The 57,087-nt window shown below is 72.1% G+C and carries 56 protein-coding genes, 3 tRNA genes and 1 riboswitch (1 of these 60 only partly in view); of the genes, 21 read left to right on the top strand and 38 right to left on the bottom strand.

Annotated features, from left to right (window positions below):
• Positions 1-566: 566 nt before the first annotated feature.
• Positions 567-1,502: a hypothetical protein gene (locus JNK12_04085; protein ID MBL8775082.1), complete on the bottom strand. Its 936-nt coding sequence runs from the start codon at positions 1,500-1,502 to the stop codon at positions 567-569.
• Between the two features lie 251 nt (positions 1,503-1,753).
• Between JNK12_04085 and JNK12_04090 the strand changes: the two genes are divergently transcribed.
• Genes JNK12_04090 through JNK12_04100 form a run of 3 tightly spaced genes read left to right on the top strand, consistent with a single transcriptional unit; the run spans position 1,754 to position 3,729 of the window.
• A complete protein-coding gene (locus JNK12_04090) occupies positions 1,754-2,293 on the top strand; it encodes a helix-turn-helix transcriptional regulator (protein ID MBL8775083.1) in 540 nt (179 codons plus the stop codon).
• 34 nt (positions 2,294-2,327) lie between these two features.
• Positions 2,328-2,567, top strand: a complete 240-nt coding sequence (locus tag JNK12_04095; protein MBL8775084.1) for a helix-turn-helix domain-containing protein — start codon at positions 2,328-2,330, stop codon at positions 2,565-2,567.
• Positions 2,568-2,586: 19 nt separating this feature from the next.
• Complete coding sequence (locus JNK12_04100; GenBank protein MBL8775085.1) at positions 2,587-3,729, top strand: site-specific integrase; 1,143 nt, start codon at positions 2,587-2,589, stop codon at positions 3,727-3,729.
• Positions 3,730-3,827: 98 nt separating this feature from the next.
• On the opposite strand, the gene JNK12_04105 is transcribed toward JNK12_04100, so the two are convergent.
• Positions 3,828-3,901, bottom strand: a tRNA-Val gene (locus JNK12_04105).
• Positions 3,902-3,951: 50 nt separating this feature from the next.
• On the bottom strand, positions 3,952-4,629 hold the full coding sequence (locus tag JNK12_04110) for a zinc ribbon domain-containing protein (protein ID MBL8775086.1): 678 nt from the start codon (positions 4,627-4,629) through the stop codon (positions 3,952-3,954).
• 114 nt (positions 4,630-4,743) lie between these two features.
• On the opposite strand from JNK12_04110, the gene JNK12_04115 reads away from it, so the two are divergent.
• Positions 4,744-5,124, top strand: coding sequence for a hypothetical protein (locus JNK12_04115; GenBank protein ID MBL8775087.1), 381 nt, complete (start codon positions 4,744-4,746; stop codon positions 5,122-5,124).
• A gap of 96 nt (positions 5,125-5,220) precedes the next feature.
• Here JNK12_04115 and JNK12_04120 read toward each other — a convergent pair whose 3' ends face one another.
• From JNK12_04120 to JNK12_04235, 24 genes are all read right to left on the bottom strand, one after another.
• Positions 5,221-6,006 carry a maleylpyruvate isomerase family mycothiol-dependent enzyme gene (locus JNK12_04120; GenBank protein MBL8775088.1) on the bottom strand — a complete coding sequence of 262 codons (786 nt, stop codon included), beginning with the start codon at positions 6,004-6,006 and terminating at the stop codon, positions 5,221-5,223.
• A gap of 127 nt (positions 6,007-6,133) precedes the next feature.
• Entirely contained in the window at positions 6,134-6,490 is a 357-nt protein-coding gene (locus JNK12_04125; protein ID MBL8775089.1) for a VOC family protein, read from the bottom strand.
• A 25-nt stretch (positions 6,491-6,515) separates the two neighbouring features.
• Positions 6,516-7,511: an EamA family transporter RarD gene (gene rarD, locus JNK12_04130; protein ID MBL8775090.1), complete on the bottom strand. Its 996-nt coding sequence runs from the start codon at positions 7,509-7,511 to the stop codon at positions 6,516-6,518.
• 20 nt (positions 7,512-7,531) lie between these two features.
• Positions 7,532-10,819: a M4 family metallopeptidase gene (locus JNK12_04135; protein MBL8775091.1), complete on the bottom strand. Its 3,288-nt coding sequence runs from the start codon at positions 10,817-10,819 to the stop codon at positions 7,532-7,534.
• A gap of 140 nt (positions 10,820-10,959) precedes the next feature.
• The gene (locus tag JNK12_04140; GenBank protein MBL8775092.1) at positions 10,960-12,441 is read right to left on the bottom strand and encodes an aldehyde dehydrogenase family protein; all 1,482 of its coding nucleotides are present in this window, start codon (positions 12,439-12,441) and stop codon (positions 10,960-10,962) included.
• A gap of 3 nt (positions 12,442-12,444) precedes the next feature.
• Positions 12,445-13,683 carry a cytochrome P450 gene (locus tag JNK12_04145; GenBank protein ID MBL8775093.1) on the bottom strand — a complete coding sequence of 413 codons (1,239 nt, stop codon included), beginning with the start codon at positions 13,681-13,683 and terminating at the stop codon, positions 12,445-12,447.
• 12 nt (positions 13,684-13,695) lie between these two features.
• Positions 13,696-15,429, bottom strand: a complete 1,734-nt coding sequence (locus tag JNK12_04150) for an amidohydrolase family protein (protein ID MBL8775094.1) — start codon at positions 15,427-15,429, stop codon at positions 13,696-13,698.
• 61 nt (positions 15,430-15,490) lie between these two features.
• Positions 15,491-16,690, bottom strand: a complete 1,200-nt coding sequence (locus JNK12_04155) for an amidohydrolase (protein ID MBL8775095.1) — start codon at positions 16,688-16,690, stop codon at positions 15,491-15,493.
• Between the two features lie 85 nt (positions 16,691-16,775).
• Positions 16,776-17,489 carry a hypothetical protein gene (locus JNK12_04160; GenBank protein MBL8775096.1) on the bottom strand — a complete coding sequence of 238 codons (714 nt, stop codon included), beginning with the start codon at positions 17,487-17,489 and terminating at the stop codon, positions 16,776-16,778.
• A complete protein-coding gene (locus JNK12_04165; protein ID MBL8775097.1) occupies positions 17,489-18,106 on the bottom strand; it encodes a pilus assembly protein in 618 nt (205 codons plus the stop codon). Before JNK12_04165 ends, JNK12_04160 begins: the two co-directional genes overlap by 1 nt.
• Entirely contained in the window at positions 18,106-18,723 is a 618-nt protein-coding gene (locus tag JNK12_04170; GenBank protein MBL8775098.1) for a pilus assembly protein, read from the bottom strand. Before JNK12_04170 ends, JNK12_04165 begins: the two co-directional genes overlap by 1 nt.
• A gap of 2 nt (positions 18,724-18,725) precedes the next feature.
• A complete protein-coding gene (locus JNK12_04175; GenBank protein MBL8775099.1) occupies positions 18,726-20,375 on the bottom strand; it encodes a Tad domain-containing protein in 1,650 nt (549 codons plus the stop codon).
• 173 nt (positions 20,376-20,548) lie between these two features.
• A tRNA-Cys gene (locus tag JNK12_04180) sits at positions 20,549-20,623 on the bottom strand.
• A 122-nt stretch (positions 20,624-20,745) separates the two neighbouring features.
• Positions 20,746-20,821: transfer RNA gene (locus JNK12_04185), tRNA-Gly, on the bottom strand.
• A 58-nt stretch (positions 20,822-20,879) separates the two neighbouring features.
• Complete coding sequence (locus JNK12_04190) at positions 20,880-21,338, bottom strand: hypothetical protein (GenBank protein MBL8775100.1); 459 nt, start codon at positions 21,336-21,338, stop codon at positions 20,880-20,882.
• 619 nt (positions 21,339-21,957) lie between these two features.
• Positions 21,958-22,542, bottom strand: a complete 585-nt coding sequence (locus tag JNK12_04195; protein ID MBL8775101.1) for a DUF4202 domain-containing protein — start codon at positions 22,540-22,542, stop codon at positions 21,958-21,960.
• Positions 22,543-22,559: 17 nt separating this feature from the next.
• Positions 22,560-22,790, bottom strand: a complete 231-nt coding sequence (locus JNK12_04200) for a hypothetical protein (protein ID MBL8775102.1) — start codon at positions 22,788-22,790, stop codon at positions 22,560-22,562.
• A 33-nt stretch (positions 22,791-22,823) separates the two neighbouring features.
• Positions 22,824-23,327 (bottom strand): hypothetical protein, encoded by a 504-nt coding sequence (locus tag JNK12_04205; protein ID MBL8775103.1) that lies wholly within the window; start codon positions 23,325-23,327, stop codon positions 22,824-22,826.
• Between the two features lie 121 nt (positions 23,328-23,448).
• Positions 23,449-24,234 carry a hypothetical protein gene (locus JNK12_04210; GenBank protein MBL8775104.1) on the bottom strand — a complete coding sequence of 262 codons (786 nt, stop codon included), beginning with the start codon at positions 24,232-24,234 and terminating at the stop codon, positions 23,449-23,451.
• A 48-nt stretch (positions 24,235-24,282) separates the two neighbouring features.
• Positions 24,283-25,473 carry an aminotransferase class I/II-fold pyridoxal phosphate-dependent enzyme gene (locus tag JNK12_04215; GenBank protein MBL8775105.1) on the bottom strand — a complete coding sequence of 397 codons (1,191 nt, stop codon included), beginning with the start codon at positions 25,471-25,473 and terminating at the stop codon, positions 24,283-24,285.
• Positions 25,466-26,689 carry a homoserine O-acetyltransferase gene (locus JNK12_04220; protein ID MBL8775106.1) on the bottom strand — a complete coding sequence of 408 codons (1,224 nt, stop codon included), beginning with the start codon at positions 26,687-26,689 and terminating at the stop codon, positions 25,466-25,468. Before JNK12_04220 ends, JNK12_04215 begins: the two co-directional genes overlap by 8 nt.
• Positions 26,680-26,797: riboswitch (SAM riboswitch) on the bottom strand. It overlaps the preceding gene by 10 nt.
• A gap of 95 nt (positions 26,798-26,892) precedes the next feature.
• Positions 26,893-29,484, bottom strand: a complete 2,592-nt coding sequence (locus JNK12_04225) for a sulfatase-like hydrolase/transferase (GenBank protein MBL8775107.1) — start codon at positions 29,482-29,484, stop codon at positions 26,893-26,895.
• A complete protein-coding gene (locus JNK12_04230) occupies positions 29,481-30,344 on the bottom strand; it encodes an isocitrate lyase/PEP mutase family protein (GenBank protein ID MBL8775108.1) in 864 nt (287 codons plus the stop codon). The genes JNK12_04225 and JNK12_04230 overlap by 4 nt, the downstream gene beginning before the upstream one ends.
• 12 nt (positions 30,345-30,356) lie before the next feature.
• On the bottom strand, positions 30,357-32,168 hold the full coding sequence (locus JNK12_04235; GenBank protein MBL8775109.1) for an N-6 DNA methylase: 1,812 nt from the start codon (positions 32,166-32,168) through the stop codon (positions 30,357-30,359).
• A 23-nt stretch (positions 32,169-32,191) separates the two neighbouring features.
• On the opposite strand from JNK12_04235, the gene JNK12_04240 reads away from it, so the two are divergent.
• From JNK12_04240 to JNK12_04255, 4 genes are all read left to right on the top strand, one after another.
• Positions 32,192-32,725 carry an NUDIX domain-containing protein gene (locus JNK12_04240; GenBank protein ID MBL8775110.1) on the top strand — a complete coding sequence of 178 codons (534 nt, stop codon included), beginning with the start codon at positions 32,192-32,194 and terminating at the stop codon, positions 32,723-32,725.
• A 62-nt stretch (positions 32,726-32,787) separates the two neighbouring features.
• Positions 32,788-33,369, top strand: coding sequence for a hypothetical protein (locus JNK12_04245; GenBank protein MBL8775111.1), 582 nt, complete (start codon positions 32,788-32,790; stop codon positions 33,367-33,369).
• Positions 33,366-34,037, top strand: a complete 672-nt coding sequence (locus JNK12_04250) for a hypothetical protein (GenBank protein ID MBL8775112.1) — start codon at positions 33,366-33,368, stop codon at positions 34,035-34,037. Before JNK12_04245 ends, JNK12_04250 begins: the two co-directional genes overlap by 4 nt.
• 2 nt (positions 34,038-34,039) lie before the next feature.
• Entirely contained in the window at positions 34,040-34,537 is a 498-nt protein-coding gene (locus JNK12_04255) for a signal peptidase I (protein ID MBL8775113.1), read from the top strand.
• A gap of 13 nt (positions 34,538-34,550) precedes the next feature.
• Here the strand turns inward: JNK12_04255 and JNK12_04260 are convergent, their stop codons facing one another.
• From JNK12_04260 to JNK12_04275, 4 genes are all read right to left on the bottom strand, one after another.
• Positions 34,551-36,080 (bottom strand): hypothetical protein, encoded by a 1,530-nt coding sequence (locus JNK12_04260; protein MBL8775114.1) that lies wholly within the window; start codon positions 36,078-36,080, stop codon positions 34,551-34,553.
• A gap of 201 nt (positions 36,081-36,281) precedes the next feature.
• Positions 36,282-37,451, bottom strand: a complete 1,170-nt coding sequence (locus JNK12_04265) for a DEAD/DEAH box helicase (GenBank protein MBL8775115.1) — start codon at positions 37,449-37,451, stop codon at positions 36,282-36,284.
• 250 nt (positions 37,452-37,701) lie between these two features.
• Positions 37,702-38,193, bottom strand: a complete 492-nt coding sequence (locus JNK12_04270; GenBank protein MBL8775116.1) for a glutathione peroxidase — start codon at positions 38,191-38,193, stop codon at positions 37,702-37,704.
• 22 nt (positions 38,194-38,215) lie between these two features.
• Positions 38,216-38,497, bottom strand: a complete 282-nt coding sequence (locus tag JNK12_04275) for an MGMT family protein (protein ID MBL8775117.1) — start codon at positions 38,495-38,497, stop codon at positions 38,216-38,218.
• Positions 38,498-38,558: 61 nt separating this feature from the next.
• On the opposite strand from JNK12_04275, the gene JNK12_04280 reads away from it, so the two are divergent.
• From JNK12_04280 to JNK12_04290, 3 genes are read left to right on the top strand one after another with little or no spacing between them, the layout of a single operon-like run.
• Positions 38,559-39,371, top strand: a complete 813-nt coding sequence (locus JNK12_04280) for a phytanoyl-CoA dioxygenase family protein (GenBank protein MBL8775118.1) — start codon at positions 38,559-38,561, stop codon at positions 39,369-39,371.
• The gene (locus tag JNK12_04285) at positions 39,364-40,227 is read left to right on the top strand and encodes a beta-lactamase family protein (GenBank protein MBL8775119.1); all 864 of its coding nucleotides are present in this window, start codon (positions 39,364-39,366) and stop codon (positions 40,225-40,227) included. Before JNK12_04280 ends, JNK12_04285 begins: the two co-directional genes overlap by 8 nt.
• Before the next feature lie 43 nt (positions 40,228-40,270).
• Positions 40,271-41,260: a phosphotransferase gene (locus tag JNK12_04290; protein ID MBL8775120.1), complete on the top strand. Its 990-nt coding sequence runs from the start codon at positions 40,271-40,273 to the stop codon at positions 41,258-41,260.
• A gap of 70 nt (positions 41,261-41,330) precedes the next feature.
• Here the strand turns inward: JNK12_04290 and JNK12_04295 are convergent, their stop codons facing one another.
• Positions 41,331-42,221: a prolipoprotein diacylglyceryl transferase gene (locus JNK12_04295; protein ID MBL8775121.1), complete on the bottom strand. Its 891-nt coding sequence runs from the start codon at positions 42,219-42,221 to the stop codon at positions 41,331-41,333.
• 8 nt (positions 42,222-42,229) lie between these two features.
• Positions 42,230-44,026 (bottom strand): acyl-CoA dehydrogenase, encoded by a 1,797-nt coding sequence (locus JNK12_04300; GenBank protein MBL8775122.1) that lies wholly within the window; start codon positions 44,024-44,026, stop codon positions 42,230-42,232.
• Between the two features lie 116 nt (positions 44,027-44,142).
• Here JNK12_04300 and JNK12_04305 point away from each other — a divergent pair, with 116 nt between their 5' ends.
• Positions 44,143-46,341, top strand: coding sequence for a DUF1800 family protein (locus JNK12_04305; GenBank protein MBL8775123.1), 2,199 nt, complete (start codon positions 44,143-44,145; stop codon positions 46,339-46,341).
• Positions 46,338-47,669 carry a DUF1501 domain-containing protein gene (locus tag JNK12_04310; protein ID MBL8775124.1) on the top strand — a complete coding sequence of 444 codons (1,332 nt, stop codon included), beginning with the start codon at positions 46,338-46,340 and terminating at the stop codon, positions 47,667-47,669. The genes JNK12_04305 and JNK12_04310 overlap by 4 nt, the downstream gene beginning before the upstream one ends.
• Before the next feature lie 80 nt (positions 47,670-47,749).
• Here the strand turns inward: JNK12_04310 and JNK12_04315 are convergent, their stop codons facing one another.
• Complete coding sequence (locus tag JNK12_04315; protein MBL8775125.1) at positions 47,750-48,613, bottom strand: DMT family transporter; 864 nt, start codon at positions 48,611-48,613, stop codon at positions 47,750-47,752.
• Positions 48,614-48,661: 48 nt separating this feature from the next.
• Between JNK12_04315 and JNK12_04320 the strand changes: the two genes are divergently transcribed.
• Together JNK12_04320 and JNK12_04325 are read left to right on the top strand one after the other, a co-directional pair.
• Positions 48,662-49,126 carry a nuclear transport factor 2 family protein gene (locus JNK12_04320; GenBank protein MBL8775126.1) on the top strand — a complete coding sequence of 155 codons (465 nt, stop codon included), beginning with the start codon at positions 48,662-48,664 and terminating at the stop codon, positions 49,124-49,126.
• Between the two features lie 56 nt (positions 49,127-49,182).
• The gene (locus JNK12_04325) at positions 49,183-50,001 is read left to right on the top strand and encodes an MBL fold metallo-hydrolase (protein ID MBL8775127.1); all 819 of its coding nucleotides are present in this window, start codon (positions 49,183-49,185) and stop codon (positions 49,999-50,001) included.
• 12 nt (positions 50,002-50,013) lie between these two features.
• On the opposite strand, the gene JNK12_04330 is transcribed toward JNK12_04325, so the two are convergent.
• The 3 genes from JNK12_04330 to JNK12_04340 are packed head-to-tail and all read right to left on the bottom strand — an operon-like array spanning position 50,014 to position 53,262.
• Positions 50,014-51,165, bottom strand: coding sequence for a prolyl oligopeptidase family serine peptidase (locus tag JNK12_04330; GenBank protein MBL8775128.1), 1,152 nt, complete (start codon positions 51,163-51,165; stop codon positions 50,014-50,016).
• A gap of 31 nt (positions 51,166-51,196) precedes the next feature.
• On the bottom strand, positions 51,197-52,582 hold the full coding sequence (locus JNK12_04335) for a HAMP domain-containing protein (protein ID MBL8775129.1): 1,386 nt from the start codon (positions 52,580-52,582) through the stop codon (positions 51,197-51,199).
• Complete coding sequence (locus JNK12_04340) at positions 52,579-53,262, bottom strand: response regulator transcription factor (GenBank protein ID MBL8775130.1); 684 nt, start codon at positions 53,260-53,262, stop codon at positions 52,579-52,581. The genes JNK12_04335 and JNK12_04340 overlap by 4 nt, the downstream gene beginning before the upstream one ends.
• Before the next feature lie 136 nt (positions 53,263-53,398).
• Between JNK12_04340 and JNK12_04345 the strand changes: the two genes are divergently transcribed.
• Positions 53,399-53,842 carry a hypothetical protein gene (locus JNK12_04345; protein ID MBL8775131.1) on the top strand — a complete coding sequence of 148 codons (444 nt, stop codon included), beginning with the start codon at positions 53,399-53,401 and terminating at the stop codon, positions 53,840-53,842.
• Positions 53,835-54,329, top strand: coding sequence for a hypothetical protein (locus tag JNK12_04350; protein MBL8775132.1), 495 nt, complete (start codon positions 53,835-53,837; stop codon positions 54,327-54,329). The genes JNK12_04345 and JNK12_04350 overlap by 8 nt, the downstream gene beginning before the upstream one ends.
• A 160-nt stretch (positions 54,330-54,489) precedes the next feature.
• Here the strand turns inward: JNK12_04350 and JNK12_04355 are convergent, their stop codons facing one another.
• Positions 54,490-54,966, bottom strand: coding sequence for a CarD family transcriptional regulator (locus JNK12_04355; GenBank protein MBL8775133.1), 477 nt, complete (start codon positions 54,964-54,966; stop codon positions 54,490-54,492).
• Between the two features lie 139 nt (positions 54,967-55,105).
• On the opposite strand from JNK12_04355, the gene JNK12_04360 reads away from it, so the two are divergent.
• From JNK12_04360 to JNK12_04375, 4 genes are all read left to right on the top strand, one after another.
• On the top strand, positions 55,106-55,312 hold the full coding sequence (locus JNK12_04360; protein ID MBL8775134.1) for a hypothetical protein: 207 nt from the start codon (positions 55,106-55,108) through the stop codon (positions 55,310-55,312).
• A complete protein-coding gene (locus tag JNK12_04365) occupies positions 55,309-56,466 on the top strand; it encodes an adenylate/guanylate cyclase domain-containing protein (GenBank protein MBL8775135.1) in 1,158 nt (385 codons plus the stop codon). The genes JNK12_04360 and JNK12_04365 overlap by 4 nt, the downstream gene beginning before the upstream one ends.
• A gap of 75 nt (positions 56,467-56,541) precedes the next feature.
• Positions 56,542-57,015 (top strand): hypothetical protein, encoded by a 474-nt coding sequence (locus JNK12_04370; protein MBL8775136.1) that lies wholly within the window; start codon positions 56,542-56,544, stop codon positions 57,013-57,015.
• Between the two features lie 61 nt (positions 57,016-57,076).
• Positions 57,077-57,087 carry the 5' end (the start) of an aminoglycoside phosphotransferase family protein gene (locus tag JNK12_04375; GenBank protein ID MBL8775137.1) on the top strand. 973 nt of this gene lie beyond the right edge of the window, so the window shows 11 of its 984 coding nt (coding positions 1-11); its start codon is at positions 57,077-57,079; its stop codon lies off the right edge, out of view.

Consider the following 57,087-nt stretch of genomic DNA (forward strand, 5'->3'; position numbering starts at 1 on the left):
GCCGTCCTCGCGGTTCTGGGCGACCCGGACGACCTCCTCGCGGAACTCCTTCGGATACGGCTTGGGCATGGTGCACATCCTCTCCCGTGGCACCACTCAGCACCACAGATCAGATGTCACCCCGCCGCGCGGCAGTCCCAGACGGCCGCCAGGGATCGCACCGGCAAACCCTTCGTCGAGCACGTCCACCCCGAGACCTACGTCCACTCGGACTACGCCGACGATGGTCCCCTGCGCGGCATGGATGAGAGCTACGCAATCCACCGCGACCCGGGTCAGTGCGAGCGGACGATGTGTACCTTCGCCGACCACTACGAGCATCAAGCGCTACGCCTAGTCACGCCGCACCGAAGACGGGGTGGCGTATCTAGTCGATCAGCCGAGATCGTGCAGGGGGCACCGACCGATGGGGGCGCGTATCAAGACACGGCATGGACGACCGCTCCTCGTCCGAGACGAGCCACACTCGCGATAGGCGCCGAGCAGCCGAAGCTGAGTACATGGGTCATGGCTGAATGCACTCAGCCACCGAGTCATCTTGCGGCTGCCGGTTGGGTCGGGTGAGTTCAGGGTTCGACGCTCCACGTCTGGTCTAGGGGCACGAGCGGGATCATGTGCTCGGGGGCTGACGGTCGACGCGTCCAGCCGTCGCAGGACAGCGTGTAGTGCTCGGTCCATCTGGGGAGCGCCTCTGGCTCTGCCCGAGCAGCCTGAAGCTCGCGGAGCAACTTGAGGCGTGCCCCGGCTTCACGTTGGTCGGCCTGTCGTCGCTTTCGATCCCAATACTTCGCCTGCCGGGCCGATTCGTCAGCAACGACGACCCGGCTGAGAAGGTCCATGACCGCGCCGGGTTCGGGCGCGTCAGGCGCGTACGCGAGCAGTTCGTCGTAGAGGTCTCGCAAGAGCCAGACCTTCAGCGTCAGCGTGTACACCCCGCGCCCTAGGCCGGGCGCCGCCACGGCGTCGCCTTGGAGGCACATGCGGTCACGAACACGCTCCACTGCCTTCCTTCCGATGCCACATCCCACGGCTCGGGCCATGTCGCTGGCAGTGAAGGTCGGGAGTCCGGTCTGCGTCATCAGCCATCCCACCGGGCCATAGACCGAGGCGGCCCACCGCCCTTCGTCGGGGTGGATGTCCTGAGGTCCCAAGCCCCTCATCACTAGCTCGCGTAGGTAGGGTCGAAGGGGTGACGGGTCGTCGCGCTCGCGCGCGGTCGTCTGGTAGAGAGAAGTAATTAGAACGAGGGTGTGAGGGGGATCGGACCTTGCGGCACGACCGTGGGGCACGGTCACTCGATAGCTGGTGGGCACGTCCCTCTCGTCACCGTTGTAGATCGACTGACCGTGATCGACTTCGAGCAGGCCGAGGTCTTCGAGGTGCTGCACACGTTGCCGGGCGGTGTGCTGGTCGCACATGAGCAACTCCGCCATGACCCACGTCCCCAGGGGCGCCCTTCCGACCTGAGCTTCGGCCCAGAGGATTGCATAGGCGTGCTTCACGCCGGGGCCTGCCTTCCCTAGGGAGGCGAAGTCGACAAGGTCCGGATGTACCAAGTCGGATGGCTGCCCATCGAGGGAGCACGGAAAGTTGACCAGTTGGTGGCCCACCTCCCCCGCGCTCGGCGACGAGCGGTCCAACCTCCCGACGGTGGCCGCGCCGTGCAAACCCGACATCGAGTTCGACTGTACAACCGGTGTGCGAATCTATATTGTTCTGTGTGGATTTCACACCAGGGAGTAGGCATGTGAACGTGCGCGAAGTGTTCGGCCACAACCTCCGACGACTGCGTCAGCGCAAGGGGATGAACCAGCAGCAACTCTCGGATCGCGTGCGTCAACTCGGCGGAAGCCTCGATCGGACCGCAATCGCTCGCGTTGAGTCCGTGGGCCGTGCTGACAGCCGCAAGGTCACGATCGACGATCTCGTGCTGCTCGCCACTGCCCTTGACACGACACCGATGCACCTGCTCATCCCGTTTGGCCACGATGAGACGCTCGACGTGACGCGTGAAGTCCAGGTGACCGGCGCAGTCGCGCGCCGATGGTTCCGCGGCTGGGAGCCGCTCCCGGGACAGGATGCCGAGGCGTATTTCGACCAGGTGCCGCGCCAAGACAGGTTCTTTCAGACCGATCCGCACTTTGGCGCTCTCGCCGACGCGATCGAGCGGGAGTCTCTCGGATTGCTCAACAACGACCCCGACGGATGGCGAGAAGCGGTCGACTTCGAGAATCAGCTTGGACACACGATCCACGGACGACTCATGGGCCTCGACCGCGAGGAGTCAGAATGACGATCGAGCGTCATTTTGACGAGGCAGTCGCCCCATGACCGCTCCCGATCTCGACCTCACCGCGGCGGCCAACTCCGACCACCGCCTTCTCACCGTCGAGCAGGCCGCAACCTACCTTGCCGTCTCCCGGGCGCGGACCTACGAGCTACTCGCCTCAGGCGCGCTGGAGTCCGTCAAGATCGGCCGTTCCCGGAGGGTCCCACTCGTCGCGCTCCACGAGTACGTCGAGCGGCTCCGCAACGGCGATGAGCGTCACACCCCCGAGGCATCCTGATCTAGAGGAGGTTGAGGCGATGGGCAACCGACGAGGCCACGGTGACGGTTCAATCTACCAGCGCAGCGACGGCCGGTGGGTCGGCGAGGTTCACCTCGGCTGGGAGGACGAGAAGCGGCGACGCAAATTCGTCTACGCACGTACCCGACGCGAGGCTGCCGACAAGATGCGTGAGGTCCAACGGCTGGTCGCCGCCGGGCTGCCGGTCTCGTCTGATCGGTTGACCGTCGGTGATTGGCTGAGCACGTGGCTAACCCTGCACCTGTCGAAGGACCTCTCCCCCAACACGGTCGAGCAGTATCGGTCGATCGTCGAGAAGCACCTGACGCCCGCCTTCGGCCGAACCCGCCTCAAGGCGCTGACTCCGGCGGACGTGGAGGCGATGCTCCGCCGCAAGGCCGAGAGCGGCCTCAGCAGCAGCACCTGCATGCGGATCAGGAGCGTCCTCCAGATGGCGCTGCACCGGGCGCAGGTCGAGGGTCACGTTCACCGCAACGTCGCAGAACTTGCCCGCCGCCCGAGGGTGACCCATGAGGAGCGCAAGAGCCTGACCACCGACGAGGCCAAGCGGTTGTTGTCCGCTGTGCAGGGCACCTCGATGGAGGCGCCGCTGACGGTCATGCTCCTGCATGGCCTGCGGCCAGGCGAGGCGATGGGCCTGACGTGGGACGACATCGACTTCGACGACCGCGTCCTTCGGGTGAGGCGGTCACTCAAGCGTGAGCCAGCGGGCCTTCGCCTCGGAGGCGTCAAGACCGCCAAGTCCGAGCGTCCGCTGGCGATGCCGGGTCCGGTGGTCAAGGCCCTGCGACGACGGAGGGTCCAGCAGGCCGAGGAACTCCTCCGGGCCGGTGTCGGTTCACCTCCGGACAACCTGGTGTTCACCACCACCGCGGGAACGCCGGTCGACCCGAGCAACCTGCGGCGTGCCCTCGCCAGGGCCACGAAGGCAGCGAAGCTCGGCCACTGGAAGCCCTATGAGCTTCGCCACTCCTGCACGTCGCTCCTGTCCGCAGCAGGAGTGCCCCTGGAGCAGATCGCCGACATCCTCGGCCACCGGGGCATCCGCATGGCCGCCGAGGTCTATCGGCACCGGGTCGACCCCGTGATCGACAGCGGCGTCGAGGCCATGGAAGCGCTCTTCGGTGACGGCGCTTCGTGACCAACTTGCCTGTCAACTTGCCTGTCAAACGTCCCCAGACGCGACGAAACCCCAAGTCGACGAGGCAGAAAATGCCCGCTGACCTGGGGTTTCTCGGGTGGGCCGTACAGGACTTGAACCTGTGACCCCCTGCGCGTCATGCAGGTGCGCTACCAGACTGCGCCAACGGCCCGTGAGCAGGCGACTCTAGCCGAGGCCGGCGCCGCCGACACACCTCGGGACTCAGGTGGGCGACGGTGCGCGGTGCGTCGCCACGAGGCCGGCGACCATCAGCGCCACCGCGCCTGCAGCGACCAGCCAGATGCCCACGGAGAACGTGATGGCCACGTTGCCCACCACCTGGACGTCCTCCTGACGGGTGAGGATGGCGCTGACGGCGTACGCCACCACGCCGAGGCTGAGCGCCCCGACCGCCACCACGGCCAGCCTCACCGCCACCGACCCCATCTCGCCGAGGAGGAGCCCTCCCAGCCCGGCGCCGGCCAAGGCCAGCAGCGCCAGCACCGGACCGCTCTGCACGCCGTTGTCGAACCAGTCCCACCCGCTCACGGACTGCGTGCGCACCGTCTCGAGCGAGAGGGTGACCTGGGCCCAGGCGAGGAAGGAGGCCACCCCCAGGACGAGGGCGCCGACCACACCGATCACGCCGGCGATCGTGTTCCGGGACACCGCCGCGGGCTCGGGGCCCAGGAGGGCAGCGGGCGGCGGAGTGCTGGCCCACGGCGGCGGGGGCCCCGGGGGCGCCGTGAAGGCCGTGGGCGGGAAGGGCGGCGGTTCCGACGGCCAGGCGGCAGGGGTCGGGACCGGGGCGGACGCCGCCGCGGCCGCCGCCCCGCACTGGGGGCAGAACGAGACACCGTCGGGCAGGGAGACGCCGCAGCGCCCGCACAGCTCGGCCACGTCGTCTCCTCGCTCTCTCGGCGCCGGGGGGTCCGGCACGTCCATCACCGAGTCTCGCGCCCGCAGCCGTCACCGGGCACGAGCGGGGGGCGGTCGGCCTGCCAGACTGCCCCGATGGACTACCGCCAACTCGTGCGCAGCCTGGCCGTTGGACGGGTCGCCGTCGGAGCCGCCCTCGTGCTCGTGCCGTCGCTCGCCGCCCGTGGGTGGGCGGGCGACGAGGCCTCCCGCCCCGCCACCAAGGTCTTCCTGCGTGCCCTAGGCATCCGCGACCTCGCACTCGGCGTCGGCACCCTCCGCGCCCTCGAGCGCGGCGAAGACCCGGTCCCCTGGGCCCGGTACGGCGCCGCCGCCGACGGGGTGGACGCCGCCGCCACGCTCGCCGGCTTCCGGGCCTTGGCGCCCCGCGGACGCTTCGCCGTCCTCCTCGTGGCTGCGGTCGCCGCCGTGGGCGGAGCGCTGGCCGCCGAGCAACTCGCCGCGAACCAGGCCTAGCAAACCGGGCCCCGCAAGGGGCCAGATCGCCGAACATCCCTGCGGCGCGCCCTCGATCAGAGCCTTCTACCCGAGGAGTCCTGCTTCCGGGTGCCCTCAGGCGAAGGTGCGCACCAGCGCCAGCACCGCCCCGGCATCGGGGCCCTCGGCGGTGAGGTCGGTGTCCGCCGCGTCGGCCCGCTGACCGGCCACCTCGCACAGCTCCGCGGCCGAGCCCCGCACCACGGTCGCGGCGGGACCGGCGGCGACGTCGGGGGTGAACGACCACGCCGACCCGTCGGGCCCCGTCAGCTCGAAGGCCACCGGGCCGTGCAGCTCACGACCGGCCCGGGCGAACGCGTACGGCACGGTCCTCCAGGCGAGTCGAGCGACGTGCCACAGCCGGTCGGTCGGCTCGGGCGTGACCCCGAAGGCCGACGCCACGTCGACGGTGTGGATCCACGTCTCGGACAGGCGCGTCGAGGCCAGGCTGCGCGCCGCCAGCTCACCCTCGACCCAGAGGACCCGCGCATGGGGGTCGACCGCCCGGAAGCCCGCCTCCTGCGCCGCCGCGCTCGCCGACCACCGCTCGCGCACCTCACCGGGCGACGACGTCGCCTCGGCCCGCACGGCCAGATCGGCGAGCTCGTCCACGTCGGTGGCCTCGACCCCGTCGACGCCGCCGAGCGAGAACTCACCGAGCCGTCCCTCCACGCTCGCGACCGCGGCCTCGTTGGTTTGGGCCAGGTGCAAGAGCACGTCGGTCGCCGTCCACCCCACGCAGCGCGTCGGCCGGCGCAGGTCCTCCTCGGTGCGGCCGGCGACGAGGTCCAGCAGCTCGGCCTGCTGCGCGGCCAATGCGTCGACGACGTCGCCGCCGGCGGTGGCCGAGGGAGCGGTCACCGTGGCCACCTCCAGCCGAGCCGAAGGGGTGGCGGCCCCGCCGCCGCCCCCACGAGCGCCACCCCGTCACGGGGCGGCACCCCGCCGGCGGGCGTCCTCGAGATGGTGTTCGGTCCGCCCATGGAGCTCACCCCACGTCGGCCTGGTGCAGCTCGACGAGGTTCCCCGCCGGGTCGTGCAGGAAGGCCTGGAGGCCGGTGCCCACGGGTGACGGGTCGCTGATGTCGACGCCACTCCCCCGCAGCTCGTTGACGCAAGCCGACAGGTCCTCCACCTGGAGGGCCAGGTGCTGGCCGCGGTCGTCGGCCGCCGGCGCCTCGAGCAGGTGGATCTGCTGGCCGCCGATGTCGAGCCACGCGCCCCCGAAGCCGAAGTCGGGCCGGTCGTCACGCTCGGTGCAGCCGAGGGTGTCGACGTAGAAGGCCATCGCCGCCGGCACGTCCGGGACGTTGAGGGACACGTGGTGGACGCCCAGCGCTCGCATGGCCCCAGTCTCGCGCCGACGCCGGTCAGACGGGATCGATGAGCGGGACGCCCTCGGGTTCGTCGATGGCCACCGGTGCTCGACTGGCCCGGATGGCGTCGACCCCGAGCAGGATGAGCGCCACCCAGACCAGCACGAAGCCGGCCAGGCGCTCCGGCGGCAGGGGCTCGCCCAGGATCAGCACGCCGCACACGAGTTGGAGGGTCGGCGTGAGGTACTGGAGCAGGCCCAGCATCGACAGCGGGATGCGGGAAGCGGCCGTGCCGAACAGGAGCAGGGGCACCGCGGTCACCACCCCGAGGCTCACCAGCAGCACGTTCTCCTTGACGCTGGTGTGGCCGAAGGCGGCGTCGCCGTTCACCTCGAGGACGACCATCGCCACGAGGGCGAAGGGCAGCAGGGCCCCGGTCTCGATGGCCAGCGAGGTGGACGTGGGCGCCGAGACGGCCTTCTTCAGGAAGCCGTACCCCGCGAACGAGCACGCCAGCACGAGCGCCACCCACGGCAGGCGCCCGTAGGCGGCGGTGAGCACCGCCACCGCGGCGACGCCGAAGACCAGCGCGAACGCCTGGAGGCGGCGCAGGTGCTCGCCCAGGACGAAGATGCCGAGCGCCACCGTGATCAGCGGGTTGATGTAGTAGCCGAGGGCGGCTTCGACCACGTGGTCGTGGTTGACGGCCCAGATGTACACCAACCAGTTGACGGCGATGAACCCGCCGGCGGCGACGAGGCGGCCGAAGGCACCGGGGTGCTCGCGCAGCCAGACGATGGCGCCCTGCTGGCGGTGACGTCGGAACCAGAGGATGACCAACACCACGACGAACGACCACACGATGCGGTGGATCAGGATCTCGCCGGCACCCACCGCCTCGAGCTGGTGGAACACCAGGGGGAACAGCCCCCAGAGCGAGTACGCGGCGACGCCGGCGATCGTGCCGGTGCGCCGCTCGGCCGCGGCCCGCTCGGGGTCCGCCGCCTCACCCGAGGGCGCGTCGAGGTCGGGCCCTCCTGTGCTCGTCACCCTCCGGACGCTACCGGCGCTCAGGGGTGGTGCAGGGCGGCATTCGCGGTGGCGACGCCGCCGCCGGTGACGGTGACGGGGGTGCCGCCGTCGTAGGTGGGGCTGTTGTTGAAGTACTCCTGGGTGCGACCGCCCACCGGATCGACGTAGGTGACCCGGTAAGTGCCGGCCGGGAGGCCGCTGATGGTGAACGTCCCGGTGCCCGAGGTCACGGTGCCGCCGGCGATGCCCGAGCTGCCGATGGCGAACACCCACGCGTCCCCCACTGCGAACCCCGAGGTGTCATCGGTGACCGTCCCGGTGATCGAGCCGTTGCGGCGATCGAGCTGGGCGTTGGTCGCCGCGGGCGCGGTCACGGTCGCGGCGTCGGCGATGCCGAAGTACGGCTCGTTGTCGTGCCATTCCATGTCGTGGAGGCCGGTCGAGTCGACGAACTGCAACCGGTACTGCGCCTGGTTGGTCACGTTCAGGCTGTACTGGCCGAACGCGTTGGTGAGGCCCGCGACCGCGAGGCCGAAGTCCGCGGCCCGGGAGGCCAGCACCATCACCCCGGGCAGCGGCGTGCCCGTGCCCGCTTCGGTGACGGTGCCGGTGAGCAACGCACCGCCCGGGGTCGTCGCCTGCGCGCCGAGCGAGTTGCTCGCCGTGGTGGTGGCGCCGGCGGACACGACGACCGGCGTCGAGGTCTGGACGTTGAAGGCATTCGAGAAGAACTCCGGCCGGTGCGCACCGGCCGGATCGACGTACGCGACGAAGTGGTTGCCCGTGCGCAGGTTGGCCAGCGAGAACTGCCCCGACCCGTTCGCGACCGCGCCGATCTCCGGCGCCCCCGTGGCCCCGTCGAGCGCGACGACCCACCCGCCGGCAAGTGCCCCCGCAGGGCTGTCCTTGCTGATGGTGCCGGCGACCGTGCCCCGCAGCGACGCCAGCGTGGGGTCCTTGTCGATCATCACGCCGGTGGTCACCGTCACCAGGTTCGGCGTCGGCGAGCCGAAGAAGCCGGCCTGGCGGGTGCCCGAGGGATCGATGACGTACAGGTAGTACGAGCCCTGGGGCACCTGGGCGCTGTAGTTGCCGCTGGCGTCCGCGGCTCCACCGCCGACGATCGAGAAGTTGCTGGTGTTGAGCACCGCCACCATCGCGCCCGCGACCGGCGTACCCGTCCCGGCCTGGGTGACCGTGCCCGACACCCCCGTCGGCGCCGGCGCCGCCGGCAGCGTCCAGTTCAGGGTGACGGCGCCCTTGTTGGCGGCGTAGCCGTCGACGGCGATGCGATAGGTCGTGCCCTGGACCACCTGGAACTGCACCTTGCTCTGCAACGAAGTAGAGCAGGTGTTCGACGGGGCGTCGTCGTTCGACGCGACCTGGGTCAGTGCGTTGACCGCCGAGCCCGTGTAGGCGGCGAGGACGGTGTCGTAGCCGCTGTTGCAGGTGGTCATCGTCGCCGTCCCCGCTCCGGCGGCAGTGAAAGCGAACCAGATCGACGCCGTCCCGGCGAAGTTGCCGCAGGCCGTCTGTGCCACTTGGCCGTGGCAGGGCTCACCGGTCTGGCGGGTGGCGCTCGCGGTGCTCCCGGTCGTCGTCCCGCTCGTGCCGCTGATGGTGGCGGCGTTGGCGAAGTTGTCGTTGGCCGGCGGCGTCGGGATCATCTCGGTGGCGGTGACGGCCTTGGCCACCTGGGTGCAGTCGGCGACGGTGATGCCGACCACGCCGATGAGGTTGGTGCACGCCTGGTTGAGCGCGTTGCCGAGGGCGGCGTAGTCGCTGCCGCTCGTCAGGAGGTTCACCTGCGCCTCGTAGTAGATCCGTCCGACCTTGGTCATGCCGATGCCGGTGATGGTCTGTCCGTTGAACGCGGCGGCGGTCCCGTCGGTCATCAGGAACGCGGCCTTGTTGTTGATGCCGCTGTTGATGTGGACGCCGCCGTAGTCGCCGGCGGGGGTGTTGGGCAGCACCTGGAACGTCGACATGCGATCGGGGTCGCCGAACGCCGGTGGGTTCTCCATGTCCCGGATGGCGCCGATCGGCGCCGGCAGGTCCTCCCCCATCAACCAGCGGCTCTCGGGTGTGTCCGTGTCGAACGTGCTGTTGTGGGTGAGGTCGACGAACTCTCCGAAGACGTCGGACAGCGACTCGTTGATGGCCCCGGACTGGTTGGCGTAGATGAGGCCGGACTCGTACTCGGTGACCCCGTGGGTGAGCTCGTGACCGACCACGTCGTCGGCGCCGGCGAAGGTGTCGCCGTACACCATCTGAGAGCCGTCCCAGAAGGCGTTCTGATAGGGGCACCCCTCGCCGGTCGGGCAGTGCCGCACGGTCGACTTCAGCGTCATCCCCGCGCCGTTGATGCTGTCGCGGCTGAAGTTGGCGAAGTAGTAGTCGTAGGTGGCGCCGCTCAGCTCGTAGGCCCGGTCGACCTCGGTGATGCCGGTGGCCCCTTGACCTTCGGAGCGCACCACCGGCGCGGCACCGTTGGGGCAGGTGTACGCCTCACCCTGGACGTTCTCGTTGTCGCAGACCTGGCGGGTCCGGGCCTCCATGAGCCGTGTGAAGGTGGTGGCGACTGCGCCGGTGTGTGCGTCGACGAGCACCTCCACCCGCACCGGGGTGACGTCGGAGCGCACCTCCGTGCGGTACACGAGGCGGCGCGCGCCCGCGGGCTCGTCGACCAGGGTCGGGTCGTACACCCACAGCTCGGGCTCGCTCGCGGCAAGGAGCTCCACGCTGACGCCGGCGTCGCCGGCCACCCGGCTCCGTGCGGTCTCGGCGGCCGCGGCGGCCGGGACCGTCGGCTCCGGGTCGATGGCGTCGCCGGTGCTCAGTTCGCCGGCCGCCGAGCGGACCTTGCCACCGGGGGCCACCTGGACGTTGAGCTCACCGGCCAGGACCGGGACGCCCGCCTCGAGCTGCTGGTAGTGGACGGCCTTGCCGCCCGCGCCCATCGGGGTGGCCCGGTCGACGGTCAGATCATCGGCGGGCTCGGTCTCACCGAACGCGGCGCCGTACTGCTCCACGAAAGCCTGGGCGGCGCGGCGGGGCGTCGTGCCCGCCCCGTCGACGGGGAGCGCCTGACCGGCCGGGGCGCCGACCGCGGTGACCGGTTCCCCGGGCGCCTGTGCCACGTCGCCGCCGACCGAGGCCGCCGCCAACTCGAGCTGCGCCGCGGGGGAGGTGCTCTCGGGCTTCGGCGGCCGCTGGGCACCCGCCGGCGCGCCGCCGGCGAGGGGCCCGGACGCGGCGAGCAGTGCCGCGACGACGAGCAGGGCGGCACGGCGGGGACCGCGGCGAGGGGTGTGAGCTGCGTGCATGGAGGCCTTCCGCCGTCGGACCGGTCCTACCACCACGACGCCCGCCACAGGCCGGGCCCGGCACCCTGTGACGCGGCGAGGCTACCGGAGCGCCGCTCTGAGGGACAGGACGGCGGGACCGCGCAGGAGGCCAGGCGCAGCTACGTCGACCAGACCACCGATTTCAGCTCGCTGTAGGCGTGGAGGCCGAACGAGCCGCCGTCGCGGCCCACGCCGCTCATCTTGAACCCACCGAAGGGTGCCTCGTGGTTGCGCTGGGCGGTGTTCACCCCCACGTTGCCGCTGCGCAGCTCGCCCGCCACCCGGTAGGCACGGGCGGTGTCGCCCGCCCACACGTAGTCGTAGAGGCCGAAGGCGGTGCCGTTGGCCAGGGCGATGCCCTCCTCCTCGGCGTCGAAGGGAACGGCCACCACCACCGGCCCGAACACCTCGTCCTGGAAGATGGGCATGTCGGCGGTGCCGTCGGCGAGCAGCGTCGGGGGGACGTACCACCCGGTGTCAGGCAGCGCGGTCTCGCCGCCGGCCACCAGGCGGGCGCCGGCCTCCACACCGCCGGCGATGTGGCCCCGCACCCGGTCGCGGTGCGCCCGGGTGATCAGCGGCCCCACGACGGTGTCGCGCTCGAGGGGGTCACCCACCTTCAGGTAGCCGGCGTACTTGGCGAGGCGCTCGACCACCTCGTCGTAGACGCCACGCTGCACCAACACCCGGGTGGGTGCGGTGCAGATCTGGCCGGAGTGGAAGGCCCAGGTGCTTCCGGTGCCAGCGACGGCGGCGTCGAGGTCGGCGTCGTCGAAGATGAGACTGGCCCCCTTGCCCCCGAGCTCGAGCAGCAGGCGGGTCATGGTGCGGGCACCCACCTCGGTGATGCGCACGCCGACGCCGGTGCTCCCCGTGAACGACACCATGTCGACATCGGGCGAGGCCACCAGCGCCTCGGCCGGCGCCGGCGACGAGGACGTGACCAGGTTGACCACACCGGGCGGGACGCCGGCCTCGGCCATGAGCTCCACCAGCATCGCCACCGCCAGCGGATCCTGCGGGGCGGGCTTCACCACCACGGTGTTGCCCATGGCGAGCGCCGGGCAGATCTTGCCGGCCATGTTGGTGAGCGGGAAGTTGAACGAGGTGATGGCCGTGACCACCCCGACGGGCTCGCGCCGGGCCTCGGCGCTGATCAGCCCGCCGGGCGCCAGCGCGGTGGCGCGCGACTCCCCCGCGGGGATGAGGATCTCCCGCGGCTCGAGCGCACCCTTGGCGTAGCGGCGGAAGCGCACCTCCGCCTGCGGGATCTGCATCGTCTTGGTGACCCGCATGGTGGCGCCCGTCTCGGCCTGGACGACGGGAACGAGCTCGTCGCGACGCTCCGCTAGCAGGTCGGCGACGCGGACCATGATCGCGGCCCGCTCCTCGGGGGAGGTCCGGGACCAGGCAGGGAACGCCTCGGCGGCGGCAGCCGCCGCCGCCCGGGCGTCGTCCTCCGATGCGTCGGCCACGAGGCCCACCACCGCCTCGGTGGACGGGTTGACCACCTCATAGGTGCCGGCCGAGCCCTCGACCCAGGCGCCACCGATGTAGAGCTTCGTCGGCTCGGGCACGAGCATGGTGCCGCCCTCCCCCATGGCTCAGGCCGCCTCGATGGGCGTGAACGTCGCGGGCAGGTGCTGGAGCGCGATCACGAGGCCGGACGGCGCCCGGACCCGGCTGGCCCCCTCGGGCACCGAAATGTCGGGCAGGCGCTTGAACAGCTCCTCGAAGACCGTCTTGACCTCGAGCCGGGCCAGGTTGGCACCGAGGCAGAAGTGAGGGCCGATGCCGAAGGCCAGGTGGGGGTTCGGGTCCCGGTCGAGGATCAGCCCGTCGGCGTTGTCGAACACCGAGGCGTCCCGGTTGGCCGACTGGTAGAGCATCAGCACCTCGTCGCCGGCCTTCAGCTGCACCCCGCGACGCTCGTGGTCCTCGGTGACCGTGCGGGTGAAGCCGATGACCGGGCTGACCCAGCGGATCAGCTCGTCCACCGCCAGGTCCACGAAGTGCTCGTCGTCGAGATGGTCGACCAGCCGCTGGCGCTCCTCAGGGAAGCGGCTCAGGGCGAGCATGCCGCCGGTGATCGCGTTGCGGGTCGTCTCGTTGCCGGCGATCAGGAGCACCGTGAGGAACAGATTGAGCTCGTCGTCACCCATGGGGTCCCGGCCGACGGGCTCGCCGTCGAGGTTCGTGAACTCCTCGTGGCCCAGCTCGCCCTCGTCGAACTTGGTGACCAGCACCGAGATGAGGTCGTCCTTCGGCGCCTTGCGACGCTCCGCGATGAGCTCGGCGCACATCAGGTTGTATTCGATGAACGCCTCGGTGGCACCGAGGAGGACCGGGTCCTCGGGGTCGGTGTGCCCGTCGCCCGCCATCATCTGGTCCGACCATCGGTACATCTTCAGGCGGGTCTCGGGATCGAGCCCCATGAGCTCGCAGATCACGATGAGGGGCACGTGGATGGCGAAGTCCTCGACGAAGTCGATCTCGCCCTTCTGGCCGATGTCGTCGATGATCTGGTTGCTCAGCTCACGGATGTGGGGGGTGAGCTCGCGCACCCGACGGGGCGTGAAGCCGCGGTTGATCATGCGACGCTGGCGGGTGTGCTCGGGGTCGTCCTCGCACAGCAGCGACAGCGGCGCCTTCAGCTTCGGGCGCACCCCGTTGCTGGTGATGTAGCGGGCGGGATCACGAGAGATCTCGAAGACGTCGTCGTAGCGCGACGCCACCCACAGATTGTTGGTCTCGTCCCGGTACAAGGTGTCCTGCTCGCGCAGCCACCGGTACGCGTCCCAGGGGTCGTCGTAGAAGTCGGGATCGCAGAGGTCGAGTTGCATGATGGGGGCCCTTCAGCGGTTGGCGCCGGGAACGGCGACGGTCTCGGTGTCACGACCGGAGCGCAGCAGCGAACCGGACAGCGTGTCGGTGGCCTCGCCGTCGACCACGGCCGCCACACCGTTGACGAAGACGCGGACGATGCCGTCGGCGCCGGCGTACAGCCGCTCGCTGTCGGCGGGCAGGTCGGCCACCTTGCGGACCCGGTGGGCGGCGATGGTGGCGGGATCGAAGAGCACCAGGTCGGCGTGCCAGCCCTCGGCGACGCGGCCGCGCTCCGTGAGGCCGAACAGGCGGGCGGGCACGTCGGTCATGGCGTGCACGGCCCGCTCCAGCGACAGCAGCTGGCGACCCCGCAGGCAGTCGGCCAGGAACGCCGTCGGGTAGGTCGAGCCCAGCATGCGGTCGAGGTGGGCGCCGGCGTCCGAGCCGCCGACCATGGCGCGGCCCGAGTCGATGAGCCCCATGCGCAGCTCCCAACTGGCCAGGTCGTCCTCGGGCGGCAGCGGCCACAGGACGGTCCGCAGGTCGTCGGCGAGCACGATGTCGACCAGCGTGTCGAAGGGGCTCGCCCCCCGCTCCTCGGCGATGTCGCCGACACGGCGGCCTTCGAGCGCCTTGTTCTCGGGCGCGTACGTGTCGCCGATCTCGTACTTGGCCCATCCGCTGAGCCGCTTGAGGACGCCGGCCTCATCGGATCTGGCCGCCTCCTGCATCCGTCGGCGCACCTCGGGGTCGCGCAGCTTCTCCATGCGCTCGGACACCGGCAGGGTGAGGATGGTGTCCCAGTAGGGCATCAGGGTGAGGGCGCACCGGGTGAGGAAGCTCATGTTCATGGGCACGAGCGTCGGCATCGTGAGCGCGACGACCCGGGCGCCGTTGGCCTCGGCGTGGCGGGAGGCCTCGAGCTGGCGCTCCATCTCGCCCTCCGAGCGGGCGTCGACGGTGAGGACGTTCCAGTTCAGCGGGCGGCCGGCCGCCAGGGACATGGCCGTCAGGCGCTCGATCTCCTCGTCCGAGAACCCCTTGAGGCATCCGTCGGTGATGTACTCGAGGGTGGTGCCCTCGTGGTGGGAGACGACCTCGCACAGGGCGAGCACCTCGGCGGTGTCGGCCGAGCGCGACGGTATGGGCTTGCCGTCCCCGTCGTTGTGGGTGAACGACTGGGACGACGAGAAGCCCAGCGCGCCGGCGGCCAGCGCGTCGTCGAGCAGCGACCGCATGGCTTCCACGTCGGCGGGCTCGGCCGCGTTGCCCGAGCCCCGCTCCCCCATCACGTAGCGCCGCAGGGCGCAGTGGCCGACGAGGAACGCCGCGTTCACGCCGAGCGCGCCGTCGAGGTGGTCGAGGTACTCCGGGAAGCTCTCCCATCCACCGCCGACACCGGCGCGGAGCGCCTCGAGGGGCATTCCCTCCACCTCGGCCATCATCTCGAGGGTCCAGTCCACGTCCTCGGCGCGCAGCGGCGCGAGGGTGAAGCCGCAGTTGCCCGAGATCACGGTGGTCACGCCGTGGACGTTCGACGGCGAACCGTGCGGGTCCCAGAGGAGCTGGGCGTCGTAGTGCGTGTGCGGGTCGACGAAGCCGGGGCACAGCACCAGGCCCTCGCCGTCGATCACCTCGGCGGCCTCCTCGTCGGTGGCGCCGACCACCGCGATGCGGCCGTCACGCAGGCCGACGTCGGCCACCCGGCCGGCGGCACCGGTGCCGTCGACCACCTTGGCGCCGCGGATCAGTACATCGAGCACGTCGTGGAACTCCTACGGTTTGAGGCGAGCGGGTGTGGGGGACGCGGGCGGGAAGGCCCGCTCAGACGAGGTCGAGGCCGAGCAGGCGGATGGCGTTGCCCCGCACGAGGGCGTGCACCGTCTCGGCATCGAGGTGGGCCATCTGCTTCTCGGCCATCTCCTGACAGTCCGGCCACGTGCTGTCCGAGTGCGGGTAGTCCGTCTCGAACAGGAGCCGGTCGCTCCCGATGGCGGCCAGGGCGTCGGGGGTGAGACCGTGGTCGTCGTCGAAGAAGCAGCCGTACATCTGGCGGTGGAAGTAGGTGCTCGGGGGCAGCGGGACGGACTCGGCCACCCCGCCCCAGGCCCGGTTGCTCTCCCACACCTTGTCGGCGCGCTCGAGGATGTAGGGGATCCACCCGATCTGGCCCTCGGAGTAGGCGATCTCGAGGTTGGGGAAGCGCACGAGCACCCCGGACATCAAGAAGTCGACCATCGAGGCCATGGCGTTGCCGAAGGTGAGCGACGAGGCGACGAGCGGGGGCGCGTCGGCCGACGTGGAGGGCATCCGCGACGACGACCCGATGTGCACGTGCAGCGACACGCCCCGCTCGTCGCAGGCCGAGAAGAAGGGGTCCCAGAAGTCCGTGTGGATCGACGGGAGGCCGAGGTGGGCCGGGATCTCCGAGAAGGTGACGGCCCGCACCCCGCGGTCGGCGTTGCGCCGCACCTCGGCGGCGGCCAGCTCCGCGTCCCAGAGCGGGATGATGATGAGCGGCACGAGGCGGCCGCCGGAGTCGCCGCACCACTCCTCGACCATCCAGTCGTTGTAGGCCCGGATGCAGGCCAGGCCGAGGTCCTTGTCCTTGGCCTCGGTGAAGGTCTGGCCGCAGAAGCGCACGAAGGTCGACGGGAAGCACAGCTGGGCCTCGATGTGGCCCGTGTCCATGTCCTCGAGGCGGGCCTTCGGGTCCCAACAGCCCGGGCGCATCTCCTCGTAGGTGGTGGGGCTGACGGTGACCTCCGACCGGTCGTAGCCGACGGCCGACTCCACCCGGGTCCGGGGGATCATCAGGTGCTCGAAGCGCCACCAGTCGCAGGGGGTGCCGTCCTCGCCGAGCTCGAAGCTGAAGCGCCCGCCGACGTAGCCCATGTGGGTGCAGGCGTGACGCTCCACGCGCGGGCCCTCCGCCTTGAAGCGCTCGGGCAGGCGGTCCTGCCAGAGGTTGGGGGGCTCGATGACGTGGTCATCGACGGACACGATCCACGGGAAGTCCGGCACGCGGCGAACGTACGCAGAAATTGAAACACGTTCTAGGGACCAAAGTCCCTACTTGGCGCCCCACCGGGGAGCCCGACGAGTCCGATCAGACCGCGGGTAGCGAGACGGACTTCTGCACCCCGTCCCAGGAGGGGCTCGAGGAGACGGCGGTCACGGTGGCGGTGACCGGGCCGTTGTTGTCGGATCGACCCCAGGTCACCGTGCAACGCCCCGTGGAGTCCGTGGTGCAGCTGCGGTTGGAGGAGTTGTTGAAGCGGTCGACCATGCGCACCGTGACCGAGGCGTTGGAGACGGCGTTGCCGTTCGAGTTGCGCACGATCTTGACCCTGGCGGCGGCGTTGTAGGAGCTGCCGTTGTTCGACGACACGTTGGTGAGCTCGCTGATCCGGCTGCGCAGCAGCGTCGTGGTGGTCGTCGGCGCGGTGGTCGTGGTGGTCGGCGCCGTGGTGGTCGTCGTCGGCGGCGCCGTGGTCGTCGTGGTCGGCGCCGCCGTCGTGGTCGTGGGCACCGCCGTGGTGCTGCTCCCGCCCGAGGGCACCGACGAGTCGCTGCTCGTGTCGATGCCCAACTGCGGGAGGTCACCGATGTCGTCGCTGGCGTCCGTGTAGTAGTCGTCCGAGGCGTCGTCGAGGCGGGAGAGCGCACCGATGGACGGGATGGCCACCAGCGCCACGATCAGGGCGTACTCGACGAGGGTCGCTCCCCGACTGCCGTGGAGGCGCCGCGCCCGGCGATCGCTCATACCGGTGAGATCGGTCCGACCGGGACGGTCCTTGAACCAGCGATCCACCGCCCCCATCAGTCGAGCCTCGGTTCGAGGCGCATGATGGCGCGGTCTTTGATGGTCAGGCCGGTGCCCGGGAACACGTGGGTGATGTAGTTGTACCGGACCTGCATCCACACCCCGAGGTAGTCGGCGCCGAGGGCCTGCTGGTTCTGGCGGTTCACGGGGCACCAGAAGCGGTCGGGCGCGGTCGTCCCGCAACTCGTGGTGCCACTGAAGTCGCTGGCCGGCCGGGCCATGTCGGCGCCGGTGTACACGTTGCACGGTGCGCTCGTGCTCGACGACGGCGTGCCCGCCATGCACGAGGCCGACGGCGCCGAGTTGGCCGTGTTCGCCTTGTAGACGACGATGCGCTGGACCCGAGCGGTGTCGGGGATCTCGCGCATGGCGGCCTCGATGGACTTGAGGATGTCGTAGTCGGCGCTGCGCTCACGCCCGGCGTTGCTGCCGACACGCACGCCCGATCGCAGCGCGTTGGAGACCGTCATCGAGTCGCGCCAGGCCATGCCGAACTCGAGCACCCCGGCCATGAGGAGCACGAAGATCGGCACGATCAGCACGAACTCGGTCAGGGCCGCACCACGGTCCCCCCGGGCACGAAGAGCCCGACGTCGGGCGAGGAGGCGCGCCATCACAGGTCCTGGGGCTCGATGCGCATCACGAGCTCGTCCTCGAGGTTCATGCCCGGCCCGAACAGGCCGGTGATGAAGTCATGACGGGTCTGCACGTACACCCCGACGTAGTCCGGCGGCCCCGAGGCCCGCACCTCGCGGCCGTTCTGGCCATTGAGGGCGGCCGGGCACCAGTAGCGGTCGAGGTTCTGGCCGGTCAGGCAGCCGAAGGCCGACTTCGGCTGCTTGAGATCGGCGACGTCGTAGACGTTGCAGAGGTTGGCGATGCCCACGGTGGCGTTGAGGCAGGCGTGCGCAGGATGCGAGGTGTTGAGCACCGAGCCACCGACCGCGCCGGCATCGAAGATGATGAGGCGGCGGATCTCGTTGGGCTTGAATCCCTTGGTGGCCTGGCGGACGACCTGGATCACGTTGTAATCGGCGTACTGGTCGTCGCCGAACGCACTGGCGGCACGGGCGCCGTCGCGCGACGCGTTGGCCACGGTGAGGTAGTCCCGGAAGGCCAGGCCGAACTCGAGGATCCCGAAGATCAAGATGGCGAACACGGGCGTGACGAAGGCGGCCTCGACCAGCGCTGCGCCTCGGCTGCCGCGGGCCCGCTTGTGGAGTCGTCGCATCGCTACTCCACCAACCGGACCGGGTCGCCACGCACCCGGGCGGACCACGTGGTCTGGTCGGTCGGAGAGCCGCTCCCGAAGTTCAGGTTGATCTTGAACCAGCACCCCAGGTCGCTGCCGGCGTCGCACCCGTAGTTCTCCGGCAGGGGGATCTGCGCGGTGAGGCTCCGCCCGTTGTACAGCGAGTTGGTGAGGCCGCTCTGGGTGCACGTGGAGCTGGTGGTCACGACGGGGGTCGTCGCGTCGCGGATGAAGGTGCAGCCGCCCAGCGGCGTGCCGGTCTGGTCGGTGGGCGGCACGATGGTGAGGCTGGCGTCGGCGCCGTCGGCCACGTCGAAGAGCTCGAGCTCGAGGATCTGGCCGGCGTACTCGGGCACGATGCGGGCGAGGTAGAAGTTGGTGACCGTGCCCGACCCGGCCTGGTTCACGTAGATCGGGAGGCGGCCGTCGGCGAAGAAGTTGATGCCGTTCGGGAAGGTGGCGTTCGCCGGGTCGCCGAAGCCGGCGCGCAGCGAGAACTTGTTGTAGCCACCGGTGTTGACCGTGGGGTCGAACGTCGTGAGGGTGGACGGCGGGTTCGACAGGTTGGCCGTCGAGGTGATCTGGAGCAGGTAGTCCCCCACCACCACCTGGCTCCAGTCGACCTCGCAGAGATCCACCCAGCGCCGGAAGTGGTCGACGAAGGGCATGTTCTCCCGGCCGATGCTGCCGTCCTTGTACCCGTCCGTCTGGTTCAGCAACGGGTACACGGACTCGTCGTAGGCGCTGAAGCTCTTGGTGCAGATCACCGGGTTGTCCGAGTTGTCGAACGGGGTGTTGTCCGGGCTGCGCACGATGTAGGTCGTCACCAGGTTCACGCCGTTCTGGTCCGAGTCGGCGGTACACCACTCGTTGTTGCCCGCCGCGTAGCGCGTCGCCGCGTTCGCCGGCGCCCCTTGCCCCACGAGGGTGGCGGCCTGGGTGGTCCAGGTCGAGCCGGTCGTGGGCAGGTTGGACCCGGTGGCGCAGGTGTTGCCGACATCGAGGAAGGCGGCGTCGAAGGCCTGGATGCGCAGGTTGCCGCTGGCCGGCTTGGTGTCGACGGTGAGGCGGTAGAAGTACCCGTCCTGGCTGTAGTTCAGGTTGGTGCCGCTCGAGCACCCGGTGTACGCGCCGGTGCAGTCGCCGGCGGTGTACTGGTCGCCGTTGACCTTCGTGGACCTCGGCGAGCCGATGTTGAGCCAGTAGTAGGGCCGGTTGTAGCCCCCGGCCGACCAGCGCTCGGGGTCGTTGCCGAGGCTGTTGTCGGGGCTGCCCATGGGAACGCTCTGGACGTACTCGGCGAGGGCCTGGCGTTCCACGTCGACGTTGTTGATGAACAGCGACGAGAAGAACATGGGGACGCTGGTGTCGTGGATGTAGACGCGCAGACGCCGGTTGCCGATCGGGGTGACGGTGACGACGATGTCGGCGGCGGCGTCGTCGAACCCGTTGGCCTTGGCCGTCTCGAGGGCCACCTGCTCGGCCTTCTCGTCATTGGGCATCCACACCACGCCGGCGAGGGCGGCGGCGTCGACGGCGCGCTGCATGCGGTTCGCGTACGTGTACCAGGAGCCCACGTCCACAGCGAAGCCCGTGAAGGCCAGCAGGGGCAGCAGCAGCAGCGCCGCCATGATCAGCACGTAGCCGCGTTCACCCTTGAGTCGCGTGCGACGCCGATACGAATGCCCCATCGAGGTGCTGTCTTCCTGATCGCCCAGTACTTCGGTACTAGGCCATCGGAACTACAAGGGCGCACCTTGAGGGGTTGGGGCCCGCCGAACCCGAGATCCGGCGGGCCCTCCGGTGGAGGCGGTGGCGGGAATCGAACCCGCGTACGGGGCTTTGCAGGCCCCTGCCTGAGCCACTCGGCCACACCGCCGGAGCGGGCCACTGTAGCCGGGCGGGTCCCGCTCCCCGACCAGGGATTCGCGCCGGGCGGGCGGCGCCGTCACCGGGGCGCAAAACCAGCGGTGCCCGGACCCTGGGGGCCCGGGCACCGGATGGAGCGGACGACGGGATTCGAACCCGCGACCCTCACCTTGGCAAGGTGATGCTCTACCAACTGAGCCACGTCCGCGTGTGACGGGTGAGTGTACCGGGTCCTGACCGAACCCGGAAAGCGAGTGTCGCGACGGTTACCCGTCGGCCCCGCCCGCCTCGGCCACCTTGGCCCGGACCCGCCCGGCCATCTCCTGGGCGAGGGCTCGATCGCCGATCGCGTCGACGGTGACCTGACGGCCGCCGGACTCGAAGATGAGCGACGCCACCTTGTCGTCCTGCCAACCCTGCACGGTGAGGGTCGGCTCGATCTCGACGGTGGCCGAGGCGGCCTTCCACTGGGCCTCGTTGACCAGGAGCACGCGGCCCTGGGTGAGCACGGCGACCCCGGGCTGACCCTCGAAGTTGCCTTGGACGAGGGCCTCCACGACCTCACCGTCCAGCAAGAGGGCGGAGGCGACGGCGAAGGCGGTCTTGCCGTGGCGCTTCGCCGCCGAACCGAGACGGCCGACCGCCAACCCGAGCTGGTGCGGGTCGATCGGCCCGGCCGGCACCACCGGCGGCGGCGGCGCGGCGGCGGGCGGAGGGGCACCCACGGGCGCCCCAGGAGGCGGCGGTGGCATCCCGGGGGGCGGCGGCATCCCGGGGGGCGGAGCCATCGGAGGCGGGGCCTGCGGAGGCGGGGCCTGCGGAGGCGGCGCCATCGGCGGCGGGGCCTGCACGGGCGGCGTCGGGGCGGGTGGCGCCTGGGGTGGGGTCGCCATCGGCGGCGGGGCCTGCGGCGGCGGCGCCATCGGGGGCGGGGCCACTGGGGGCGGTGGCGCCTGGGGTGGCGGGGCGACCGGGGGCGGAGGCGCCTGGGGTGGCGGGGCCATCGGGGGCGGCGGCGTCATCGGGGGCGGCGGCGCGCCGGGCGGAGGCCCGGGTGGCGGGGCCATGGGAGGGGGCGGGGCCGCCCCGGGAGGCGGCGGGGTCGCCGGCACGCCGGGAGGCGGAGGCGGGGCGCCCGGGGGCGCGAAGCCGGGGCCGGGCTCGGCCGCCGACGGCGCCGCGTCGAGCGACGAGCCGCACGTGGTGCAGAACTTGGCGCCCTCCACGTTGGACGCGCTGCAGTTGCCACAGACCATCGAATGACCCTCCTCAGCGGGCTCGCGGTGGCGTCAGCGTAGGACACCGCCGCCGGCTCGCGTGGAAGGCGGCCGTCGTCGCCGACCCTCAGGCCAGCGCGCGCTCCACCAGCGCCCGCTCGCGGTCCGACAGCGCGAGGCCCAGCGCCTCGCTACAGGCCGACGGGCTCATCTTGGCCAGGGTGCGCCGGAGGACGTCGATGGTCTTGTCGTCACCCAGCCGGTCGGCCAAGGAGGTGAACTGGGTCTGGAGGAACACGAGGCACAACGCGTCCTCGTGGGTCTGGACCTGCGGATCCGTGGCCCGGGAGGCTTTGGCGATGATCTCCTGCACCCGCCCGATCTCGACCGGGTCGTAGCCCAGCGGGGCGAGCAGCGCGGCGACGTCCTCCTGGTGGCGACGGTTCAGGTCCTTGCGCCAGCGCAGGTAGCCGGAACGGCCCTCGGGGTACTCGTCTCGGGGCAGGGCCCAGCGGCGCAGGTGGTGCGCCCGGGCCGCCAGCAGCTGCTCCTCGGACGCGTCGGGGTCGAGCCGACGCACCCAGCGGGTCATGAGCTCGGCGTGGAGCAGCTCCTTGGGGCGCTCGTCCCCCGCCCAGGTCAGGGTGTGGGGGTCGTCCGCGTTGGCCGCGTCGATGGCGGCGATGGCCTGCTCGAAGCGGATCCGGTCCACCGAGGGCCTCTCGGTGCCTACGTCCGCTGGTCCGGCGGGCGCAGGTCGACCCGCAGCACGAGGACCCCGTCCTCGAGCGAGCCCTCGGCGTCGCCGATGATGGCGAAGTCCTGGAAGTCCGTCTGGGCCTGGGCCACGAACTTCGCCCGTTCGTCCCCCGCCACGGGCGGGAGGTTGCGCTTCTTCACCGCGGCGGCGCGGTCACGGAACCGCGCCAGCATCGCGTCGATGTCGAGCGAGTCAGCCATGGGTCCCAACCTACCTTTGGGACCGGGGGGCGCTCAGTCCTCAGCCCACCAGAAGCCCTGCTCGTCGTCCTTGTGGTCGAACACCGAGCGGGCCGCGGTCGGGGCGAAGAGGTCGTCCGGCGAGTCCGGGACGTCCCACTCGTCCTGGCCGCCGTGCCACCGGTCGGGTCGGGTGTGCCGGGCGTACACGATCGTGAGCACCAGGATCAGGAAGGCGACCACACCGAGCCCGCCGATGGCCATCCAGACGGTCTTGCTGGCGGCCGGGTCGGCGTCGGACTCCACCGGCTCCTCGAGCGAGGTGACCGTCCCGGGGCCGGTCGTCGCCGTGCTCGCGGCCGTGGTGGGCGTGGTGTCGGGCACGAGCACCCCGGTGGTGGGGACGGCACCCGGTGCGAGCGTGGTGGGCGTCGGGAACCCGGGCACCGTGGTGGCCGGCGGAAACTGCGCGGTCGACGCCCCGGCGACACCGCCGGCGACCAGCAGGAGTACGGCGAGGAACAGCGTTCCCGCAGCAGCCTTCAGGGATGTGTGCATCGCGACCCACGAACTCCGTTGCTCTCACCCGCACCGCTGTCGGTCCGCCGACCGGGCGAGCGTACCGGGCGCACCCCCACCGGCTCCAAGCGCCCCGTCTGCACTGCTGAGGCCGGGTCAGTCACCGCTGGTGCACCGGACAGGAGTACGTCGTCCGGCCGCCGACGGTTCGACGCAGCAGCGGCGCCCCGTCACGAGGGCACACGCCGCCGCGTTCTCGGGCGTGGTGCAGGTCACCCGTGTGCGAGCCGCCGCGCTCCCCGAGTTCGGCCAGCGTCGCCCGGAGGTGGCGGTGGAGGCGGCGCAGCTCGGCCGCGTCGAGCGACCCGGCGCCCCGGGCCGGATCGAGGCCCGCCCGCCAGAGGGTCTCGTCCACGAGCAGGTTGCCCACGCCGGCGAGACGGGACTGGTCCATGAGCCGCGCCTTGAGAGGTGCGTTGCTGCCCGCGAGCAGGTTCCGCAGCTCCGCCGGCCGCACGGCCATCGCGTCGACGCCCCACCGTCCCTCGTCGGGATCGAGCTCGACCGCCCCGAGGCGGCGGGCGTCACGCATCACCAGCTCGCCACCGTCGCCGAAGCGCAGCCCGAAGCGGTCCCAGGCGGGGCGTTCGTTGCCGCGGACGTACTCCAACTTGTCGATGGCCGCCCAGCCGTCCACGAGCAGCTTCCCCGACATCCCGAAGTGCAACCCGAGCACCGGTCCGTCCTCCGAGGTGTCCAGCAGCACCTGCTTGCCGATCCGACGGGCGGCGACGAGGCGTCGCCCGGTGAGCTCGGCGCGGGCCACCTCGGCGGTGAGGCCCCGCTTCAGGTACCACGCATCCGGGGCCACCACCTCCGCGATGACCCGGTCGAGCGCCCGTTCCGCCGTGCGCCGGTACATCTCGGCCTCGAGGATCTCCGGCACGTCAGCGACCCGAACGCGGGCGGGTCGGCCTGTCCGAGCGGGCCCTGCTCACGTGTCGATGGCGGCGAGCGCCTGGAGGACGTCGGCCACGACGTCGTCCGGGTGCTCGAGCCCGCAGGACATCCGCACCGAGCCCAGCTCGATGCCGGTCTCGGCCCGCTCCTCGGGCGTGAGGTTCACGTGGGTGGTCGAGGCCGGGTGCGTCACGAGGGTCTCCGGTCCGCCCAGCGACGTGGCGAGCTGACAGAGGCGAACGTGCTCCACGAAGGCTCGACCCGCCTCGAGGCCGCCCACGAGGTCGAAGGCCAGCAGGCCCCCGTACGAGTCCATCTGCCGCTTGGCCAAGGCGTGCTGGGGGTGGGAGTCGAGGCCCGGGTAGCGCACGAGGCCGACCGCCGGGTGCTCCTCGAGCGCCTCGGCGACGCGTTGGGCCGTTTCGGCCTGCTGGCGGAGGCGGACGCTGAGGGTGCGTAGGCCGCGGAGACCGTTCATGGCGTCGAAAGGCGAGGCGTTGGCGCCCTGGAGCACCGCGAACCCCCAGATCCAGGCGAGGAGCTCCTCGGAACCGGCCACCACGCCGAGGCTGGCGTCGTTGTGGCCGGCGATGGCCTTCGTCGCCGAGTGCAGGACGAGGTCCACCCCGTGATCGAGCGGCCGCTGACCGAGCGGGGTGGCGAAGGTGGAGTCGACCACGGTCATGGGCCCGCGGATGGCGCCGAGCTCGTCGAGATCGACCAGGTCGAGCTTCGGGTTGGCCGGTGTCTCGGCCACCACCAGGACGGTCTTGCCAGGCACGACCGCAGCGGCGAACGCGCCCGGCTCGGTGCCGTCCACGAAAGTCACGTCGATACCGAAGCGCGGGCAGGCCATCTGCAGTAGCAGCTGGGTGCCGGCGTAGAGCTGACGCTGGGCGACGATGTGGTCGCCGGCCGAGCACAGGCCCAGCACGACCGCGGACACCGCGCCCATCCCGGACGCGAAGGCACGGGCCGATTCGGCCCCTTCCATCGTGGCCATCGCCTCCTCGAAGGCGCGCACCGTGGGGTTGCCGTAGCGGCTGTAGAAGCGCTCGGCCCCGATCTGCGTGGCCATCTCCCGTCCCTCGTCGACGGTCGGCGTGACGAAGGTGGTCGTCGGCCAGAGGGTGGGCGCCAGTGCGGTGTCGCCCTCGCGGCGCCCTGCCCGGATGGCGCGGGTCTGGGGCAGCCACTCCTCGGGGGTCGGGGACTCGTCAGGCATCTCGCTTCTCCACGGAGGTGAGGAGGTCGGCGACGGCGGCGCCGATCTCGTCGGTCTCGAGCAGGAAGCCGTCGTGGCCCTGCGGGCTCTCGATGAGCACATGGTCGCACTGCTTGCCCGCGGCCCGCAGGCCGTCCCGGAGCTCGACCTGTTGGTGCGGCGGGTACAGGGTGTCCGAGCTGATGCTCATGGTCAGCACGGGGACCTCGATGCGGGCCAGCGCGGGCCCGAGGCCACCGCGGCCGCGGCCGAGGTCGTGCAGGTCCATGGCCTTGTTGAGGATGAGGTAGCTGTTGGCGTCGAAGCGGCGGATCAGCTTCTCGCCGTGGTAGCGCAGGTAGCGCTCGACCTCGAAGTCGTCCCACAGCTCGAAGGTGTCGGACGAGCGCGGGCGCTCACGACCGAAGCGCGCCTCGAAGACCGGGTCGCTCCGATAGGTCGTCTGCGCCAGCGCCCTGGCCACGGAGAGCCCTTCGTGGGGGCCGTCGCCCGGAGCGGCGTCGTAGTAGTCGCCGCCCCGCCAACGGGGATCGAGGGCGACGGCGCGACGCCCGGCCGCGCTGAACGCGATCTGCCAGGCACCGGCGGCCGCGGTGGTGGCGATGGGGACGAGCGACCGGACCCGATCGGGGAACATCGCGCCCCACTCGAGCACCTGCATGCCGCCCATCGAGCCCCCGACCACGGAGAGCCAGCGGTCGATCCCGAGGTGATCGGCCAGGCGCGCCTGGGTGCGCACGATGTCGCGGATGGTCACCACGGGGAAGCGCGAGCCGTAGGGCGTGCCGGTCGCGGGGTCGATCGAGGAGGGGCCGGTGGTTCCCTGACAGCCCCCGAGCACGTTGGCGCACACCACGAAGTAGCGGTCGGTGTCGAGCGCGCGACCGGGGCCGATCAGCGGGTTCCACCAGCCGTCGGTCGGATGGCCGGGGCCGGACCCGCCTGCGGCGTGCGAGTCACCAGTGAGCGCGTGGCACACGAGCACCGCGTTGGACGCGGCGGCGTCGAGGTCGCCCCACGTCTCGTAGGCCACCGTGATGTTGCTCAACGCACCGCCACCCTCGAGGGCGAAGGGGTGATCGTCGGCCTCGACGAGGAACTGGCGGTTGCCGGGTGGGTCGCCGGGCCGCCAGGCGCCCGTCACCGGCAGCGGCCCTCGGGGCACGCCGAGGCGGCGGCCGGGCGATGGTGGTCGGTTGTCGGAGGTGCTGGACATTTGGTTGCCCCCACGAGGCCACATCCCCCGCCGGGTCGGCGGGCTGGCACCTTGGGTGTCCCCCCAGGTTGCCGGACCCGAACGCTCGGGCCACTCCTGATGTCCCCACGAGCGAAGCACGCCGCGAGCGGCGGCGTCAACCGCGTTGGCGTCGACGCGGAGGGCATGCGTCCGGGGCGCCGCGCCGGCGCCGGCCGCGTGGGTCAGCGGTCGGGCTCGACCGCGACGGCGACGGCCCGGTCGCCGAACACGGCCACCACGTCGATGTCCGCTCCCGGGGGGACCCGCTCGGCCGCGACGACCTTCTCGAACCCGATCTGGAGCAGGTCGGCGCCGACCTCCGAGGCCAGGTCGGGGCGCTCCCGGCGGCTCGCGACGCCGATCTGACGACCGTCGGCGAACACCAGCACCTGGTCGGCGAGCGCCGAGCCGTCACGGTCGGCGGCCCATCCCTTGAGTGCGAGGGTCTGGCCGTCGGCGAACGCCGACTCGACCTCGAGGGCCAAAGCGTCGTCGGGGGCCGCAAGGTCGATGGGCTCGCCCCGGCCCTCGGCGGGCACCAGACGGTCGCGTCGCAGCGCGTACGACGGCTGATCGAGGTGCTCGGCGACGGCGTAGGTCGTGTCGCGTCCGCGGCCGGAGGGCACGAGGAGGCTCACGTCGTTGGCCCCTGCCCGGAGCGCCGACTCGGCCAGGAGGGCGTCGAAGGTCGTGGTGTCGCCGGCGACCCGGTAGCCGCCTCCCACGCCGGCCACCGTGCCGTTCACCGCGAGCAGCACCGCATCCGGCAACTCGGCCCCCGAGGGCCCCTCGAGGCGCCCCGAGACGAGGAGGGGCACGAAGCCGGACGCCGGGTCGACGTCGGCGAGCGCGTCCTCCTGATCGATGGACCACTGGAGATCCGTCGTGTCGGTGACGGCGAGGTCCGCCACCTCGGTGCCCACGACGCCTCCGCGGTTCCCGACGGCCAGCACCCCGCGCCATCCAGGATCCCGGCCGAAGCGGTCGTCGTTGCGCTCGACCACCGCGAGGAGGCCCTGGAGGCCGGTCGGGATGGTCGAACGACCCTCGTCACCGAACACCTCCTTGTCTTCCGGCTCGTCCGAGTCCCCGAAGAGCGAGCGGCCGTCGAACTCCCAGTCGGACTCGAGGTCGAGTGCGTCCACGGTGGTGGGGAGGACGTCGATCAGGCGGGCGTTGTCGTCGCGCACCTCCCCCACGCGCTGGCCCGGCGCCTTGATGAACAACGGGACGCGGTAGATCTCGTCGACGTTCTCGTCGGTCGGCTGGCGCTGTGGTGAGCCGGGCCGGAAGCTCACCCCATGGTCGGCGACGACCACGACGAGGGCGTCGTCCCAGGTGCCGGCGGCCTCCATGCGGTCGATCAGCCGCCCCACCAGGGAGTCCGCGTAGCCGACCTGGAGGAGGTGCTGCTGCTGTGCCTGGCGCACCGACCACTCGTCCTCGGCCCACACCCCGCGCTCGGTGTACGAGGCGAGATCCGAGCGGGACGTGTAGCGGTGGCCGCTGGGCGCCATCTGCCAGGGGTAGTGCGGGAGCACGACGTGGGCGAACGACAGGCGGGCGTCGCCCGGCGTCGCCGCGCTGTCGATGAGCTCCTCGACGATGGCACCTTGCGCCGGTGGTGACTGGCCGGCCACCCCCTGCTCCGCCCACCGGGCGAAGTTGGCGAACTCGTCGGCGTTCCGGTTGCCCCCGCTGGCGGGGACCTGGACGGCGGCCGCGTCCACGCGCTCGGGCGCCTCCTCCCCGGCCGCGGGCGCCACGAAGTCTCCCCACGAGTGAGCAATCGAGGGCAGGTGGTCCCGGATCGAGGACGGCAGGGTGCTGTGGCCGTAGACCACCGCGGCGTCGAGCAGCGAGTGGCGGAGACCGGACGACGGCGTGGCCGCCGCCGCCGTCGCCGTCTCGCACACCGCCGACGGGCACAGGCTCGTGATCTCCTCGTCGACGTGGAGCTCGTAGGTCGCGCCCAGCAGGGTGAACAGGTTCCGGGGGTGGTCGATGGAGGTGGCGATCTCGTTGGCCGTCGGCTCCTGACCCGTGAGGATGCTCGGAACGCTGTGCTCGGTCTGCCAAGAGAAGGAGCTCGCGTCGCGGAACCAGGACGAGGAGGCCGCCAGACGGGCGAACCCCGGGAAGCGCTGGGCGTTGATCGTGCCGTCCTCCGACAGGATCGACGCCAGGGGCAGCTCGTCGAACACGATCTCGACGACGGGAGCGTCCCGCCCCACCTCGACGTTGGTCGCGACCTGTGCCTCGGACTCCCAGATCAGACGGGAGGTCGAGGAGAAGGCGAGGAACACCCCGAGGAAGAGCACCGGCGCCACAGCGAGGAAGCGCAGACCCAGGCGCAGGCCGTGTGAGCGGCGCTCCCCGACCGCCAGGGCCACGCCCACGGCGGCGCCGAGGCCGAGGACGACGACCGTTGCGTCGAGGTCGAGCTGGCGGATGACGGTGAGGCCGAGGGCGGCGCCGAGCAGGCCCACGATCACCGAGTGCACGGCTCGGCCCACCCGCGGCCGGATGACGAACGCGAGTGCCTCGATGCCGAGCAGCACCGCGGGCAGCAGGAACGTGACCGCCAGCCCGAACACGATGACGTCGCGGCCGTCGGCGTCCTTGGCCACGAAGAATTCCGGGTTCTTGCCGAAGAGGTCCAGCAGCGGCTGGGCCACCGCGAGCCCGGTCAGGCCGAGGAGGACGAGGGCGTTGTGGCGGAGTTGGACGATGGTGGGCGTCCCCGGCGTGGCCCGGTCGGGGTCGTCGCTCATCCGTCCCGGTACCGCGCCTCTCGCTGCTGGTGCGCGTCGAGCCCGACGAGGTCGTTGAACTCGTCGAAGGAGACCACACGGTCGAGGTGGTCACGCAGCGAACCTTCGCCGGCGAGGATCGCGAGGCTGTCGGTCACCGCCCGGGCGACGGTGAAGAGGCTCGTGAGCGGCGAGACGATCAGGTCGAAGCCCAACTCGTGGAGCTCGGGCGGGGTGAGCAGCGGCGTCTTGCCGGCCTCGACCATGTTGGCCACCCGCACGCAGTCGGGAAGCGCCTCGGCGATGGCCTCGAGCTCGTCGACGGACTCGGGGGCCTCCACGAACACGGCATCCACCCCGACGTCGAGCGCACGCCGGGCCCGGTCGACCGCCTCGTCGAGCCCGACGGCCGCGCGGGCGTCGGTGCGAGCGGTGACGTGCAGGTGCTCCCGGTGGTCGACCGCGGCGCGCAGCTTCGCCAACCAGTCCTCGGCCGCCACCACCTCCTTGCCCGCCATGTGGCCGCACCGCTTCGGCCACACCTGGTCCTCGATGAAGATGCCGGTCGCGCCGGCGGCCTCCCACAGCTCGACCGTGCGGATGGTGCTGCTCGCGTTGCCGTAGCCGGTGTCGGCGTCGACCACCACCATCGTGTCGGGCGCGGCGGTGCACACCCGCCGGGCGACCTCTGCCATCTCGGTCTGCGTCAGGTAGCCGATGTCGGGGACCCCGAGCAGCGTCCCGGACACGCAGTACCCCGACAGGAACACGGTGTCGAACCCGGCATCGGCGCTGAGGCGCGCCGAGAGGGCGTCCCACACCCCGGGCATCAGCACGGGCTCGCCCGTCGCGAGACGGGCGCGGAGATCGTCACCGTTCATGTCGCCGAAAGGCTACTGACCCCCTCCCCCGATGTCGGATCGGGCGATGGGGCCCCGGGCGGGGAGCCGGCGACGCCACCAGTCGAGCAGCGACACCCCGGACGCCCCCGTGATCCCGTGGGCGGCCACCATGGCCCGGCCCATCGCCTCGAGGGCCGCGAGACGGTCGTCCGCGGTGGACGCCCCCTGCGCGGCCCGGGCCGCGGCGGCGCCCTCGTCCCACGCCCCGTCGTCCACCGGCGCGGGCAGGCTGCGGACCTGGGCGGCCGACAGCTTCAAGGCGTCAGGGGCGAGGGCGGCGCCGGCGCTGAGGTGCAGCGCCCAGGCCGAGACCGGCGGGGCCAGGAGCGCGGCCAGGACGTGCCAGAGCCGGTCCGGCTCGGCAGGGACCGCGAGGACCGGCGTGGAGGGCACCCACCGCCCCTCCACGTCCGCCACGGCCTCGACCACCCGGGTCTGGGTGGCCACGACCACCTTCGGGACCAGCCGATCGGCGACCCACGCCGCGAGCGCGGGGTCGGCGGCACCGAGCGACGCCAGGTCCACGACCGGCGCCCGCCACCGCCGCTTCGCGAAGCGGAGGTCCCGCTGCCCCCAGGCGCACTCGGCGGGATCGATGAGCCCACTCGTCACCAGTGGACGCTCGTGGTCGGCGGCCGTGGCCTCGTGCACGTGGTCGACCAGCCCGTAGAACTGGTCGCGGAACCCGGCGGTGGCGCCGGCCAGCTCCGGCAGCGGCCCTCCGCCGAGGTGGACGGTGGGCGTGTCCCGGAGGCCGGCGGCCAAGGGAGCCCACCGACCGGGAGCGGGGACCAGGCCCGCCTTGGCCCGACGGACCGACGGGCCCCGCCACCGGCGTACGCCGGCCGAGCGCACCGCTCCTTCGGTGGGCCGCCGGAGCACCGGTGCGCAGACGCGGGTGTGGGCGGCGAAGACCCGCTCGTCGCACAGCCAGAGACCCTCGAGTGGCGTCCGCTCGTCGACCGCTCGGCGCACCGGCCCGGCATCACGGCCGGCGAGCACCGACTGCGGTTGGATGAGCAGGACCCGGCCACCGGGGCGCACCTCGTCGGTGGCGGCGAGCAGGAACAGGGCGGCGGTGTCGACGTACCCCGTGACGTCAGCACCGAAGCGGTGGCGTACCCGCGCAGCACCGACCGTGGTACGGGCCGTGCGGGTGGAGAGCTGGCTCTGGAAGGGAGGGTTGCCGACGACCAGGTCGAACCCCGGTTCGGGCCGGTGCGGCCAGGGGTCGGCGGCGAGGGCGTCGGCGACGGCCACCCTCGGCACCACGGTCGGACTGCCCGCCCACAGCAAGAGGGCGGTGGACGCGACCGCGGCGGCGACGGGGTCGATGTCGATGCCCACCAGGTGCCGCTCGACCACGGCCCGGCACCCCACCCCGGACGAGGCGAGACGCCGGGCAGCGGCGAGGAGGAAGGCACCGCCACCGCAGGCGGGGTCGCAGACGACGAACGGGTCGTCGCCGCCGTCGAATGGGAGAGCGAGCCCCTCGAGCCCGATCGCCACCAGCCGCTCGGCCAAGGGACGGGGGGTGTAGTGCAGGCCCTGCCGGCGCTGGTCCTCGTCGGCCAGCGCCTCGTAGGCCCAACCGAGCGCATCCGGCACCCCGTCACCTCCCGAAGGGAGGGCCGCGGCCGGCAACTCGGTGGTGGCCGGCCAGGCGTCGGCCACGGCCGCGACCACGTCGGGACCGCGGTCGGCGGCGAGGTGCCGGGCGAGAGCACCGAGCACCGCACGCGTGTCCTCGCCCGCCGCCGCCTCGCGCAGCGTCGCCAGCCAGGGGTCCGGGCGGGCGGGCACGCCCAGGATCGTACGATTGCCCGATGCAGTGGACGATCCATGGCGAGCGGGCGATCTACGAGAGCCCCTGGATCTCGCTGCACCTCGTCGACGTCGAGCTGCCCGACGGCCAGCGCCTCGAGCACCACGTCCTGCGCTACCCGCAGCAGGCCGCGGGCACCGTGGTGACCGACCCCGAGCGCGGGGTGCTGCTGCTGTGGCGGCACAGGTTCATCACCGACGTGTGGGGGTGGGAGATCCCGGCAGGGCGCATCGAGCTCGGTGAGACGCCGGGCGAGGCCGCGGCCAGGGAGGCGCTCGAGGAGACGGGCTGGCGGCCCGGGCCCCTTCGCCCCCTCGTGCGCTTCCGCCCCAGCGGGGGCAGCAGCGACCAGTGGTTCCACATCTTCGTGGCCGACGGCGCCACCCACGTGGGCGACCCGACCGACCTCACCGAGGCGTCCGAGCTGCGCTGGCACACGCCCGACGAGGTGCGGGAGCGCATCACCGCCGGCGAGGTCACCGACGGCCTGTCGCTCACCGCACTCAGCTACTGGTTCGCGTTCGACCGAGGCTGAGCACCCTCTCTCAACTCGGCGACCCCGCGTCCGATCGGTGAGGCATGGGTGAGGCGGCGCGCGTGCTCGGATCGAAGCGGAAGCTCGCGCTCACCGCGGCGATCCTCGTCCTCATCACCGGCTTCCTGGCGTCGACGGTGCTGGCGGTCTTCACCGACCTGACCACCAACGACGGCAACTCCTTCTCCTCCGGGACCGTCGACCTGACCGTCTCCCCCGCCACCGCAGCCGTCACCCTCGCCAACATGGCGCCGGGCGACCGGGTGACCGAGCCCCTCGACGTCACCAACTCCGGACTGCTCGACCTGCGCTACGCGGTCGAGAGCACCACGACCGAGAACACGCTCGCCGCGGCGCTCGAGCTCACCGTCAAGACCGGGGTCACCAGCTGCACGCCGGGTGGCTTCGCCTCGACCGGCACCGTCGTGGCCGGCCCGGTCGCCCTCGGCAGCACCACCACCGCGGCCGTGCTCGGCGACGCGGCCCAGGGCGCGGACGCCGGTGATCGTGCCTTGGCCCCGGGCGCGGCCGAGACCCTGTGCCTCGACGTCGCCCTCCCCCTCGCCACCGACAACACCGCGGCGGGCCTGACCACCACCGCGACGTTCTCGTTCCGGTCCGAGCAGACGACCGGCAACCCGTGAGCCTCTGGGAGGCCGCGGGCGTGGGGCCCTCGTTCGACCCCCTCGCCGAGGTGCACGCCGCCCGAGGGCGCCGCCGGCGCAGACGCCAGGCGGGGCTGGTCGGCTCCCTCTCGGCCACCGCGCTCGTCATGGGCCTCCTCGCCTCGTCGACCGGCGGCGTGAACGCCCTGTTCACCGACAGCGAGGACGTCGGCGCCAACGACTTCGCCACCGGCACCCTCGATCTGGCCACGGCGCCGACGACCGCGGCCGTCAGCTACCAGAACATGGTCCCGGGCGACACCGTCACCGGGCCCCTCACCGTCACCAACGGCGGCTCGACCCCCTTGCGCTACTCGGTGCGCAGCACCACCACGGAGAACACCCTCGCCGCCCAGCTCGATCTCGGGGTGAAGGTGGGGGTGACGTCGTGCACGGGGACCACGGGGTTCAACGCGTCGGGCACCGTGCTCTACGGGCCGGGCGCGCTCGGCACGACGAGCACCGCGGCGCTCGTCGGCTCGTCGGCCGCGGGCGGCGACCCGGGCGACCGGACGCTCGCCCCCGGCGCGTCCGAGACGCTCTGCTTCCACGTGGCGCTGCCGACGAGCTCGTCGAACGCCTACCAGGGCCTCGCCACGACGGCGACCTTCCAGTTCGTGGCGGAACAGACCGCGAACAACCCCTGACCGTGCGCCGCCTCCCCGGAGCGCTGCTGGTGACCGGCCTCGTGCTGGTGATCGGCGTCTTCGGGAGCCTGCTCGGCGCCCGCCTCCTCGGCTACGAGCCGCTGGTGGTGCGGAGCGGCTCGATGGAGGGGGCCATCCCCACCGGCAGCCTCGTCCTCGTGAACGACGAGCCCGCCGACGACGTCGCCGTCGGCGATGTGGCCGTGGTCGATCCCGCCGGCGCCGGCGCCCCCCGCCTCCATCGCGTGGTCGAGCGCTTCGACGAGCACGGGCAGATCCTGGTGCGCACCAAGGGCGACGCCAACCGCACCGCCGACGCCGACCTCGTCGCCCTGCCGCCCGAGGTCCCCACGCCCGCCCTCGTGGTCCCGGTCCTCGGCTACGTCGTGGCCGCGGTGTCGTCCCGGGCGGGCATGCTCGCGGCCGCCACGGTCATCGTGGCCATCCTCGGCGCCTCGGCCCTCTGGGCGATGTGGCGTCCCGCCGGCGCCCCCGCCTGAGCGTTCTGCGTTCTCAGTCCCAGACCCAGGTGAACGGCTGGCCCCTGGCCTCGCCGGCGTCGGTCTCGAGCTGCACCTGCGCCGTCCACGCCGAGCCGTCCCAGATGGCGGCGTACACGCCCCGGGCGTCGTCGAGCACGGCGTAGCCGATCTGGTCGGTGATGGGCTCCGTGGCGAGCGTCATGGTGGTGGGCAACGCGCTCGTGGCGACGCCCGCCAGCTCGCTGCTCCATCCGGTGCCAGAGGTCCAGGTCCGGTAGCGACCGGCGGTGAAGCCCGTCTCGCCGTAGGTGGCGAGGGCCTGGCCGCTCTGGCTCTCGAAGGCCACGGCCACGTTCGGCGTGTCGGTCACGGCGGAGATGGTGCTGGCCACGGTGAGGTTGGCCCAGGCGGTTCCCGACCAGACCGCCAGCCACGTGTCGGTGCCCTCGGTGACCACGCCCATGGCGATGCGGTTGGTGCCGGGGTCGCTCGTCACCACCACCCAGCGGGGGGTGTCGTCGGCTCCGGTCAGGCCGCCCGGTTCGCCGAGGCTCCCCTGGGCCGTCCACGAGGACCCGTTCCAGAACCGGTAGCGGACGTCGTCGCCCACGTTGCCGTTGCCTTCGGCGTACACGACCATCGCCCGACCCGAGCTCGACTCGTAGGCCACGGCGACGTCGCCGCGGGCGTTGCCGCTGCCGGCATCGAGGGTGAGCGCGTTGCCCCACGCGGATCCGTCCCAGACCACCGCCACGTCCTGGCTGGACTCGTTGCTGGCGACCAGCACCATCTGATCGGTCCGGGGGGACGCGGCGAGGTGGAGTTGCTCGAAGGTGCCGGCGACCGGGGTGGTGATCGTGGCCGGCGACGACCATGTGGCGCCGTCCCACACGCGGTAGGAGAGGCTCGTCGAGCCCGCGGTCCCGTTGTTCCAGACCACCACGGCGTCGTCGCTCCCGGACTCGTAGGCGACGTCGACGCCCGACCAGGCCGAGGAGGTGGCGGTGGCGAGCGGCGCCCCGAAGGCGTCGGCCCAGGTGCCGTCGATCCGCTGGAGGAGGTGGACGTCGTCGGCCGTGTCGATGGACACCGCCAGCAGCTCGTCGCGGGTCTCCGCCCGGGCGGCCTGCGCCATCCGCCACTGGCCGACCGCGGCGGTGCCGACCGCCGGCGACCAGGCGGTGCCGTCCCAGGCCGACACCCACGGGGTGCTCACGCCGTCCTCCCGCCAGAGGACCGTGCCGTGGCGCTCGCAGTGGGTGGTGACCTGTCCGACGGCGACGCTCGACGTCCAGTTCTCGTACTCGGCGAAGAGCCGGTACTCGTAGTCGCCGTTCGGCTGGAGGGGCCCGTCGGTCGCGGACGACGTGGTGGCCCCGCCGACCGCCGCCTCACCGTCGAGCACGCCGTTCACGTAGCGCTGGAGGCGGTAGCCGCTGGCGAACGACGACGACGATGCCGTCCAGTCGGCGTCCACCGAGGTCACGCCACCGCACACCGGCGTGAGGGTCAGCCCGGTGGGCGGCTGGAGCGTGCGGGTGGAGAAGGCGTTGCCGCCCACGCTCCTCGTGTCCCCGAAGGTCGCGAGCGCCGCCGTCGCCCCGCAGACGAGGAGCGCGACGACGAGTGCGGCCGTCGTGGCCGCGCGCCGAACGTTCCGCCTGCTCGGATGGTGCCGCATGGTTCGGGGGGAGCCTCCTCCCCCTTCCCGTCGGTTACGGCCGGCCCCGCGTGAGGAGCGGCCCGGCGGCGTTCGGCCCGGTCAGGCCGAGGCGAGGTCCTCCGCCGGGTTCCACGCGTGGAGATCGGCGAGTCGCTTGTCGTTCGAGAACACCTCGACGATCGGCTGCGTCACCCCGATGCGGGTCTGGAGGCGCTTCACCGGCAGCTCCTGGTCCCACAGGACGAGGGTGGCCACGACGCCGGACTCGCCGGCGCGAGCGGTGCGCCCCGAGCGGTGCAGGTAGGACTTGTGGTCCTCCGGCGGGTCGTAGTGGACCACGATGTCGATGTCGTCGACGTGGATGCCCCGAGCAGCCACGTCGGTGGCCACCAGCACCGGAAGCTTGCCTGCGGCGAAGTCGGCGAGGGCCCGCTCACGGGCCTTCTGGGGCAGGTCCCCGTGGATGGCCGCCGCCTTCACGCCTTCCTTCTCGAGCTGCTCCGCGAGGCGATCGCAGCCCCGCTTGGTGCGCACGAAGATCAGGGTGCGGGTGCCGCCCCGGGAGATCGAGGCCGCCACCTTGGGCTTGTCCATCTGGTGCACGGCGAAGAAGCGGTGCTCCATCTCCTCGACGGTGACGCCGGCGGACTCGACCTCGTGGAAGACGGGGTCGTGCTGGTAGCGCTTGATGAGGGTGTCGACCACGCCGTCGAGGGTGGCGGAGAAGAGCAGGGTCTGGTGGGTGCCCTCGACGTTGCGCAGGATCCACTCGACCTGGGGCAGGAACCCCATGTCGGCCATGCGGTCGGCCTCGTCGACGATGACGTGGTCGACGTCGGCCACCGAGACCTCCTGGCGCTCGAGGAGGTCGATCATGCGGCCCGGGGTGGCGACCACGAAATCGGCGCCGTCCTTGAAGGCCTTGATCTGGCGGTCCATGTCGGCGCCGCCGTAGACGGCCACGACCTTGAGGCCGCGGCCCTCGGCCAGCGACCCGAGCTCGTCCCGGACCTGGATGGCCAGCTCGCGGGTGGGGACGAGGGCGATGGCCGTCGGGCGGCGGCTCTCGGCCTTCTTCTGGCGGTCGAGGACCGGCAGGCCGAAGGCGAGGGTCTTGCCCGAGCCCGTCTTGGCCTTGCCGCAGACGTCGCGGCCGGCGAGGGCGTCGGGGATGGTGAGGGCCTGGATGGGGAAGGCCTCGGAGATGCCGCGTGCCGCGAGGGCATCCACGAGATCAGCCGAGACGCCCAGGGAGGCGAAGGTGGCCATGGTGGCTCCGGTTCTGTTGTCTGTGACGTCGAGGGGGGCCTTCCCCTGTCCGTCGGTCACAGTGCAGAACGGAGGTGTCGAGGTCGACCCGCGAGCCACGCACCCAACAGGAGGAGGGCCGTCCAGCTCGCCCCGCCAGACTACCGGGCCGGTGCACCATCGGGGGTCATCCCCCGTCCGGGCGTCGCGTCCGCCCCGTGGAGGCCTGCCCGCCCACAGGCGGGGCAGGCCCCCTCCGGGTCACGGTGCGTCAGGGCAGGTTGGCCTCGATGGCGGCGACGATCTCGTCGGCCTCGGGCTCGACCTGCGGGGCGAAGCGGGCGACCACCTCGCCGTCGGGCGAGAGCAGGAACTTCTCGAAGTTCCAGCGGATGTCGCCATCCACGCCGTCGGCGTCGGCCACCTGGGTGAGCTCGGCGTAGATGGGGTGGCGGCCGTCGCCGTTCACCTCGATCTTCTCGAACAGCGGGAAGGTGACGCCGTAGGTGGTGGAGCAGAACGTGGCGATCTCCTCCGCGGAGCCGGGCTCCTGCTCGAGGAACTGGTTGCAGGGCACCCCGAGGACGGTGAAGCCGCGCTCGGCATAGCTCTCGTGGAGCCGCTCGAGGCCCTCGTACTGCGGCGTGAGCCCGCACTTGCTGGCCACGTTGACGACGAGGGCGACCTTGCCCTCGGCCTGCGCGCCGAGGCTCGAGGGGGTGCCGTCGAGCTGGTTGATGGGGAGGTCGGTGAGATCGCTCATGGCCGACCAGTATCACCGGTGTTCAGCCCGTTCGCCTGACCTTGCCCCGGTGCAGTTCGACGCCCTCGTCGGCGAGGCGTCGGGCGTGCTCCTCCTCGTGGCCGGGCACGAGGCGGCCGTCGGCGGCCACCACCCGCCACCAGGGCAGGCCGTCGGAGGTGGCGAGCACCCGTCCGACGCCGCGGGCGGCGCCGGGATGGCCCGCCTCCTCGGCGATCTCGCCGTAGGTGGCGATCTCCCCGGGGCCGAGGGCGCGCACGGTGGCCTCGACCGCCTCCACGAAGTCGTCCCCCGAGCGCGCCATCCCGCCGAGCGTAGAGGCCGGGCCGCGGGTGGGGCCGGGAGGGCGGGCGTAGAGTCGCCCCATGGACGAGGCCACCCTGGCCGGCCACCGCGACGCCATCGCCGAGCGTGGCTACACGGTCATCAGCGGCGTGCTGACGCCCGACGAGGCCGACGACGTGGCCGAGGACCTCCGGCGCCTCGAGGCCGAGCTCGGGGTCGAGCCCGCCGACAACAGCTTCGAGGGGCGCCACACGGTGCGCATCTACAACCTCCTGGCCCACGGCCCCCGATACGAGGCCATCCCGGTGCACTCCGAGGTGCTGCCCGTCGTCGAGGCCGTCCTCGACGCCGGCTGCCTCGTGTCGTCGCTGTCGTCGATCGGCATCGACCCCGGAGAGACCGCCCAGCCACTCCACGCCGACGACCAGCTCATCCCGCTGCCCAAGCCACACCCGCCGACGGTCTGCAACACGATGTGGGCGCTCACCGACTTCACCGACGCCAACGGGGCGACCCGCGTCGTGCCCGGCTCCCACCTCGCCGACCACTCCCCCGCCTACGGCGAGGCGTACGACACGATCCCCGCCGAGATGACCAAGGGCGACGTGCTGGTGTGGCACGGCAGCCTTTGGCACGGCGGCGGCGCCAACACCACCGACCAGCGTCGGGTGGGGATCGCCATGAACTACTGCGCCGGCTACATCCGCCAGCAGGAGAACCAGCAGCTGGGGCTCCCGCCCGACCTCGTGGCCACCTTCCCGCGGCGCCTCCAGCGCCTCGTGGGCTACTCGGTCTACAACGGCCTCATCGGCCACATCGACAAGCACGACCCCGTCGAGCTCCTGGCCGACGCGGGCGACGCGCCCCACACCATGGTCTGGGACGGTGCCTGAGCTCGACGACGCCCTCGTCCAGATCGACGGGTGGGAGGTACCCCACGCCGCGGCGGTCGTGTGCGGTCCGGCCGGCGTCCTGGCCGCACGTGGCGAGGTCGAGCGACCTCAACGGGTCGCGTCGGTCACCAAGGTGGCGGCGGCCATGGCGGTGTGGGTGGCCGTGGAGGAGGAGACCGTCACCCTCGACGACCCGGCCGGCCCCGAGGGCTCGACCGTCCGCCACCTGCTCGCCCACACGTCCGGCCTGGCTTTCGACCACCCCACGACCCTTGCGGCGCCGGGCACCCGTCGCATCTACTCGAACGTCGGCTTCGACCTCCTGGGCGAGGTCGTGGCCGAGCGGACCGGCTTCACCTTCGCCGACTACCTCCACGAGGCCGTCCTCGCGCCACTGGGCATGGAGGCCAGTGCCCTGGAGGGCTCACCGGCGAAGGACCTCCGATCGACCGCCGGCGACCTGGCACGGCTGGCCGTCGAGCTGCTGCGCCCCACGCTGGTGGCGCCCGCGACCCATGCCCTCGCCACCTCGGTGGCCTTCCCCGGCCTCGCCGGCGTGCTCCCGGGGGTCGGCTCGTTCGAGCCGAACGACTGGGGCCTCGGCGTCGAGATCAAGGGGAGCAAGCACCCGCACTGGTCGGGACGGGCGACCGCCGAGGCGACCTTCGGGCACTTCGGCGGCGCGGGGACGTTCCTGTGGGTGGACCCCACCCGTGACCTCGCCTGCGTCGGCCTCTCGGGACGGGAGTTCGGGCCCTGGGCGATGGCGTCGTGGCCCCCGCTCGCCGACGCCGTCGTGGCCGCCGTCGACCGTGGCCAGGAGGCTGGGCGGGGCACCTCAAGTCCACCTGGGTAGGGGCCGACAGGACGAAGATGCACACGACGCCGCCGGTCCTCCCATGAGCGCCCTCGCCGAGGCCCGGGCGCGTGCCGCTCTCGCCGACGCCGGGCTCAGCTCGGACGTGCCCCTGGTCCCGCTGCGCAGCGTGACCAACGAGGTGTGGGTCGCCGGCGACCACATCGTGCGCATGAACCGCCGCCAGGACCACCGCCTGGAGCGGGAGGCCCTGTTGGCCCCCTTCCTCCCTCGTGAGCTCGGCTACCCGCCCATCGTCCACTACGGCGGTGAGATCGGCGCCGACCACCTCATCGTGCAGCGGGTGCCCGGCCGGGTCCTGAGCCAGTGCTGGCCGCAGATGTCGGTCGCCGACCGCCAGGAGGCCGTCAAGCAGCTCGCGGCGATGCTCCGCTCGCTCCACGCCTTCCAGTGCCCGGTCGAGCTCCCGGTGATCGACAGCCCGCCCCTGCTCAGCTCGGTCGCCGGCGGCTCGCCGCTCGGGCCCCTGATGGGCGCCCTCGACGAGGCCCAGCACCTCGCCCACGTGGACCCGGGCGTGATGATCGAGACCCGCAACCTGGTGCTCAGCACCGCGCCCTCGCTGGAGCCGTTCACCGCGCCGACCATGATCCACGGCGACCTGCACTTCGACAACGTGCTGTGGGACGGCCGGCGCATCACGGCGCTGCTCGACTTCAAGTGGGCCCGGCCCTGCCCGGCCGACCTCGAGCTCGACGTGTTCCTGCGCTACTGCGCCTTCCCGTTCCTGCACGTGGCCGAGCACTACCGCAGCCAGGCCCGCGCCGCGGACTACGTCGACGTGCCCTTCGTGCTCGCCGACTACTACCCCGAGCTCTTCTCGATGCCCCGCCAGTTCGACCGCATGCGGCTGTTCAGCATCGCCTACGACGTCCGCGAGCTGCTGCTGTTCCCGCCGCCGGTGTCCGCCGAGCAGCTGTCCGAGCACCACCCGTACAACCGCCTGCGCCGCACCCTGGGTGGCCAGAGCTACCTCGACCTGCTGGCACAGGGCGCGTCCGTCACGGCGTAGCCCCGCACCACTCCCGCGGACCCATCACGCGGGCCCGACAGCCCCGTCCCGGCGCCTCAGACGGCGGGCGTCAGACGGTGGGCTCGTCGACCTCGCTGGCGGTCTCGTCCGCTTCGTCCGCCGCCGAGGCGTCCTGCTCCTCGGCCACCGCGTCGTCCTCGGGGCGGCGCCGGCCGCGGATGGCGACCACGGTCACCGAGAACACGATGGCGACGAGCGACATCCAGATGTTCACCCGGACGCCCCAGATGAGGCTGGCCGGGTCGATGCGCATGGCCTCGACCCACAGGCGCCCGGTGAAGTAGCCGCCGACGTAGACCCAGAACAGCGAGCCGGGCCGCAGCACCCGCTTGCGGTCGATGAGGATCAGCAGGGTCATGAGGGCCAGGTTCCAGAGGCCCTCGTAGAGGAACGTGGGGTGGAAGGTCTCGGTGGCGAGGTAGCGGTCGGGCCGGTGGGCCACGTCGATCTCGAGGCCCCACGGCAAGGAGGTGGGACCACCGAAGAGCTCCTGGTTGAACCAGTTGCCGAGGCGGCCGATGGCCTGGGCGAGGGGCAGCGCCGGCGCCACCGTGTCCGCGAGGTCGCCGAGGGGCATCTTCTTGTGGCGGGCGTAGAGCACACCGGCGAGCGCGCCGAGCGCGATGCCTCCGGGGATGCCAAGACCGCCCTCCCACACCTTCACCGCGTCGATCCAGCGACCCTCGAAGCGCTGCCAGTCCGTCATGACGTGGTAGAGCCGGGCGCCGATGAGCCCGGCAGGTACGGCCCAGAGGGCCATGCCCGAGATCTCGTCAGGGTCGTGGCCCCGCGCCCGCCAGCGCCGGCGGGCGAGCTCGACCGCGGCGATTACCCCGAGGGCGATCATCAGCCCGTACGCCCGCAGGTGCAGCGGACCGAGGACGATCTCGTTCGACGAGGGGCTCGGGATGGCGGCGAGCAGGGCGACGGGGTGGGGCACGAGGGCGCCTAGAGGTACTTCGGCTCGATGGCGAAGAGGTCGGCGGCGCCCGCCGTCACCGGCGCCACGAGGCCGAGGGCCTCGGGCAGGATCTGCTCCGCGTAGAACCGGGCGGTGGTCACCTTGGCCCGCAGGAACTCGCCATCGCCGTCACCGGCCTCGAGCAGGGCGTTCGCGGAAAGGGCCTGGCGGGCCATCACCCAGCCACCCGCGACCACGCCGAACAGCCGCAGGTAGGGGGTGGCACCGGCGAGGGCCTGGTTGGGGTCCCCGGCGCCGTGGGTGAGGATCCACATCGTGGCGTTCTCGAGGGCGTCGGTGGCCTCGTGCAGGTGGTGGCGGATCGACGCCAGCTCGTCGCCGCCCGCGGCGAGATCGCCGTCGAGGGCCCGGACCCCCGAGATGAAGTCGGCCATGACCCCACCGGCGCGCATGGGCAGCTTGCGACCCACGAGGTCCATGCCCTGGATGCCGTTCGTGCCCTCGTAGATGGGCGGGATACGGGCGTCGCGGAAGTGCTGGGCGACCCCGGTCTCCTCGATGTAGCCCATGCCGCCGTACACCTGGATGGCCAGGGAGGTCATCTCGACGCCGAGGTCGGTGGACCAGCCCTTGGCGATGGGGATGAGGAGGTCGGCGAGCTCGCGGCTGGCCTCGCGGCCCGCCTCGTCGGGATCGTGTGCAGCCCGGTCCATGGCTTCCGCAGTGAGGTAGAGCAGCCCGCGCATGGCCTCGATGTTCGCCTTCTGGGTGAGCAGCATCCGGCGCACGTCCGCGTGCTCGATGATGAGCGAGCTCTCGCCGGCGGGGGCGCCGATGGCCCGGCCCTGGCGCCGCTCCTGGGCGTAGGCCCGGGCGTCCTGGTACGCCCGCTCGGCGAGGGCGAGGCCCTCGAGGCCCACCGAGAGGCGGGCGTTGTTCATCATCGTGAACATGTACCGCATGCCCTGGTTCTCTTCGCCGATGAGGTAGCCGACGGCGCCCTCACCCTTGTCGCCGTAGCTCAGGACGCAGGTGGGGCTGGCCTTGATGCCCATCTTGTGCTCGATGGAGGCGCACACGACGTCGTTGCGCTCACCGAGGGAGCCGTCCTCGTTCACCAGGAACTTCGGCACGATGAAGCACGAGATGCCCTTGGTGCCCGGAGGGGCGTCCGGCGTGCGGGCGAGGACGAGGTGGATGATGTTCTCGGCCATGTCGTGCTCGCCGAAGGTGATGAAGATCTTCGTGCCGGTGATGCGCCAGGTGCCGTCGCCGGCGGGAACGGCCTTCGTGCGCAGGGCGCCGACGTCCGAGCCGGCCTCGGGCTCGGTCAGGTTCATGGTGCCGGTCCACTCCCCCAGCACCATCTTGGGCAGGAAGATCTCGCGCTGGGTCTCGTCGGCGTGGTGGGCGAGCATGTCGATGGCGCCCTGCGTGAGCAGCGGGCCCATCGAGAACGCCATCGAGGCCGAGGCCAGCATCTCCTGGAGGGCCGTGGCGACGAGCCACGGGAAGCCGCCCCCGCCGTAGGCCGGGTCGAACGGCACGCCACCCCAACCCGCCTCGACGTAGCGGGCGTAGGCCTCCTTGAACCCGGTCGGCGTCTGCACCTCGCCGTCGTGCCAGGTGCTCCCCTCGACGTCGCCGACGCGGTTGAGGGGCCCGACGACGTCGTTCATGAAGCGAGCCGCCTCGTCGACCACCCCCCGGACCATGTTGACGTCGGCGTGGGCGAAGGCCTCGAAGCCGGAGAGGGCGGACAGGTCGGCGACGTGCTCGAGGGCGAACTCGATGTCGCGTACGGGTGCGGAGTACTCAGCCACGATCCGAGGCTACGCGGCGTCCGGCGCGTCCCCAAAGGCGACTCGGATCCTCGTTCAGTGCGAGCGCGTAGGCCGAAAGGCCTAAACCACCTTGGGGGTTGGTCGATACTCCGTGGATGGCGGGCCGGACGACCACGACGGTGAGCCGGCGCGCGGTGCTCGCCGGCGGGGCGGCGCTGACCGCCGTGGGGGCGCTCGAGCTCGCCGGCGCCCCGAACGCCGGGGCGGCGGGGGCACGCCGGTCCCGCAGGGCGACCGCCGTCGCCGCCCCGGCACCACTCGAGCTGGCCCCGGTGATCGAGAGCACCACGCCCGGCCGATCCTTCGAGCAGCACCTCATCAGCCGGGCCACGTTCGGGTGGACGCCGGCGCTCGAGGCCGAGGTACGGGGCAGGGGCTGGACGGCCTGGCTCGACGAGCAGCTCGCCCCGTCGACCATCGACGATGGGGCGATCACCGCGGTGCTCGCCGGCTACCGCACCCTCCAGAACACCAACCAGGCCAACCACGTGATCGCCGACACCGAGGAGGACGGCCGACGCCTCCTGCGTCGGGAGCTTGCGCACTCCACCTTCCTGCGTGCCCTGCACAGCCGGAAACAGCTCTACGAGGTGATGGTCGACTTCTGGACCAACCACTTCAACGTGTTCCTTTACGACACCGCGTACGAGCACCTCCAGGTGGTCGACAACCGGTCCGTGGCGAGGGCACACGCGCTCGGCCGCTTCGCCGACCTCCTCTCGGCCAGCGCCCACAGCCCGGCCATGCTCGTCTACCTCAACAACGCCCGGAGCAACGCCAACTCGGCCGACGGCGTGAACGAGAACTACGGGCGCGAGGTCCTCGAGCTGCACACGCTCGGGATCATCGACGGCGAGCACGTGTACACCGAGGCCGACGTGGTGGGGGTGGCGAAGGTGCTGTCGGGCTGGTCGGTGAACATCACCGACGACCTCGACATCTTCCGCTTCCGCTCGACCTGGCACCACACCGGTGCCATCTCGCTGCTGGGGGGCCAGTGGTCGTGCCCGGCCCACAGCGCCGCCAACGGCCAGCAGTACGGCGAGTCCCTGCTCGACTTCCTCGCCCACCACGAGAGCACCGCGCGCTACCTCTCGTGGAAGCTGGTGAAGCGCTTCGTGAGCGACGACCCGCCGCCCGCGCTCGTCGACGCGCTCGCCGGCGTCTACCTGGCCAACGACACCCGGATCGCGCCCGTGCTGCGCCACCTCTTCCACTCCGACGAGTTCGCGGCCGCCGCGGGGCTCAAGCTCCGGCGCGGGTTCGAGATCCTGGCCGCCACCTGCCGTGTGATCGACGCGCAGGTCGATCCCGACCCCCTCGGCGACGTCTCCGAGGGCCTCCACGGTGAAGGGTGGGGCGCGTTGTTCCGCCTCGGACAGCCGTTGTTCGGGCACCGCAACCCCGACGGCTTCAGCGACGACGGGGCGGACTGGCTCAGCGCCGACGGGCTGCTGCGCCGCTGGGACATCTGCGGCTCGATCGCCAACAACTGGTACGAGCCCGACCTGACCGCCGACCCCCTCGCCCTCGTCCCGAGCCCGCCGCCGCCGACCGCGGGAACGCTGCTCGACGCCATGGCGGTGCGCATCCTCGGCGAGGTCGGCGCACCGCATGCGCACGGCTTCACCGACGTGGCGGCGACCGCCTGGTACGGGCCCGCCCTCGACTGGGCCCGTGACGCCGGCATCGTCACCGCCTACACCGACGGCAGCTTCCACCCGAAGAACTCGGTGAAGCGCTCGCAGATCGTGGAGATGATCTGGCGGGCGGAGGGCAGCCCGACCGGGGCCCCACCCCACGGCTTCACCGACGTGCCCCCGACCGCTCCGTACGGGCCGGCGTTGCGTTGGGCCAAGGCGCAGGGGATCGTCGAGGCCTACCCCGACGGCACCTTCCGACCGAAGCGGGCGGCGAGCCGCGCCCAGGTGGTGATGATGCTCTGGAGCGCCGAGGGCGAGCCGGGTGGGTCCCCCCGCAACACCTACACCGACGTCGCCAACAAGGCGTGGTACCGCCCCGGAGTGGACTGGGCCGCAGCCCAGGGGCTCATCGGCGCCTATCCCGGGAACACGTTCCGCCCGGAGAAGGAGATCACCCGATCGTCGGCGGTCTCGATGCTCTACGACCTGCACCACGTCCCCGTCAGCCCCCTGAGCCCCAACGAGCGGTCCGCCCTGCTCACCTACCTCGGCGGCAACGCCAACCAGGTGACCCACGACTGGTTCCTCGAGTGGAAGACCGGCGACCTCGTCGCCCTGCTGCTCGCGACCCCGGCCTTCCAGCACCGATGACCTCCACCCCGAGCCCCCCACCCCGCGGCCTCAGCCGCCGCCGGTTCCTGGCCGGTGCCGGCGCCGCGGGCGCCGCCGGCCTCGTCCTGCCCTCGGTGTCTCCCCGGCTCGCCTTCGCCTCCCCGGAGAACCCGGCGAGCGGCGACGTGCTGGTCGCCATCTTCCTGCGCGGCGGCGCCGACGGGCTGTCGCTCGTGCCGCCCTTCAGCGACACGACCGGCTATCAGGCCCTGCGGGGGGCAGGCACCTCCAACGACGTCGCCGTGCCCCCGCCCAACCCCGGGGACGTCGCCAACACCGCCATCGATCTCGGCGTGGTGCACGCCGGCCACCACTTCGGCCTGCACCCAGCGGCAACGGGCCTGAAGTCGATCTGGGACGCCGGCCACCTCGCCATCGTCCACGCGGTCGGTCTCCCCGAGGCCGAGAGCGACACCCGGAGCCACTTCGACGCCGAGACCTACTGGGAGCGGGCGAGCGCGAACACCGGCATCGAGACCGGCTGGATCGGGCGCCACCTCGTGAGCTCGGGGTCCTCGGACGGCATCCCGGGCATCGGCTACGACACCGGCGGGGTGCCCATGAGCCTCCGGGGCGAGCCCGGTGCCATGGGCATGCGCTCGATCGCCGACTTCCACGTCGAGGGCTTCGCCGACGCCGACCTCTGCCAGACGGCGCTCGCGGGGCTCTACCCCGACGCGACCGGCAGGGTGCTGACCCAGCAGGGCCACGACACCCTCGCCGCCGTCGACCGAGTCGCGGCGGCCGACCCCGGGCAGTACGACGACAACGCCGGCCTGTACCCCACCACCCGTCCCGCCCGGGAGCTGGCCCAGGCCCTGCGCGAGGTCGCACAGCTCATCCGAGCCGGCATCGGCCTCCGGGCCGTGTGCCTCGACCTTCCCGGCTGGGACCTCCACGACGACATGGGGCCCGTGAACAGCGCCCAGGGCACGCAGCGGCTGCTGGTCAAGGCGCTGTCCGACTCGCTCTACGCCTTCCACCAGGATCTCGGCCCCCTGATGGATGAGGTCACGGTGGTCACCATGACCGAGTTCGGCCGCACCATCGCCTGCAACGGCAGCGGCGGCACCGACCACGGCCGGGGCACGGCCCTCCTCGTGATGAGCGGCCACGCCAACCAGGGCATCCACGGCGACTACCCCGCCGGCCCCCTCGCCGACGGCCCCGAGGACGACCTCACCGTGGCCAACGACTACCGGGCGGTGATGGCCGAGGTCTGCACGAAGCGGCTCGGCAACCCGCAGTTGGACCAGATCTTCCCCGGGTACGCCCACACCGGCGACCTCGGCGTGGTCGACGCCTGACACCGCCCCACCAGACCGAGTAGCCGGACGTCGATCAGCACGGCCCGACGGCCAGCGGACGGCCCGTCGGCAAGGCGTGCTCAGGCGACGGCGATGAGCACGACCGCGAAGGCGGCGATGGCCAGGCCCACCGCCTGTACGCGGGTGACCCGCTCCCCCAGCACGACCCGGGCGAGCACGAGGGTGCTCGCCGGGTAGAGCGACCCGATCACCGACACGAGCACGAGCAGGCCGCTGTCGAAGGCCAGGACGAGCAGGGCGTTCGCGCCCATGTCGAACACGCCGCACGCGGCGATGAGCCGCATCGAGCCCGGCCCGGGCCGCAACTCGGTGCGGGTGACCAGTGCGAGCACCAGGAGGAACGGCACCGAGGCGGCCCGGGCACCGGCGAGGGGCCAGAGCCCTGCTTCCCCCGACACCTGGTCGAGGAGCAGGAAGAGGCACCCGAAGAGCGCACCCGAGAGCAGGCCCAACAGCACCGTGGTGCGGGGCGAGACGCCGGGCGCCTGCAGGTCGAGCTCGGTGTCGTCCGGTGCCGGCGGCCCGTGCTGGCTGACGAGGCCGATGGCGGCCAGGGCCACCACCACGCCGACGAGTGCGAGCGGGGCCGGCTCCTCCCCGGTCGCCAGGCCGACCACCACCGGGATGGAGGCCGCGGACAGCGCCGAGACCGGAGCGACCACGCTCATGGCCCCGGACCCCATCGCCTTGTAGAAGACGAGCAGTGCGAGGGCCCCGGCCACGCCGGCCGCGGCCCCGAGCCCGATCGCTCCCGCCTGGGCCGTCCCGCCCACGAGGGGGATGAGCACCACCAGGAGCAGGGCGCCGATGGCCTGTGCGAGCAGGGTCACCCGGATCACGGGTGCGTGGCGGGCCGCCAGACCGCCGAAGAAGTCGCCGGCGCCGTAGCTGGTGGCGGCGAGGAGCGCGAGGAGGATGCCCATGGGAGCCGTCAGTCTGCCGCGGCGGCCCCGCCGATCTACGGTCTGCTCGTGACCGACCACGCCGAGGACCGCACCGCCGATCACCTGGCCATCGAGCGTCTGCTGTTCACCTACGCCCGGCGCATCGATGCCGGCGACTTCGCCGGTGTGGGCGAGCTGTTCGCCGACGGCACCATCGCCACCGAGGACGGCACGGCAATTGCGACGGGCGCCGCCGCGGTCGAGGCGCTCTACGTGGCCACCACCCGCCGCTACGACGACGACGGCACGCCCCACACCAAGCACGTCACCACCAATGCTGTCGTCGACGTCGAACCCTCTGGCGACCGCGCCGAGTGCCACTCGTACTTCACCGTGTTCCAGGGGCTCGCCGACTTCCCGCTGCAGGCCATCATCAGCGGGCGCTACCACGACACGTTCGTGCGGGTGGACGGCACGTGGCGCTTCGCCGAGCGCCGCATGGTGCCCGAGCTCTACGGCGACCTCAGCCGCCACCTGCTCATCGAGCTCTGAACGCGGGCGCCGGGCCGGAGCGCCGAGCGCCGGCCGACCACCCGTAAGGTGGCCGCGTGACCGGGCTGACCACCCTTGCCCCCGGCGTGCTCGCCTGGCTCGACCCGAGCCCCGCCCCGGGGCACCCCAACGCCGGCGTGGTCGTGGACGAAGACGGCGTCACGGTGATCGACACCCTGTGCGTCCCGTCCCAGTGGGAGCCGTTCGGCGACGCCGTCGACGGCTTGGGACGCCCGGTGCGTCGCGTGGTGCTCACCAGCAGCCACATCCCCTTCGCCGGCGGCACCTCGCGCTTCTGGCGGGCCGCCATCTACGGCACCGCCCAGACGAGCGCCCACCTCGACCAGCCACCCAACGTCGACGCCTATCGCCGGCTGTTCCCTTCGGTGGCGTCCGAATTCGACGACGAGCTCCGCACCCGCCCGGTCAGCCACGTCGTGGCCGAGGCGACCTACGTGAGCGGCGCGGTGATGGCGGTCCCGCTCGCCGGGCAGATGGACGAGAACCTCGTCGCCGTCGTGCCCGGGGCCGGCGTGGTGTTCGCCGGGGCGCTGGCCAGCTTCGGGGTCACGCCGGTGGCGTTCCAGGGGGACCCGGTGGCGTGGGCCGACAGCCTCGCCCAGGTGGTCGAGCTCGGCGACGTCATCGTGCCCGGCCACGGGCCCGTCGGGGGCGCGGACGACGTGCTCGCCCTCCAGGCCTACCTGTGGTCGTGCGCCGAGGCCGACGGCGACCCCGGCGCCATCCCGAGCGGGCCGTGGGACCGCTGGGCGGGACGGGAGTGGGACGAGGTCAACGTCGAACGGGCCGCGATGCTCGCCGCCGGCGACTCCGGGGTGCCCCCCAGCCTGCTCCGGCGACTCGACCTGCCCTGAGGCCGAGCCGACTCAGGGGTCGAGCTGGTGGCGCTGGAAGAACTCCCACGCCAGCTCGGTGGCGCTGATGTCCATCGTGGTGGTCCCGGCCACCGACGCCAGCCCGCCGGCCGAGGTGTCCGCCTGCGTCGCGGCATCTCCGTCGAACAGCGGGGTCCCCGGCCAGCTGTGCCCTCCGCCCTCCACCACGAACAGGACGACCTCTGCGCCGCCCTCGCAGTCCGGCCACGCACGCCGCACCACCTCGTCGGAGACACGCTCCTCGTCGGGCTCAACGGCGCAGCCGTTGCGCTCGGCCCATTGGGCGAGGGCGTCGTCGACCGGGGGGAACGCGATGCTCGAGATCTGGCTCTCCTGCTCCTCGGGGTCCGCCTCGGACGCGTCCAGGGGGTTCGAGGAGAGGAAGCCCCGGATGGGTCCGCCGAGCCCACCGTCGTAGGGCAGGACGTTGTCGGCGGTGCCGTAGACGGCCTGGTACGACACGGGCGGGCCTTCCTCGCAGCCATCGAGGAAGGTGACGCCGGCCACCGGGGCGACAGCGGCGAACACGTCGGGAAGACGACAGGCCAGCGCCGACGACATCAGGCCGCCGTTCGAGATGCCGGTGGCGTACACCCTCGACGTGTCGACGCAGAGATCCTCTCCCACTTGGATCACGAGCTCGCGGAGGAACGAGACGTCATCGGTGGCGACCCCCGCGGAGATGAAGTTCCAGAAGGGGATGTCGCCGAGGCCCTGGGGCGTCACCACGAGGAAGCCCTCGTCGTCGGCGAGGGGCTCCATGCCCGTCACGGCCGCTTCCATGTCGTCGGACATCGTGAGGCCGTGGATGTCGAGCACGAGCGGTGCCGGCGTGGTCGGCTCGTAGCCGTCGGGCACGAACCGGCGGTACTCCCGGTCGACCCCGCCGAAGGCCAGACGCTCCCGGGACAGGCCGGCGGCGACCCGTTCCGCATCCGCCTGGCACCCCGCAGAGGGCACCGCCGCTCCCTCACCGATGGACGAGGAGGTGGTGGCGGCCGGGGCCGCCTCGGCCGACCGCTCCGCCTGGTCGTCGGCGGCGCTGCACGCGCCGAGGGCCAGCGCCCCGACCGCCAGTAGCCCGACCAGGCAGCGACGGCGACGGCAATCGCCTCGGCCGGGGCGCTCGGGGGTCGGGATCATCGGGCGAGTGTAGGGGCGGGGCGACGAGTCCTCAGCGCGCCGCCGGGAGCCGCAGCACGGCGTCGATGCCACCGGTCGGCGCCGCTCGCAGCTCGAGGTCGCCGCCGTCGATGCGGGCCAGTTGGCGGGCTATGGGGAGGCCCAGGCCGCTGCCCCCGAGCCGTCGCCCGGCCGACGGCGTGGTCCAGAACCGGTCGAAGGCGCGGGCGCGCTCGTCGTCGCTCAGGCCCGGCCCCTCGTCGACGACGTGGGCCTCGGCGTCGCGCGCCGAGCTGCGAGAGGACAAGGTGACGGTGCTCCCCGGCGCCGACACGTCGAGGGCGTTGGCGAGCAGGTTGTCGACGACGCCGGCCACATGGTCGGGCGTGGCCAGCACCCGCACGGGCTGGTCCCCCGTGTCGAGGGCCAGCGCCACCCCCTGCTCGGCGGCCACGGGCGCCCACACCTCCCGACGTTCGTCGAGCAGCGCTCCCAGGTCGATGATCTCGGCCGTGACGGTGGTGGAGGTGCGTTCCGCCCGGGCCAGCGCCAACAGCCCGTCGACGAGACGCGACAGGCGCCCGACCTCACCGAGAGCAGCCTCGACCTCCTCCGCCTCGTCAGGACCGACCTCCTCGCGCACGTTCTCGAGCTGCAGGCGCAGCGCGGTGAGCGGCGTCCGCAATTGGTGCGAGGCGTCGGCCACGAAGGCCTCCTGGGCCGTGACGAGCTGCTCGAGTCGCGTCGCGGTGTCGTTGAACGCGACCGAGAGCGAGCGGACCTCGGGCGGGCCCTCGTCGGTCGGCGTGCGGGCTTCGAGGTCGCCGTGGCCGAGGCGGGTGGCGGTCTCCTGGAGGCGGCGCAACGGCCGGGTGACGGAGCGGGCCAGGACGATGCCGACCACCGTCGCCGCGGCGAGCGTGACGAGCGCCACGAGCCCGAGCCGGGCCCAGTTCCGCTGCACGCGCTCGTCGACGGCCGACGTCGGGTAGGTGATGCGCACGGCGCCGTGCACCTCTCCCCCCGACGCCACCGGCACGGCCACGTAGAGCAGGTTCTCGTCCAGGGTCTCGGACCGACGGGTGCCGGTGGCCACCCCACCGCCGAGCGCGGTGTCGATCTCGGGGCGGCTGGCGAAGGAGCGGTCGCCCGGGCGGAACGGGTCGGAGTCGGCCACCACGTCGCCCTGGTCGTCCACGATCACGACACGTCCACCGGTGCGCTCCTGGTAGGCCTCGGCCACGGACTGGAGATCGAGGTCCTGGGTGCCCTCGAGCACGTCCTCGGAGAGGGAGGCGAGGGCCACGGCATCACGCTCGACGTCGAAGGTGAGCTCATCGATCTGGCGGCGGGCATAGGAGATGCCCAGCGGCACCTCGAGGATGACGAGCACGAGGACGGTGAGGGTGAGATACCCGACGAGGAGGCGACGGGTCACGGCCCGGTCCCGAGCCGGAAACCCACCCCCCGCACCGTCTCGATGAGGGTCGGGTCGCCCAGCTTCTTGCGCAGCGACGCCACATGGACGTCGAGCGTCTTGGTGGGCCCGTACCAGTGGGCGTCCCACACCTCCTCGAGGATCTCGTCGCGGGTGCGCGTGGCGCCCGGGTCGCTGGCCAACAACGCGAGGAGGTCGAACTCCTTGCGGGTGAGCGAGATCTCACCGCCGTCGACGGTGGCGCGGCGCGTGCGGGTGTCGACCTCCACGCGTCCCGCCCGCAGCACCGGGTCCGCCTCGGTGTCGCCGTCGCCGGCGACCGCCTGGCGGCTGGCGGCCCGGCGACTGACGGCCCGGATGCGGGCGACCAGCTCACGGAAGCCGAAGGGCTTCACCACGTAGTCGTCGGCGCCGAGCTCGAGGCCCACCACCCGGTCGACCTCGTCGCCCCGCGCGGTGATGACGATGATGGGCACCTCGGACTCGGAGCGCAGACGCCGGCACACCTCGTACCCGTCGATGTCAGGCAGTCCGAGGTCCAAGAGCACGAGGTCGGCAGGCTCGGCGGCGAGGGCGTCCGCCCCCGTCGCCACGCGCGTCACCTCGAACCCCTCTCGCCCCAGACCCTTGACCAACGGGCCCGCGATGGCGTCGTCGTCTTCCACCAGCAGCAACCGCACGTCACCACCGTCGCACGATTCCGTGCTGATCGGTGCCGCTGCGGCGAACTTTGCCAAGCCTTAACTCTTGGCTGCCTCGGGGTTGTCGATGCCTCTCGTACGGTCCGGTGGTCGGATCGCAACCGGGAGGAACCCCATGGAACGACGCAAGGCACTCGCCGTCGCAGGAACCATCGCCGGGACGGTGGCCGCCGCCGGGGCGGCCATGGCGGTGAACTTCGGACTGCTCGGCGCCCAGGCCAGCACGGTGGGCAACCTCGACGTGAAGAGCGCGGCATCGCTGGCCGCGCCCACCACCACGACCACCGAGGCCACGCCCGACGTCACCATCATCTACCAGGACATCCCGGTGCCCGCTGCGGGCGGCGGCGGTTCCTCGTCGAGCGGCTTCGAGTCGTCCGGCGGCGCGCCCGCGCCCGCGGCGCCCGCCCCGACCCCGACCCCTGCGGCCACCGCCCCGGCGCCGGCTCCGGCCCCGACGCCCACCTTCAGCGACGACGACGACGGCGACGACCACGGCGACGACGACCACAGCGACGACCACAGCGACGACGACGACCACGACGAAGACGATGACTGAAGGTTTCAACGCACCGCTCGGCGTCGCCGGTGACGGTGGCCCGAACGGCAAAGGGAAGGCCTCGGGCAGGGCCTCCGCCCGGTCCACCCGGAACAAGCGTCCCCATGCGGCGGCCGCCACCCGGATCCTGACCGCCGGCGCCGCCACCACCGCGGCGTTCGGGATGGTCGCGGCGATGGGCCTGGCCAACCCGCCCGAGGACGCGACGGCCGCGAACGCACCGGTCGTCGACCGCCCACTGGTGACCACCACGACCTCGACGGCGCCCCCACGCATCATCATCGTGCGCCCCCGCTACGTCGAGGTCCCCTCGAGCGGGGGTTCATCGAGCGGTTCGTCCGGCTCGTCCGGCTCGTCCGGATCCAGTGGCTCGTCGGCGAGCTCCGGCTCGTCGGCGCCGGCCGCCGCGGCACCCGCGCCGGCTCCCGCATCAGCTCCGGCCCCGGCCCCCGCACCGGCGCCGGTCACCACCAGCGGCGGCAGCTAGCCCCCACGGGCACGCCGCCCCGCTGGCCCACTGCGGCCGTCCCGGCCCTCACCCTCATCGCCCCGAGGGAGAGCAGCCGGGGCGGCCGCTCTCGCGTCTCGCTGCGTCCACTCGGTCCTCGCCGCCTCCCGGGCGCCGGCGCCCGGCCGACCCTGGTCGACTAGGAGAGCTGCTGGGTGACCTGGTCGAGCGCCTCGTCCTCGGACACGTCGAGGGCGAAGCTCAGCTCGGAGACGAGCACGCCCCGCGCCTTGACCAGCATCGACTTCTCGCCGGCGGAGAGACCGCGGTCGGCGTCGCGCAGGGCCAGATTCCGGACCACCTCGGCCACCTGGTAGACGTCGCCCGACTTCAGCTTCTCCTGGTGGTTCTTGAACCGGCGGCTCCAGTTGGAGGGCTCGCGCACGTCACGCTTGGCCAGGAGCTGGAACAGGTCGTCGACGTCCTCGCGGGCGATCGGCCGGCGCATGCCGACGGCCTCGGCGTTGTCCGAGGGCACCGAGAGCATGAGGTCACCGTGGGCCATGCGCAGCACCAGGTACTCCTTCTTCTCGCCGAAGACCTCGCGCTTCTCTTTGCGCTCGATCACTGCGGCGCCGTGGTGGGGATACACGACGCGATCGCCGACTTCGAACAAGGGCTGCACTCCTGGGGTCCGCCGCAGTCCCCCGCGCAGGGGCTCGGCTCCGGCAATTCGGGCATGTCAGGATGCCACGAAACGGGCCGATCCCCACCCTTCCGGGCACCGCCGGCCGCGGCTTCGTAGCATCGGCGTGGTGAGCATCGCTCCCGAGAACTGGTGGCTGCACTGCCCGCACTGCGACCGCTGGGCGCGCGCGGTGGATCACGGCGTCCTGCGCATCAAGGCCCGCTCGAAGGGCAAGCGCATCCTCGGCCGCTGCTCCCAGTGCCACAAGCTCCGGTGGATCCGGGTGGTGGACCAGCCGCCCGGCTGGCAGCCGCCGTCCGGCCCCGCTTCGTGACCGACCGCGACACGATCGACGCCGAGCTCGAGGCTGCCGGCCTGCTCGACCCGACCGCTCCCGGGGCCGCCGGCCGGCGCGAGCTGCTCGCGTACCTCCTCGACCAGGGGTGCAGCATCGACGAGCTGGTGGCGGCCGACGCTGCGGGCCGTCTCACGGCGGCGGCCGCCGACGCCCACCTGCGGCGACACCAGACGCCGGTCGACGCCGTCACCGTCGCCGGCCTCGCCGCGGTGGACCCGGCATCGATCGCCCCGGCGTGGCGCGCGATCGGGTTCGCGGACCCGCCGCCCGATGCCGAGCTGTGGTGGCCCTCGGACGCCCCCACGTTCGCGGCCTTCGACCAGGCCGCCGCGATCTTCGGCGCCGAGCGCCTGGCCCAGTTCAGCCGCGCCCTCGGACGGGCGGCGGCACAGGTGGCCGAAGCCGCGGTGGCCATGTTCGTGGTCGACGTCCAGGCCACGCTCGAGGCCGAGGGTCGTCCACCCGTCGAGCTGGCGCAGGCCAACCTGACGGCCCAGCTGGCGGCGGACGCCATCCCTGGGGTCTTCGAGTCCGCGTTCCGCCACCACCTCGAGGCGGCCCAACGCCGGCTCGACGCCACGACGTTCACCGCCGGCCGCGACCGGGCGCTCCTGAGCGTCGGGTTCGCCGACCTGGTGGGCTCGACCGAGCTCGCCCACCGGCTCGACCCGGCGGGCACCGCCCGGCTGGCCGCCGACCTCGAGCGCGTGGCGACCGACGCGGTGGCACGCGCCGACGGCCGCCTGGTGAAGACCATCGGCGACGGCATCCTGTTCACCACCCCCGACACCGCGTCGGCGCTGGCGATCGCCACGGAGCTGACGACGTGGGCGGCCGGCGATGAGCGCCTCGACGGCCTGCGCGTGGGCCTGGCCTCGGGTCCCGTCGTGTGGCAGGAAGGCGACGTCCACGGCCCGGTGGTCAACCTGGCGGCCCGCCTCTGCGCCGCCGCCGACGGCGGCCAGGTGCTCGTCGAGGCGGGGTTCGCAGCGGCCCACGGCGACGCCGACCCGCGACTCTCTCCCGTCGGCGAGGTCACCCTCCGCGGCTTCGCCACCCCGGTGCTCGTCTCGACCCTCGCCCTTCAGGTGGGCTCGGTGCGCCCGGGGCACGACGACACCGCCGGCTGAGTCCGACCGCCGCCTGCCCGGCTCGGCCATGCTGTCGGACGTTCCCCGACGGTCGGGGGCGGAAAGGACCGTTCGATGCGCACCCGTTCCTGGGGGACCCGCTACGCCGTGGTGGCCAGCACCCTGGCACTCGTCCTCGCCCTGTCCGGCACGGCCTACGCCGTGGCCACGGTGCGCAGCGCCGACATCGTCGACGGCACGATCATCGCCGCCGACGTCGCAGATGGCCGCCTGTCCCGCCTCGACATGGCCACCACGTCGCTCGGGCGCTCACCCCGGATGTTCTTCACCGTGCAGGCCAACGGCAACGCGTTCACCCGCGGCGGCATCAGCGCCACCCACCCCCAGACCGGCGTCTACAAGCTCACCTTCAGCCGATCCCTCGCCGACTGCGCGATCTCGGTCACCCCGGTGGCCGAGGTGGTGACGGGCACGTTCGACTCGTACGTCTCGTTCGCCATCGACGGCGCCGAGCTCACCGTCGTGGTGCGCAAGGAGGCCGACCAGGCGCTGAACAACAACGGCTTCCACGCCATCGCCGTCTGCTGATCCGGCCTGGCCCCGCGATATTCCCTGGGCGCAGGACCGGCTCGGCGCCGACCATGGGCGCGTGCGGACACG

The sequence above is a fragment of the Acidimicrobiales bacterium genome (assembly GCA_016794585.1).
In the GTDB taxonomy this organism is placed as follows: Bacteria; Actinomycetota; Acidimicrobiia; order Acidimicrobiales; family DATDAH01; genus JAEUJM01.

Coding starts and splice junctions, on each gene's coding strand:
- JNK12_04095 (MBL8775084.1), top strand. CDS start 2,328: ATGACCGCTCCCGATCTCGACCTCACCGCGGCGGCCAACTCCGACCAC.
- JNK12_04100 (MBL8775085.1), top strand. CDS start 2,587: ATGGGCAACCGACGAGGCCACGGTGACGGTTCAATCTACCAGCGCAGC.
- JNK12_04115 (MBL8775087.1), top strand. CDS start 4,744: ATGGACTACCGCCAACTCGTGCGCAGCCTGGCCGTTGGACGGGTCGCC.
- JNK12_04125 (MBL8775089.1), bottom strand. CDS start 6,490: ATGCGAGCGCTGGGCGTCCACCACGTGTCCCTCAACGTCCCGGACGTG.
- JNK12_04135 (MBL8775091.1), bottom strand. CDS start 10,819: ATGCACGCAGCTCACACCCCTCGCCGCGGTCCCCGCCGTGCCGCCCTG.
- JNK12_04140 (MBL8775092.1), bottom strand. CDS start 12,441: ATGGGGGAGGGCGGCACCATGCTCGTGCCCGAGCCGACGAAGCTCTAC.
- JNK12_04145 (MBL8775093.1), bottom strand. CDS start 13,683: ATGCAACTCGACCTCTGCGATCCCGACTTCTACGACGACCCCTGGGAC.
- JNK12_04160 (MBL8775096.1), bottom strand. CDS start 17,489: ATGGGGGCGGTGGATCGCTGGTTCAAGGACCGTCCCGGTCGGACCGAT.
- JNK12_04165 (MBL8775097.1), bottom strand. CDS start 18,106: ATGGCGCGCCTCCTCGCCCGACGTCGGGCTCTTCGTGCCCGGGGGGAC.
- JNK12_04170 (MBL8775098.1), bottom strand. CDS start 18,723: ATGCGACGACTCCACAAGCGGGCCCGCGGCAGCCGAGGCGCAGCGCTG.
- JNK12_04175 (MBL8775099.1), bottom strand. CDS start 20,375: ATGGCGGCGCTGCTGCTGCTGCCCCTGCTGGCCTTCACGGGCTTCGCT.
- JNK12_04200 (MBL8775102.1), bottom strand. CDS start 22,790: ATGGCTGACTCGCTCGACATCGACGCGATGCTGGCGCGGTTCCGTGAC.
- JNK12_04205 (MBL8775103.1), bottom strand. CDS start 23,327: ATGCACACATCCCTGAAGGCTGCTGCGGGAACGCTGTTCCTCGCCGTA.
- JNK12_04215 (MBL8775105.1), bottom strand. CDS start 25,473: ATGCCTGACGAGTCCCCGACCCCCGAGGAGTGGCTGCCCCAGACCCGC.
- JNK12_04220 (MBL8775106.1), bottom strand. CDS start 26,689: ATGTCCAGCACCTCCGACAACCGACCACCATCGCCCGGCCGCCGCCTC.
- JNK12_04225 (MBL8775107.1), bottom strand. CDS start 29,484: ATGAGCGACGACCCCGACCGGGCCACGCCGGGGACGCCCACCATCGTC.
- JNK12_04230 (MBL8775108.1), bottom strand. CDS start 30,344: ATGAACGGTGACGATCTCCGCGCCCGTCTCGCGACGGGCGAGCCCGTG.
- JNK12_04240 (MBL8775110.1), top strand. CDS start 32,192: ATGCAGTGGACGATCCATGGCGAGCGGGCGATCTACGAGAGCCCCTGG.
- JNK12_04265 (MBL8775115.1), bottom strand. CDS start 37,451: ATGGCCACCTTCGCCTCCCTGGGCGTCTCGGCTGATCTCGTGGATGCC.
- JNK12_04270 (MBL8775116.1), bottom strand. CDS start 38,193: ATGAGCGATCTCACCGACCTCCCCATCAACCAGCTCGACGGCACCCCC.
- JNK12_04275 (MBL8775117.1), bottom strand. CDS start 38,497: ATGGCGCGCTCGGGGGACGACTTCGTGGAGGCGGTCGAGGCCACCGTG.
- JNK12_04280 (MBL8775118.1), top strand. CDS start 38,559: ATGGACGAGGCCACCCTGGCCGGCCACCGCGACGCCATCGCCGAGCGT.
- JNK12_04290 (MBL8775120.1), top strand. CDS start 40,271: ATGAGCGCCCTCGCCGAGGCCCGGGCGCGTGCCGCTCTCGCCGACGCC.
- JNK12_04305 (MBL8775123.1), top strand. CDS start 44,143: ATGGCGGGCCGGACGACCACGACGGTGAGCCGGCGCGCGGTGCTCGCC.
- JNK12_04310 (MBL8775124.1), top strand. CDS start 46,338: ATGACCTCCACCCCGAGCCCCCCACCCCGCGGCCTCAGCCGCCGCCGG.
- JNK12_04315 (MBL8775125.1), bottom strand. CDS start 48,613: ATGGGCATCCTCCTCGCGCTCCTCGCCGCCACCAGCTACGGCGCCGGC.
- JNK12_04330 (MBL8775128.1), bottom strand. CDS start 51,165: ATGATCCCGACCCCCGAGCGCCCCGGCCGAGGCGATTGCCGTCGCCGT.
- JNK12_04345 (MBL8775131.1), top strand. CDS start 53,399: ATGGAACGACGCAAGGCACTCGCCGTCGCAGGAACCATCGCCGGGACG.
- JNK12_04350 (MBL8775132.1), top strand. CDS start 53,835: ATGACTGAAGGTTTCAACGCACCGCTCGGCGTCGCCGGTGACGGTGGC.
- JNK12_04370 (MBL8775136.1), top strand. CDS start 56,542: ATGCGCACCCGTTCCTGGGGGACCCGCTACGCCGTGGTGGCCAGCACC.